Consider the following 40634-nt stretch of genomic DNA (forward strand, 5'->3'; position numbering starts at 1 on the left):
ACGGCGCGTCGGCACCGAGCGAGGCGCCCTTGTCGAGATAGTCGATGAAGCGCATGGCGGGTCTCGCAAGAGGCGCGGGTGACGCGCGACTGCGCCACCCGCGGATAGTGCGTTTTCGAGCAGGGCAGATACCAGTCCGCTTGACGAAAACGCTTCAGGGAGCGGAGTGTTGAGCCCCGATCCGATCGGGGCTCAAGCTTAGTCGTGCACGGTCAGGACCGGCTTGCCGACCAGGCCGAAGCTGCGCAGCTGCCCGAGCAGTTCGTGATGGCCGAACGCCTGGCAGCCGGAGGCGAAGCCCACGCGCTTGGGCGACTGCTGCAGCAGGTACGCCGCGGCAAAGGCCTGCAGCATGCCGGTCTGCTTGTAGTTGCTGTTGCCATAGATGACGCAGTGCGCGCGCCCCAGCGGGCCGGAGGCATACACCGAATCCAGCGACTTGTTGACGCGCGGATTCTCGCGCGGCGGCATGCTGTTCATCACGCCGGCCGCGGTCTGCGCCAGCGCGGCGTAGCGCTCGTCGGGCTTCATGTCCTTGGTCGCCTCCAGCGCGGCGGCGACGATCTGCGGCACGCCCAGCATCAGCGCGCGGTTGAACACGCCGCCCAGCACCTTCACGTTGGCCACGCGCGGATCGCGCTTGAACCACACCGGGTGCGAGGTGCCGCCCCAGGGCAGCGCCAGCGCCAGCTCGTGCTGGCCGGGGATTGCGAGGTTGTAGAGGCCGGCATCGGGCTGATGCTCGACGTACTTGTTCTGCTCGAGGTAGTAGGCCTTGGCCATCGCGGCGTTGACCAGGATGGTCTGCGTCGAGGCGATGGTCGGGCTGCCGCCCCAGAACACTGCGATATCGAGCGTGTCGAGGCCGGGCGTCTCCAGGCACAGCTGCGCGGCGATCTCGCCGGTGGTGTACATCTGCGCGATGCCCGGCGCCAGCAGCAGGCCGGCGTTGCCGAACTTCGCGCCGAACTCCTGCTCGAGCGTGATCAGCCAGTCCTGCTCGCCGGTCGTGTCGGTGTAGTGGCACTTGGCAGCAAGGCAAGCCTGCACCACCTCGACGCCGAACTTGGCAAACGGGCCCACGGTGTTGAGCACCACCGAGGCGCCCTTGAACAATTCGGTGAGCGCCGAGACGGTATGCGGCACCGTCACCACCTCATAGTCGGCGGTCTCGATGCCGGCCACGTTCGACTTCATCGCGGCGTTGAGCTTGTCGGCGCTGCGCCCGGCGGCGATGAAGGGGATGTTGTACTCACGCAGATATTCGCAGACCAGCCGGCCGGTGTAGCCGGACGCGCCATAGACGATGACGGGCTTCTTCTCGCTCATTGCGATCCTCCGAAATGCTTGTTGTCGGCTTCGTTGCTACATGCCCATGCCGCCATCGACCGGCAGGCCGATGCCGGTGATGAAGCGGGCATCGTTCGAGCACAGGAACACCGCGGCGTCGGCGATGTCGGAGACCTCCGCGAGCTTGCCGAGCGGCGTCTGCTCCACCACCGAGCCGACGGCGGCATTGACGTCGGGCGCAAGGCCGATCTTCACGATGTCATTGGCGAGTTGCAGGCCCATGTCGGTCGGGATCAGGCCGGGATAGATGCAGTTGACGCGCACGCCATAGCCGAGCTTGCCGGCCTCCATCGCACCGACCCGCGTCATGCGATCGACCGCGGATTTGGTGCCGGAATAGACGGCGATGCTCGGGAAAGCGATCGTCGCCGCGACGGATGCGATGTTGACCACCGCGCCGCCCTTGCCGGCGGCGCCGCCCGGCCGCATCGCACGGAAGGCGTGCTTCATGCCGAGCACGGTGCCGACGATGTTGACGTCGCACATCCGGCGCGCATCCTCGGCCTTGATGTCCGCGACCAGCGAGGTGATCTCGATGCCGGCATTGTTGATCAGGATGTCGAAGCCGCCGAGGGTTTCGACCGTTGCGGCGGCGGCCCTCTCCCATTGCGCGTCGTCGGTGACGTCGAGCTTTGCAAAGCCGGTCTTGACGCCGGCCTTGGCGATCTCGGCGGCGGTGGCCTTGCCGGCATCGTCCAGAATATCGCCGATCATGACCGCGGCGCCGGAGCGCGCCAGCGCCTGCGCGATGGCTGCGCCAATCCCCCGGGCGCCGCCGGTGACCAGGGCTTTCCTGCCTTCAAGGCTCTTCCCACTCATGACGTAGTCCTCCCTTTGCTTGGTGATTTCTGGTGCTGCTGAGATCGGCAGTGCGGGCCGGCACGCCTGCGCATTCGAAGCGCATTGGTGGTCGCGGCCGGCGTCGGCGGGGCGCAGCATGGCGCGCCCCTGGCGGTGCATTTCCTCCTGTTGATCGATTGGTCAGCCGTCTTGACGGTTGTCCAAATTATTTCGCCAACCCTCGTCCAGGAACTTGACACTTGTCAAGCCTGAATTTGACAAATGTCAAAGAGGATGATGTGAAGGGATGGAGCGCGCCGCGGTCGCCGCGGTATAGTCGCTGAACGGAAGAGACAGAGGGAAGGCACGGGATGGCGCGGCAAGCGACAGGAGCGGCCCAACGCGTGGCTGTGGCGACCGAGACGCTGCGCGACGAGAAGTTCAACGCACGGCGCATCGAGCTTGCGGAGGCCGCGCTGGAGACGCTCGGCGAGCTCGGCTTCGCGCGCACCAGCCTGCGCGAGATCGCACAGAACTCCGCCTTCACGCACGGCGTGTTTCACTACTACTTCAGCGACAAGCTCGATCTGATCTGCTGCTGCGTCCGTCACTACAAGGCGAAATGCGTGACGCGCTATGACGAAGTGGTGACGACGGCGCAAAGCCGCGACGAATTGACCGAAGGCTTCCTCGCCAAGCTCGCGGCGACGTTGCGGGACGAAGCGCGCATGCACCGGCTCTGGTACGATCTGCGCTCACAAGCGATGTTCGAACCCGCGTTTCGCAAGGACGTGCTCGAGATCGACAAGAGCCTGGAAGCGATGATCTGGCGGATCGCCACGCGCTATGCCGAACTCGGCAACAAGAAGCCGGCATCGTCTCCGGCCGCGCTCTATGCGCTGTTCGACGGCCTGTTCCAGAGCGCGCTGCTCAGGCATCTCGCCAATGACGAGAAGGCCGTGCCGGATCTGCTCGACGAAGTCCGCCGTCTGCTGCCGACGATCTGCTGAGACGTTCCAGTACTTCGTAGCCCGGATGGAGCGCAGCGAAATCCGGGATTCGCGCCAGCCGTGAGAGTCCCGGATTGCGCTTCGCTTCATCCGGGCTACGGACTGAAAGTGTTCGACCGCGCGCTCGCCTGCGCCTTCGCGTGACGAACAGACCATTTCCGAATGACAGTTGCGCGAATGAATTCGCTGACGCGGATGATTACGCCGCGCTCGCCGGCGGCAGCGCGAGCACCGAGTAGATCGCCTGTGCGTCGCGCGAGGCGCGCAGCTTCTTGGCGACGTCCTGGTCGCGCAGCAGGCGGGCGATGCGCGCCAGCGCCTTGAGATGATCGGCGCCGGCGCCTTCGGGCGCCAGCAGCAGGAAGATCAGGTCGACCGGCTGGCCGTCCATCGCCTCGAAATCGATCGGGCGCTCGAGGCGGGCGAAGAAGCCGAACAGCTTCTCCAGCTTGGGCAGCTTGCCGTGCGGAATGGCGACGCCGTAGCCGACCGCCGTGGTGCCGAGCTTCTCGCGCTGCAGCAGCACCTCGAAGATCGCGCGCTCGTTCTGGCCGGTCAGCGCCGAAGCACGCGCGGCGAGTTCCTGCAGCGCCTGCTTCTTGCTGATGACTTTCAAAGCCGGAAGTATCGCCTCGGGTGCGACCAGATCGGTAATCGGCATTGGGACGTTCCGAGGTGAATGACCGTCAGGTTGCGAAATAGGCTTTACAGCGGCGGCGTCAAGAAGATGAGGTGGGATGCGGGCTTAGCCCGGGTCCATTTGGCAGGGCTTCTACTCCAACGTATCGGCGGTGCCAACACCTGCGAACCCTGTTCCGCCCCCCTTGTTCCTGGAGGCGGCGGACCATAAGCAGGGCTGGCTTCCGACGTCAATGCCATCTGCCAACTATCCTCAGGGGCTCACCGCAGGCGGATCGACCCAGCCGACATTGCCGTCCGTACGGCGGTATATGATGTTCAACCGGCCACTGCCGCCATGCTGGAACACCAGGCAGGAGGCGCCGGTCAGATCGAGCTCCATCACGGCCTCGCTGACCGACAGCCGCTTCAGCGCGGTGGTTGCCTCGGCAATGATGACAGGGCTGTATTCGGTGACCTCGTCCTCGTTCTCGGGCGCCTCGATGACATAACTTGGCGCGTCGAGCCCGACGCCGTTCAATTCGGCAAGCGCAGCGGTCGCGGCATAGGTCTTGCGGGCGGAGCGATCCTTGAGCCGGCTCTTGTAGCGGCGCAGGCGCTTCTCGATCATCAGGAGCGCGGCGTCCGCGCTGGCATAGGCGTCGGCGGCGTTGGATTCGGCCTCCAGCGTGATCCCGGAATCCAGATGCAGCGCGCAGTCGGTTCGGAAGCCGAAGCCATCCTTGCTCAGCGTGATGTGACCGGAATAGTTGCCATCAAAATACTTTCGCAGGACCTCGTCGGTGCGGTCGCTGACGCGCGCACGAAGCGCCTCGCCGATGCTGATGCTCTTTCCCGAGATTCGAAGGGTCATTTGATGCCTCAATTGCTGGGATGCCTCGGTCAGTCTTGCAGGAGCATGATGGTTGCTGGATTCCGGTTACCTTCCTTTCTGGACGTTGCTCGACCTGGAAAGGTTGAGACTATCGCGATTTGACGCGAACGCAACGAGGGCATGGACCTGTCCGTACTCGGACGGGGCCATCCTCAAGAAGTAACCTAAACGGGGGCTGTATCGCGCGAGCGGTCGGGCGAGGAGGCAGGAGCCGAAAGGGCATTACCGAGCATGCTCTGTTTGTCACGGCGGCGCTGCACCGAGGATGGTATCCGCATCGCCTCACGGTACTTCGCGACGGTGCGGCGGGCGATATCAATGCCCGAGGCGCGCAAACGTTCCACGATCGTGTCGTCGGACAGGATCGCCGACGGCGCCTCGCCGTCGATCAGCTGCTTGATGTGGTGACGCACCGCCTCGGCCGAATGCGCCTCTCCGCCGTCGGCGGACGCGATCGACGCGGTGAAAAAATACTTCAATTCAAAACTGCCGCGATTGGTCGCCATGTATTTGTTGGCGGTGACGCGCGACACCGTCGATTCATGCATCTGGATCGCGTCCGCGACTGCCTTCAGATTCAGCGGCCTTAAGTGCGCGACGCCATAGGTGAAGAATCCGTCCTGCTGGCGGACGATTTCGGTCGCGACCTTCAGGATGGTGCGGGCGCGCTGATCGAGCGCGCGCACCAGCCAGGTCGCGTTCTGCAGGCAGTCGGTGAAGTACGACTTGTCGCCGTCCTTGCGGATCGTCTTCGACAGCTCAGAGTAATAGGTCTGGTTGACCAGAACGCGCGGCAGAGTGTCGCTGTTGAGCTCGACGTGCCAGCCGCCGTCGGGACCCGGACGCACATAGACGTCGGGCACCATGGTCTGCGTCCGCGAGGTGCCGAACTTCAGGCCGGGCTTGGGATCGAGCCGGCGGATCTCGGCGATCATGTCGGTGATGTCTTCGTCGTCGACGCCGCACAGCTTGCGCAGGCCGGCGATGTCGCGCTTGGCGAGCAGATCGAGATGCTCGACCAGCGCCTGCATCGCTGGGTCGTAGCGATCGAGCTCGCGCAGCTGGATCGCCAGGCACTCGCTCAGGTTTCGCGCGCAGACACCCGGTGGATCGAATTTCTGCAGCACGGCGACGACCTCGTCGACCGCTTGCTGCGACGCACCGAGCCGTTCGGCGGCCTGGCCGAGATCGGCCGGCAGGTAGCCGGCATCGTCGACCAGGTCGATCAGATACTGCCCGATCATGCGCTGCGCCGGCGCCGAGAACGCCACCGCGAGCTGTTCGGCGAGGTGATCGGCGAGCGTCAGCTCGGCGGCCACGAAGGCTTCGAGATTGTATTCGTCGTCGCTGGAGGCGCCGCCACCCCATTCGGTATAGACCGAGGGTGGCGCGTCCTGCGCGGCGCGCGCGGCCGCCTCCGCCGGCTCCTCCGAGAACACATTGTCGAGACCGGTATCGAGCGTCTGCTCGATCTCGGCGCGGGTGCCGAGGTCGCGGTTCAGCCACTCCTCCTGGCCAGGCTCGAAAGCGGCTTCGCCGCCCGAGCCTGCGGCCGTGTCGGAGCCGTCGCCATCGTCACCGTAGCTGGAGGAACCATCGGAATCGCCGTAGTCCTGCCGCTCCATGGCCGGCTCGCCGGCGACCGGCGGTTCCGGTCCGTCGGCTGCCCGCTCCAGCAGCGGGTTGCGCTCCAGCTCTTCCTCGACAAAGGCCGACAGGTCCAGGTTCGACAGCTGCAGCAGCTTGATCGCCTGCATCAGCTGCGGCGTCATCACCAGCGACTGCGACTGGCGGAACTCTAGTCTTTGCGTCAGCGCCATGGAGGCAAGATCGATTCCAAAAAGTTGGCTCGATTCTTGCTTATCTTAGTCCGAAGCCCTTGTACACGGCTTGACGGACGCAAAATTTGGGGTAAGCGCGATCAGCAAAAGTGGACGCCCGGTTTTGCGTCCGATCGCGCGTCAGATTCTTTAATTAGCGCATGATCTTATCGCCAAACCGCTTCACACTTTGGCGGATCATGCGCTACAGGCGGAATTCCTCGCCAAGGTAAAGCCGACGTACATCGGGATCGTTAACGATCTCCTCCGGGCTTCCCTCAGTCAAGATCTCACCGGCATAGACGATGTAGGCACGGTCGGTCAGGCCGAGCGTCTCGCGGACGTTATGGTCGGTGATCAGCACGCCGATGCCGCGGTTGGTGAGATGGCGGACGAGGTCCTGGATGTCGCCGACCGCGATCGGGTCGATGCCGGCGAACGGCTCGTCGAGCAGCATGTAATTGGGCCGCGTCGCCAGCGCGCGCGCGATTTCGACGCGGCGGCGCTCGCCGCCGGACAGCGCGATCGACGGGCTCTTGCGCAGACGCGTGATGTTGAATTCATCGAGCAGCGAATCCAGCTCGTGCTCGCGCTTCTTCTTCGAGGGCTCGACGACCTCGAGCACCGCGCGGATGTTCTGCTCGACCGACAGGCCGCGGAAGATCGACGCTTCCTGCGGCAGATAGCCGATGCCGAGACGTGCGCGCTGATACATCGGCAGCTTGGTGACGTCGTGGCCGTCGAGCTCGATCGCGCCGCGATCGGCCTTGATCAGGCCCGTGATCATGTAGAACACCGTGGTCTTGCCGGCGCCGTTCGGCCCGAGCAGGCCGACGGCCTCGCCGCGGCGCACATAGATGCTGACGCCGCGCACGACCTGGCGGCTGCCGAAGCTCTTTTCCACGCTATGCACAGCCAGGTAGCCCGGCCGCTTGATCAGCTGCGGCGCCGCCGGGGCGCTGTTCCTGGCTGGCCTTGCCCGCGCCGGAGCGGGCGCAGCTGCGGGCTGGGATCGCGGCAGCTCGGCGGCAGGAACCGAGGCGGCGCGCGCCATCGGCGGCGCGTCACGCACCGGCGACGTCAGCATCTCGCCGAACTGGTCGCCGAGCGCCGTGATGTCGTCATGCGAGCGCGCAAATCCGGAGCTGCGTTTCGCAGAGCGCCGCCGGAACATGCCGAGAAAATCCACCATCCCCGCTTCGCTTCAGCCTTTCACGGTGATCCCGCGACTTTGCCTGCGGACCTATCGATTCGCACGCGTACCCGCAAGCATGCGCCGGAAACCTGGATACCGGCCTTCCCTCGCGGCAAAAGCGGACGCCTCTGCGCGGAGATTATGCTCAAACAACACGGCAAAGCGCGATCACCCGCGCCTTGAATGAATGGATGCCCCTGTCCCGGCCAACAACTCCCCCTCGAAGGCATATCGTTCGGCCGGGCCGCTGGAGTAGATACAGTCTCGCCCCGCGCGCTTCAACCTCGCGGCCGCAAAATATTATCTAATGCATTGATTCATCTTGATTTTGATGGCTTGGCGGAAGCTGACGGGGGGCTTACGGGGATGGTCGCGGCCGGCGCGCCGTCGCAGTCTTGGCCCTGAACGACCTTGGCCTGCACCCTGCCGTTGTCGGCTTCCACGCGCGAGACGCCGGTCGTCATGTCCACGAGCAGACGATCGCCGCGCACAACGTTCTGGCACTGGGTCAGCACCACCTGGCTGCCACCGCCGCCGAGCATGGTGATCAGATTGGTCTTGGTGTCGAAGATCGCGGTCGTGCCGGTGACGACCTGATCCTTCTGGGTCACGACGACATCGCCCTTCGCTTCCAGCCGGTTGATCGAGGATGCGCCGGCGGGGCCGGGCGTTGCCGATTGCGGCGGCGGGCCCTTGGCTGCGGTGGAGCTCGGCGCAGTCGCCGGCGGCTGGGTCGACTTGTCCTCGTAGAACACGACCAGGACCTTCGAGGTCATGGTGGTGTCGCCCTGAGTGACTTTCACATTGCCGGAGAAAGTCGCCTCCTTCTTCTTGTCACGCATTTCGAGCACAGCCGCCTCGATCTTGACCGGCTGGTTGCGGTTCTGCGCGAAACCCTGCATGGCGTTGGGCACCGACGCAGTGCCCTGTCCGCGCGCGGTGTCGCACGCCATCAGGGCGAGGAGAGCGACGAGTGCGGCGCGCGAAACCAGCATCGGCATGACGATCCTCGCGCCGGCGGCGCTTATTTCGACTTGCTACCCGGCAGCAGTTGAAGCGGTGACGGGGCCGCTGGGGCCGTGCCGGGGGCGGCCGGCGTGCCGCAGCCGCCCTTGCCGCTCTGTCCGCCCTGCGACTGGATGAACAGGCCCTGCACCTTGCCGCTGTCGGATTCCACCCGCGAGACGCCGGTGGTCATGTCGACCAGCAGGCGGTCGCCGCGCAGCACATTCTGGCACTGGGTCAGCACCACCTGGCCGCCACCGCCGCCGAGCATGGTGATCAGGTTGGTCTTGGTGTCGAAGATCGCGGTCTCGCCGGTGACGACCTGGTCCTTCTGGGTGACGACGACGTTGCCCTTCGCCTCCAGCCGCTTGATCGAGGACGCGCCGCCGGGGCCCGGGGTTGCCGACTGCATCGGCGCGGCGCCCTTGGCGGCGGCACCCTTGGTGGCTGCCGGCGCAGGCGCCGGCGCCTGGGTCGATTTATCCTCGTAGAACACCACCAGCACCTTCGAGGTCATGGTGGTGTCGCCCTGCACAACCTTCACATTGCCGGAGAAGGTCGCCTCCTTTTTCTTGTCCCGCATCTCGAGCGCGGCAGCCTCGATCTGGATCGGCTGGTCGCGATTCTGCGAGAAGCCCTGCATGGCGTTGGGAACGCCCGACATCGAACCCTGCGCGGACGCAGCGCCGGCTGCAAACAGCGTGAGCAGAAAGGCCGCGATTGCGAAGCCGTGCGGAAAACGTCTCATCATCAAATTCATTTCGTGTTGGCGGATTTGCGCGCCTTCGGTGGCGGCGGAGGTGGCGGTGGCGCGGCCTCGGCAGGCGGACTCGGATTGTTGTCGCCGAGCTTGTCGAGATACATCACGACATTGCCTTCGAACCGCACCAGCTCGCCGCTGTTGTAGATCCTGAGGCGATCTGATGTCAGCGTGCCCTCGAGCAGCTTGACGTCGACATGCTCGTCCGACGAGACGTTGCCCTTGTTGATGTCGACGAAGGCCTGCGTCAGCTTGGCCTCATAGCCGGTGGACGACTGCAGGAAGATATCCTGGCGCAGGTCGAGCAGCTGCTTCTTGTTGTCGAAGAAGCCCGTGCGCGCATCCATCGTCACCGTCGACTGATCCTGTTGCGCCACCTTGGCGCGGATCGTCTTCAGCTCGACATGGTCGGGATCGGTGACGTCCTGGATCGCCGCCTTGGCCCACATCTCATAGGGCCGGCCATCGGCCGAGAAGCCGGCGATGTGCGGCGATTCCATCGTGATCTTGGTGCCCGACACCACGAGGTTGTCCATCTCGACCGGGAGCTTGGGGATCATTTCGCGGAATGGATTGTAGACCGAGACGAAGATGATCGAGGCCATCGCGAGGCCCACGACCGCAGGCACCGCGACGCGCAGGATCCGCACCATGCGGCTGTGCCGCGCGGCAGCGGCAAAGCGCGCCTCGAGGCCAGTGACATAGGCTGGATTCTGAACCGAATTCACCTGAGCTCCAGAGGCGCGAAATTGCCCCTATTCTAGCCGGAGCCGCCCAAATATGCAGCCCGGACCTCGCGTCGCGCCCCCGCAGGGAGACCACGCGTGAACAGTTTGGCCGAAACGGGGCGGAAATGGCCCCGCAGCGACGAATTCGCGCCCAGCATGAACGGGCGGAATCATGAATGGGCGAAGATGTCCTCGGCCTCCCAGCCGTCGAGATCGAGCCTGGCGCGGGCGGGGAGGAAATCGAAGCACGCCTTGGCGAGATCAGTGCGTCCCTCGCGTGCCAGCATCACGTTCAACTTGTCGCGCAGCGCATGCAGGTGCAGCACGTCGGAGGCGGCATAGGCAAGCTGGGCCTCGCTCAGGCTTTGCGCGCCCCAATCGCTCGACTGCTGCTGCTTCGACAGCTCGACGTTCAGCACCTCGCGCACCAGATCCTTCAGGCCATGGCGGTCGGTGTAGGTGCGCGACAGGCGCGAGGCGATCTTGGTGCAATAGACCGGCGCCGGCATCACGCCGAAGGTGTTGTAGAGCACCGCGACGTCGAACCGCGCGAAATGGAAGATCTTGGTGATCGCAGGATTGGCGAGCAGCGCCTTCAGGTTCGGCGAATCGGTGTGCCCCTTCGGAATCTGGATCACGTCGGCGGTGCCGTCGCCGTTCGACATCTGCACTACACAGAGCCGGTCGCGATGCGGATGCAGCCCCATGGTCTCGGTGTCGATCGCAACGGAATCGGTGTAGCGGGTGAGATCGGGCAGATCGCCGCGATGCAGGCGGATGGTCATGAATGAAGGCCTCGGGTCTCGGATCGATTCGACAGGCGACACTAGCCCCCAAACGTCGGGGATGCGAGCGGATAGGCCGTCTCCTAGCCGTCCAGGTGCGGGTTTTCCGCCCGGCTGCTGCCATATCCCGAGACGGCGGCCCGACATCGCGCGAACTCTGTTGCATTTGGATCACGCTGCAATTCAAACGATCAGACATGGGATGATCGGACGCCGCGCGATCCCCATATGAATGACGGGAAATTTTGCGGTTTCCGATCACACTTCCGCGCAATTTTTTGCGTTTCGGCGCCGATGAAATCCGCGAGCGGTGACCCTATCTCTGCGCAGCCGCTCGCGCCCCTTTGCATCATCACGAATGAGTCCTATGTCGGAACAGACCATCGCCGCGCCGATCGACGACGAGCCGCAGGTACGCGGCTTTACGCGCTATCAATCCTTCCTGATCGCGCTGCTTGCCTTCACGCAGTTCACCCTGATCCTCGACTTCATCATCATGTCGCCGCTCGGCGCCATCCTGATGCCCTCGCTCAACATCACGGCCGGGCAGTTCGGTGTCGCGGTCTCCGCATATGCCTTCGCCGCCGGCATTTCCGGCATCCTCGCCGCCGGCTTTGCCGATCGCTTCGACCGCAAGCGGCTGCTGCTGTTCTTCTATGTCGGCTTCATGCTCGGCACCGTGCTCTGCGCGCTGGCGCAGAATTTCCACGTGCTGCTGCTCGGCCGCATCGTCACCGGCCTGTTCGGCGGCGTGATCGGCTCCGTCGTGCTCGCCATCGTCACCGACCTGTTTCCGCTGCAACAGCGCGGCCGCGCGATGGGCGTGCTGCAGACCGCATTCGCCGCGAGCCAGGTGCTCGGCGTGCCGGCCGGACTCTTCCTTGCCAATCACTGGAACTGGCACATCTGCTTCGTCGCCATCGTCGGCCTGTCGATCGCGGCGATCGCTGCGGTTGCGCTGTTCATGGAGCCGGTCACCGCGCATCTCAAGCTACAGCACGACAGCAATCCGTTCCGCCATCTGATCGCGACCGTCGGCCAGCCGCGCTACACGCTGGCCTTCCTGGTGACGACGCTGCTGGCGACTGGCGGCTTCATGCTGATGCCGTTCGGCAGCGCCTTCACCGTGCACAATCTCGGCATCGACATCGCGCATCTGCCGACGATCTATCTGGTCTCCGGCCTGTTCAGCATCATCATGGGACCCTTGGTCGGCCGCGCCGCCGACAGGTTCGGCAAATATCCGACCTTTGCGTTCGGCTGCGTGGTGACCGTGATCATGGTGCTGACCTACACCAATCTCGGCCACGTCTCGCTACTGACCGCGATCGTGGTCAATGTGCTGATGTTCGTCGGCATCTTCTCGCGCATGATCCCGTCGCAGGCGCTGATGTCGGCGATCCCCGACGCCAGCCAGCGCGGATCGTTCAGCGCGGTCTCGGCCTCGGTGCAGCAACTCTCGGGCGGCCTAGGCTCGGTGGTCGCAGCCGCGATCGTCGCCGAGAATCCGGACGGCTCGCTGCTGCATTTCGACCGGATCGGCTACGTCGTCGTGGCGAGCTCGATGATCTCGATGATTGCGATGTATTTCGTGCAGAAGCCGATCGCGCGCCGCGCGGGGCGGCGGATCGTGTGAGAGCCGCGCTACTTCGCGAGCATGGGGCCGGAACGGCCTGAAGCGGCAGCGGGTGACGGCGTCGCCGCACCCACCCTGCGGATGCTGAGCGATTTCAATCGCTTATGAGAGGGGGTGGTGCCCAGGAAAGGACTCGAACCTTCACGGCCGTTAAGCCACTGGCACCTGAAGCCAGCGCGTCTACCAATTCCACCACCTGGGCGTGGGCGCGTTAGTAAGGTTCGGTTACGCGCTTGTCAAATTCACGAAACGAAAAATCGAATACCCTGTACATGGTGGGGTCGATGGCGTATCGCCAGATGGCTAACCCACGTCAAAAACTCTCGAATCCGGCAGGAATGGACCCCATGGCATCGAACCTGGACACCACAGTCACGGTCTTCGGCGGATCGGGTTTTCTGGGCCGGAACGTGGTCCGGGCGCTCTGCAAGCGCGATTACCGGGTCCGCGTCGCAGTGCGGCGGCCTGAACTGGCCGGCCATCTGCAGCCGCTCGGCCGCGTCGGGCAGATTCATGCGGTTCAGGCCAATGTGCGCTACCCGGCCTCGGTCGAGGCGGCGATGCGTGATTCGCAGATCGCCATCAACCTGGTCGGCATCCTGGCCGAGGGCGGCGGGCAGAGTTTTGACGCCGTGCAGGTGAAGGGCGCCGAGACCATCGCCAAGGCGGCAGCCGCGAACGGCGCCCGGATGGTCCATGTCTCGGCGATCGGCGCCGACGAGAATTCGACCTCTAGCTATTTCCGCGCCAAGGCGGATGGCGAGAAGGCGGTGCAGGCGGCCCTGCCGTCGGCCACCATCATGCGGCCGTCGCTGCTGTTCGGGCCGGAGGACGAATTCACCAACCGCTTCGCGGCGCTGGCGCGGATCTCGCCGGTGCTGCCGCTGGTCGGCGGCGGCGTCAACACGGTGCAGCCGGCCTATGTCGCCGACGTCGCGGACGCCGTGGCAGATGCGGTGGACGGCAAGGCGAAGGCAGGCAGCACGTATGAGCTCGGCGGCCCGGAAGTGCTGACCATGCGCGAGGTGATGCAGATCATCCTCAGGATCACCCAGCGCGACCGCATGCTGGCGCCGCTGCCCTTCGGCCTCGCCAAGCTGCAGTCGTATGTCCTGCAATTCGCGCCCGGCCCGTTCACGCTGACGCCGGACCAGGTCGCGATGCTGCGCGTGGACAATGTGGTGTCCGACGCCGCCAAGGCCGCCGGGTTGACGTTTGCGGGCCTCGGCATCACGCCGGATTCGATGGAAGCGGTCGCCCCGCAATATCTCTGGCGCTTCCGCGCGTCGGGGCAGTTCCAGAAGAAGAGCGCGTAAGCGCAAACCTCTCAGCCCGTCGTCCCGGCCAAGCGCAGCGCGAGCCGGGACGACGGAGAGAGGTTACCGTCCCATCGCCAGCGCGATCAGGCCGAGGGTGCCGACGATCACGCGCCACCAGGCAAAGAAGGTGAAGCCGCGGCGGGTGACGAAGTTGAGGAAGGCGCGCACCACGATCATCGCGGTGATGAACGACACCACGAAGCCGACCGCGATCACGCTGAGATTGTCTGACGTGAAGTCGGCGCGGTTCTTGTAGAAATCATAGACGAACGCGCCGACCATGGTCGGGATCGCGAGGAAGAACGAGAACTCCGCCGCCGAGCGCTTGTCGGCGCCGAGCAGCATCGCCGCGACGATGCTGGCGCCGGAGCGCGACACGCCGGGGATCATCGCCAGGCACTGCGCGACGCCGATCCAGAAATACATCAGCAGCGGAAACCGCGTCGCGTCGTCCTCGTACACTTTGAGATCGAGCTGATCGACCCAGAGCAGCACGGCGCCGCCGACGATCAGCGTGAAGCAGACCACCCACGGATTGAACAGGAATTCCTTGATGTATTTGCCGGCGATCAGGCCGATCACGACGGCCGGCAGGAACGCCACCAGCACGCCGATCACGAAGCGGCGGTCGTCGGGATTGGAGAACATGCCGAGCGCGACGCGCCACAATCTGGAGAAGTAGAGTACGAGAATCGCGAGGATCGCGCCGAGCTGGATCAGGATCGCAAAGCTCTTCCAGAAATTGCCTTCGCCGAGATTGAAGAAGCGCTCCGCGAGCAGCAGGTGCCCCGTCGAAGAGACCGGCAGGAACTCGGTGACGCCCTCGACGATGCCGAGAATCACCGCCCGCAGCATATCCGTCATCATGGTGTGGCCTGCCCTGTGTGGAAAACGGGATTCTTCTCGCTTATTCGCACATTGGCCGCAATCGCAAAAAATCGTCAAACAATGGGTTACCCGGCCGATTTGCTGAGCTATAGCGTTTTTGTGACCCGCACCATCTGCGGGGGTGGCTACCGGTTTGCGTGCTGACGCGACATAGAGACGAGCGGAACCGGCCGGGCCAAATCACACGGTCAGGTCGCACAGGTTGATGGTTTCTTAAGCGCCGCGAAACTACCAAGGGCTTCATGTATACGCTGTATCACCATCCGTTCTGTCCGCATTCGCGCTTCATTCGCCTCGTGCTCGGCGAGTATGGCCTCGATCTGCGCCTGGTGGAGGAACGGGTCTGGGAGCGGCGCGAGGCGTTTTTGGCGCTCAATCCAGCGGCGACCACGCCGGTGCTGATCGCCGAGGGTTTTCCGCCGATTCCGGGCGCGCCCATCATCGCCGAATATGTCGACGAAACGCACGGCCTCGATGCCGGCGAGCGGCGGCTGTTGCCGACGTCGTCGGCCGAGCGCGTCGAGGTGCGCCGGCTGATGGCGTGGTTCAACGAGAAATTCTTCGAGGAAGCCTCCAACCCGCTGGTGACCGAGCGGATCTACAAGCGCTTCATGAGCGAGGACAATGGCGGCGGCCCGCCGGCGCCTGACATCATGCGCGCCGCCAAGGTCAATGTGCGCTATCATCTGAGCTATATCGGCTGGCTGGCGAAGACGCGGAACTATCTCGCCGGCGACCGCCTGACCTACGCGGATCTCGCCGCCGCGGCGCATCTCTCGGCGATCGACTATCTGGGCGACGTGCCATGGAGCGAGGACGACGCGGCAAAGTCGTGGTACGCGCGGGTGAAGTCCCGCCCGTCGTTCCGCCCGCTGCTCAGCGAATGGCTGGCGGGGGTGCCGGCGTCGCGCACCTATGTGGACCTCGACTTCTGAACCATGCGGTCCGGCTCTCTCCCTCCGATCTCAAGGCCGCGCTTAAGCGCGAGGCGCGCGCGCTCGGCTTCAATGCGATCGGCTTCACCGATCCCGACGCGACCGGCGAGGCCGGAAAATATTTCCTCGAATTCCTCGGCTCCGGCGGCCATGGCGACATGGACTGGCTCGCGGCCAATCCGGAGCGCCGCGCCGACCCACGCGTGCTGTGGGGTGGCGTGCGCTCGATCATCATGCTCGGCGTCAATTACGGGCCCGACGATGATCCGCTGAAGCTCCTGGCGCGCCGGTCGCATGGCGCTATCTCGGTCTATGCGCAGGGCGACGACTATCACGACGTGATCAAGAAGCGGCTGAAGGTGCTGGCGCGCTGGCTCGCTGCCATGACCGGCGACGAGGTGAAGGTGTTCGTCGACACCGCGGCCGTGATGGAGAAGCCGCTGGCGCAGGCCGCGGGCATCGGCTGGCAAGGCAAGCACACCAATCTCGTGTCACGCGAATTCGGCTCGTGGCTGTTTCTCGGCGCGATCTATTCGGCGACCGAATTGCCGCGCGATGAGAGCGACACGGATCATTGCGGAAGCTGCCGCGCCTGCCAGGACATCTGCCCGACCGCGGCGTTTCCGGCACCCTACAAGCTCGATGCGCGGCGCTGCATCTCGTATCTGACGATCGAGAACAAGGGCCCGATCCCGCACGAATTCCGCAAAAGCATCGGCAACCGCATCTATGGCTGCGACGATTGCCTCGCGGTGTGCCCGTGGAACAAGTTCGCACAGGCGGGCCGCGAGCAGAAGCTTGCAGCACGCGATACATTGCGCGCGCCTGCGCTTGCCGATCTAGCACGGCTCGACGATGCTGCGTTTCGCGCGCTGTTCACGAAATCGCCGGTCAAGCGCATCGGCCGCGACCGCTTCATCCGCAATGTGCTGATCGCGATCGGCAATTCCGGCGATGCAAAGCTCGCCGGCGAAGCGCGGCGCTTGCTCGACGATGCGAGCCCGCTGGTGCGCGGCGCAGCAGTGTGGGCGCTGTCGCAACTGATCGCCCCCGATGCATTCGCGGCGCTGGCCTCACGGGCCGGCGGCGAGCCCGATCTCACCGTGCAGCAGGAGTGGCGCGCGGCGGCCGCCTCTTGATTTCATCGCGCCGTTCCCGTCATGGTCGCCCGCCATGACAAACCAGCCCTTCTTCACCAGGCACGGCGACGGCTTCATGCCGACATCGGTTGCCAACGGACCGTGGAGTCCGGAATCCCTGCACGGCCGCGTCGTGATCGGACTGCTCGCCTTCGTCATCGAGGAGCGCCACGGCTCCGACGATTTCGTCCCGGCGCGGCTGACGGTCGACATGTTCCGGCTGCCCAACATCACGACGCCGATCGAGGTGACGACCAGGCTGGTGCGCGATGGGCTCCGCATCAAGATGATCGAGGCCGAGTTTGTTTCCGGCGGCACCAGCATGGCGCGCGCCTCCTGTCAGCTGTTGCGCAGGACGGAAAATGCGCCGGGTAATGTCTGGTCGCCGGCGAACTGGCAGGTGCCGGCGCCCGCGGACATTCCGAAGCCGAGTGATCCCCGGCTCGGCATGAACGGCAAATGGGAGACGCGGCCGATCACAGGCCATATGGGCTCGCTCGGCGAGCGCCGGCTCTGGATGAGCGAGGTGCGCGAGCTCGTCGACGGCGTGAAGATGACGCCGTTCGTCCATGTCGCGACCGGCGCGGATTTCGCCAGTCCGTTCGCCAATGCCGGCGACCAGGGCCTCGGCTACATCAACAGCGACGTCACGATCTATCTGCACCGTCTGCCGGTGACCAACTGGATCGGCTTCGAGGTCGTCAACCATCACGCCACCGACGGCGTCGCAATCGGCGAATGCTGGCTCTATGACGAGAAGGGCCCGATCGGCACCTCGACCGTCGCGGCGCTCGCCCAGCGCAAGCCGATGACCAACCCGCCGCCGCCGTAGGACCTCACCGCCGTCATTGCGAGCGAAGCGAAGCAATCCATGCTTCCGCGAATGCGGACCTATGGATTGCTTCGTCGCTACGCTCCTCGCAATGACGGAGAATTAATCGGCCAAATGCCGCTGCATCTCCGGCCGCGCCCGTAGCGCTGTGCCCTGCTTGCCGACGATCTTGGCGATCCGCTCCGGCGCGAAGTTCAGGTCGACGAAGGCCGGCGCCGTGTTGGCGACCTCGTGGTAACAGGTGATCTTGCCGTCGCGCAGCCGCATGATCGCGACGCCTTCGAACATCGCACGCGCGCCCTTGGCTTCCGGCAGGGTCGAGCGGTAGCTGAACGTGTAGCGCGCGTAGAGCATCGTGCCGTCGCTGACGGGATCGTGCATCACCCAGCGGAAATCGGTCGCGGTCCGGTAGAACCAGTCGTCGATCATCTCGGCGATTTTGGCGTGGCCCTCGAACGCGCCGTAGAACACGTCGTGGTAGACGCCGTCCTCGGTGAACAGGCTTGCGAAGGCCTTGCCGTTGCGCTGTTCGACCGCGTCGCAGAACGCGCGCAGCATGCTCGTTGTGTCCATTGGCGTTTCTCCCGGTGCATGTGGCCCATCCTTCGAGGCTCGCTTGCGCTCGCACCTCCAGCGACAAAGGCAAAGCCTTTGCGCGGGATGACCTCACTATCCGTAGCCGTCACCCCCGCGCAACGCGAAGCGTTGTCGCTGGAGGTGGCCGCTTCTTCAGCGGCCCTCCAAGGGCGGCGGCGTGGTCAGATCTCCGCCACCGCGGCGATGATGCGCGCGATGTCCTGCGGCCGCGACAAGCGGTGGTCACCGTCCTGGATCATGGTCAGCACCACGTCCTCGGCCGGCAGCCGGTGCACCAGCGCGAAGGCGTGCTTCCACGGCACGTCGGGATCTTGCGCACCCTGCAGGATGCGCACCGGGCAGCCGACGTCGATCTTGCTGCCGAGCAGCAGGTGGTTGCGGCCCTCCTCGATCAGATTGCGGGTGATCGGATAGGGCGAGCCGTCGCCATATTCGGACGGACGCAGCCACAGGCCCTTGGTCTCGATCTCGGCGCGGATCTCGGGCGAGAAGCCCTTCCACATCAATTCCTCGGTGAAGTCGGGCGCCGGCGCGATCAGCACCAGGCCGGCGAGCTGTGCCTTTGCGTTGCCGCCAGCATTGCCCCGTCTGGCGATCTCGCGCGCGAGCAGCAGCGCCATCCAGCCGCCCATCGAGGAGCCGATCACGACCTGCGGCCCGCTGCAGAACTGCGAGAACACCGCAACGCTCTCCTCGAGCCAGCGGCCGATCGTGCCGTCGGCGAATTCGCCGCCGGATTCGCCGTGGCCGGAATAGTCGAACCGGACCGAGCTGCGGCCATGCTCGGCGGCCCATGCATCGAGCGCGATCGCCTTGGTGCCGGTCATGTCGGACTTGAAGCCGCCCAGCCAGAAAAGGCCGGGATTGGCGCCGGCACGGGCGCGCACCGCGATCCGGCGCGCCTCACGGCCCTCGCCGACCTCGATGAAGGCGGGTTCCTGTCCGGATGCGGCGGTTTGGCTCATGGTTCGGTCACTCGCGTGTCAGACATCTGCTTTTCAATCGTCGCGCGGCAGCGGTCAACGGCAGCGGGCACGCCTTGCGGAGCAGACGCGCCCGCTATATGTGCCGGGCGTGGCCAAAATGCCTCGCAATTGACGGTTTTGCCGCATAAAGAAGCGAGTTCGCTTGCCCGCCGCAGCGTCTTGCTTCAAAATATCCGCCTCCCTTTCACAACTTTGGAGAGTTACCCATTCGCCGTCCCAATAGAGCCCCGCCCACAGTCGCAAAAGACGGGCCGCGCACCAATGATGAGATTCGCAACGCGCAGATCCAGCTGATCGATGCCGATGGTGTCAACAAGGGCACCGTCGAAACCATGGTGGCCATCAAGATGGCCATGGAAGCCGGCATGGACCTCGTCGAGATTTCGCCGAACGTCAGTCCTCCGGTCTGCAAGATCATGGACTACGGCAAATACAAATATTCCGCGCAGAAGAAGGCCGCCGAAGCTCGCAAGAAGCAGAAGGTCGTCGAGATCAAGGAGATCAAGCTCCGCCCGATGATCGACGATCACGACTATGACGTGAAGATGCGTGCGATGCAGCGCTTCTTCGAGGAAGGCGACAAGGTCAAGATCACCTTGCGCTACCGCGGTCGTGAGATGGCGCACCAGGAGATCGGCACCAAGCTGCTGGACAAGGTGAAGGCCGACGTGGCCGAGTTCGCCAAGGTCGAGCAGGACGCGAAGTTCGAAGGCCGCCAGGTCGTGATGGTGCTGGCGCCGCGCTAATTCGAATTTGTCGCTTTGTTGAATGGAACGGCCCGTCAGGCGATCTGACGGGTTGTTTCGTTTTTCGTAGCCCGGATGGAGCCAACGGGTCGCGCGAATGCGCGCCCGATGACAGGCTCCGCGAAATCCGGGAACGGTGCATCCGCGGCCCGACCTGCCCCCGGATTGCGCTTCGCTTCATCCGGGCTACAGGCCAAGCACGGGCGCCCAGTTCCGGCCCCGATTTCCCGCTTCAAACGTTGCAAAACCGCCGATCCTCTGTCATAAGCCGGGCCTTCGCCGCCCGGCTGATCAAGGGCTGCCGTGGCGACGTCTAGTGCAGGTTCTTTCAATTCGGAAAAAACCTTAGCACTTTCAACGCTCTAACGAGCATTTTAGCCGGCCGGACGCCTCTCGGGGCGATTTTCGTGCTGTGCCACAGGAGAGCTAAATGCCCAAGTTGAAGACCAAGTCGGGCGCTAAAAAGCGCTTCAAGGTGACTGCCACTGGCAAAGTCATGCACGCCCAGCGCGGCAAGCGCCACGGCATGATCAAGCGGACGAAGAAGCAGATCCGTCAGCTCCGCGGCACCCGCGTGCTGTTCAAGACCGACGGCGACAACGTCAAGAAGTACTTCTTGCCGAACGCCTGATCGCGCTCATTCGCTTGAACCCTGCCGCGTCTGCGCGGCGCCCCGTCTCTTCTAGATCTCAAGGATTTCCGTCATGTCTCGCGTCAAACGCGGTGTGACCGCTCACGCCAAGCACAAGAAAGTCTACAAGGCCGCCAAGGGCTATTACGGCCGCCGCAAGAACACCATCCGCGTCGCCAAGCAGGCCGTCGAAAAGGCCGGCCAGTACGCCTTCCGCGACCGCAAGCGCAAGAAGCGCACCTTCCGCGCGCTCTGGATCCAGCGCATCAACGCCGCGGTCCGTCCGTTCGGCATGACCTACAGCGTGTTTATCAACGGCCTGTCCAAGTCGGGCGTCGTGGTCGACCGCAAGGTGCTGTCGGATCTCGCGATCCACGAGCCGGTGGCGTTCCAGGCGATCGCCGAGAAGGCCAAGGCCGCGCTGGCAGCCTGATCCTAGCGGGCTTTCGGGCCCGCTTTCAGCGCCTTCTGCGAAAAGCGCTGGGCGACGATCGCCCGGCAGAACGCTGTGAACGAGCGGTACATGGTGCCGCTTTCGTTGTCGTATTTGTGGTCACAGCGCTTGAGCTGGCCGGCATAGGCCTTCTTCTGCGACGCTCCGAGGCCGGACATGAAGTCCGCCTCGCATTTCTTCTCGACCACTTCGCCGAATTGGACGTCTCCGCTGGCGCCGTATTCGCACGCCTCGAAGACCTTCATGGCGCGGTTGCAGCTCGGCGCCTTCTCCAGCTCTGCGATGATGTCGTCCATCTGGGTCGATTTGGCGGGACACTCCTCGGTCGCGGCCTGCGCCGTTCCGAGCATCAACAGGACCGCTGGCACGGCCAGGCAAGATCGCAGCAACATCGCGTGGGCCTCCTTGAACTCCCCTTGGGTAGCTCGGCCTCCGCATCGGTTCAATGCGCCGGCCGCAAGCCCGAAATGACCGGCTTTTTGCTTGACGTTACGGCCTTCGGGCGGCGACAACCCAGCCGAATTTTGGCGCATGGTTCGGAAGCCGGCTCTTCCCGCCGGATCATGCTCAGCGCAGGAATTGACCGTGTCCGACCTCGCAACGCTCGAACAATCCATCCTCGACCAGATCGCCTCGGCCGCTGACGAAGCCGCCCTCGAGGCGGTGCGCGTCTCCGCCCTCGGCAAGAAGGGCTCGATCTCGGCCTTGCTCGCCACCCTCGGCAAGATGTCGCCGGAGGAGCGCAAGACCGAAGGCGCGAAGATCAACCTCGCCAAGGATGCGGTGACGCAGGCGCTCGCGGCCAGGCGCGACGTGCTGAAGGCGACCGCGCTCGATGCCCGGCTTGCCGCCGAGACCATCGACGTCACGCTGCCGCTGCGCGATGCGCCGGCGGAGACCGGCCGCATCCATCCGCTGAGCCAGGTGTTCGACGAGGTCAACACCATCTTCGCCGACATGGGGTTTGCAATCGCCGAAGGTCCCGACATCGAGACCGACGATTACAACTTCACCAAGCTGAACTTCCCCGAAGGCCATCCGGCGCGGGAGATGCACGACACCTTCTTCTTCAACCCGAAGCAGGACGGCTCGCGCATGCTGTTGCGCACCCACACCTCGCCGGTGCAGGTGCGCACGATGCTGACCCAGAAGCCGCCGATCCGCATCATCTGCCCGGGCCGCACCTATCGCATCGACTCCGATGCGACGCATACGCCGCAATTCCACCAGGTCGAAGGCCTCGTGATCGACAAGGGTTCGCATCTCGGCCACCTCAAATGGATCCTGCACGAGTTCTGCAAGGCATTCTTCGAGGTCGACCACATCAACATGCGGTTCCGGCCGTCGTTCTTCCCGTTCACCGAGCCGTCGCTCGAGGTCGACATCCAGTGCCGCCGCGACAAGGGCGAGATCCGCTTCGGCGAGGGCGAGGACTGGATGGAGATTCTCGGCTGCGGCATGGTGCACCCGAACGTGCTGCGTGCCTGCGGCATCGATCCCGACGTCTACCAGGGCTTCGCCTGGGGCATGGGCCTCGACCGCATCACGATGCTGAAATACGGCATCGCCGATCTGCGCCAGCTGTTCGAGAACGACATCCGTTGGCTCAACCACTACGGCTTCAAGCCGCTCGACATCCCGACCATCGCGGGGGGATTGAGTTCGTGAGTCTGGTTCTCCTTGACCCACGGCGCGCCCTCTCCGTTCCCTCCCCCCTTGCGGGGGAGGGTCAGGGAGAGGGGTGGCCGCGGGCGCTGAACGCAATCACTGGCAGGCAGACCGCCGTGAATCCTTTTTGCTTCGATGTTGCTGATGCAACCCGCGACACAACATCTTTCCGAGCAAGCGGCGTACCCCTCTCCCCAACCCTCCCCCGCAAGGGGGGAGGGAGCCCTGCCGCCGGCGCAAGTATCACAATAGACACCAACAAGAACCGAGGCATGCAGCCGTGAAGTTCACCCTCTCCTGGCTGAAGGAACATCTCGACACCGACGAGCCGCTCGACAAGCTGGCCGACAAGCTCACCATGATCGGGCTTGAGGTCGAGAACATCGAGGACAAGGCGAAGGCGCTTGCGCCGTTCACCATCGCGCGCGTGATCTCGGCCGAGCAGCATCCGAATGCCGACCGGCTGCGGGTCTGCATGGTCGACACCGGCGACGGCGGCGCGCCGGTGCAGGTGGTGTGCGGCGCGCCGAACGCGCGTGCGGGACTGGTCAGCGTGTTCTCGCCGCCCGGCACCTACATCCCCGGCAAGGACATCACGCTCGGCATCGGCACGATCCGCGGCGTCGAGAGCCGCGGCATGCTGTGCTCTGCGGCCGAACTGCAGATCTCGGAAGACCACGACGGCATCATGGAGCTGCCGGCCGACGCACCGCTCGGCAAGGGCTATGCCGACTGGGCCGGGCTCGGCGATCCCACCATCGAGATCAACTTGACGCCGAACCGGCAGGACTGCACCGGCGTGCACGGCATTGCGCGCGATCTGTCCGCGGCCGACATGGGCAAGTTCAAGGATCCCGGCATCAAGCCGATCAAGGGCGAATTCCCCTGCCCGGTCCAGGTGAAGGTGGAAGACGCCACGCTGTGCCCGGGCTTCGCGCTGCGGCTGGTACGCGGCGTCAAGAACGGCCCGTCGCCGGAGTGGCTGCAGAAGCGGCTGACCTCGATCGGCCTGCGGCCGATCAACGCGCTGGTCGACATCACCAACTTCATGACCTACGACCGCGCGCGTCCGCTGCACGTGTTCGACGCCAAGAAGGTGCAGGGCAACCTCACGGTCCGCCGCGCCAGGGACGGCGAGACGCTGCTCGCGCTCGACGGCCGCACCTACACGCTCGACAGCAATGTCTGCGTGATCGCGGATGAGCACGGCGTCGAATCGCTTGCCGGCATCATGGGCGGCGAGGCTTCGGGCTGCGACGACAACACGACCGACGTGCTGATCGAATCGGCGTTGTGGAACGAGATCAACATCGCGCAGACCGGCCGCAAGCTCGGCATCAATTCGGATGCGCGCTATCGGTTCGAGCGCGGTGTCGATCCGGCGTTCATGGTGCCCGGGCTCGAGCTCGCCACCAGACTGGTGCTGGATCTCTGCGGCGGCACGCCGTCCGAGAACGTCGTGGTCGGCAAGCAGTTCGGCGAGGATCGCGTCATCGACTTCCCGCTCACCGAAGTGAAGCGCCTTGCCGGCATCGAGGTGCCGCTGGTCGAGGTGAAGCTGATCCTGACCCGGCTCGGCTTCATGCTGGCCGGCACCGGCCCGGTCGTGAAGATCGCGATCCCCTCCTGGCGCACCGACGTGCAGGGCAAGGCCGACATCGTCGAGGAGATCGTGCGCATCGTCGGCGTCGACAAGGTGCCGATGACGCCGTTCGAGCGCGGCGAGGAGCCGCGCAAGCCGGTGCTGACGCCGATGCAGCTGCGCACCCGCCGCGCCAAGCGCGCGCTCGGCGTCCGCGGCATGGTGGAAGCCGTCACCTGGTCGTTCATCACCAATGACGCGGCAAAACTGTTCGGCGGCGGCCAGAGCGAGCTCGTGCTCGCCAACCCGATCGCGGCCGATCTCTCCGACATGCGGCCGAGCCTGCTGCCGGGCCTCGTCGCGGCCGCTCAGGCCAACATCAACCGCGGCACTCCCGACGTCGCCCTGTTCGAGGTCGGCCAGGTGTTTCGCGGCGACAGGCCCGAGGACCAGTTCGTCGCTGCTTCGGGCGTGCGCCATGGCTACGCCTCGTCGAACGGGATCGGGCGGCACTGGACCGGCTCGGCTGCGGCGGATGCGATGGATGCCAAGGCCGACGCCTTCGCGGTGCTGGCGGCTGCCGGCGCACCGATGCAGGCGCTGCAGATCGTGCCGGGCGGCCCTGCCTGGCTGCATCCGGGGCGCTCCGGCACCATCCAGATCGGTCCGCAGAACGTGCTCGGCTATTTCGGCGAACTGCATCCGCGCGCGGCCGAGGCGCTCGGCGCCGACGGCCCGATGATCGTGTTCGAGGTGATCCTCGAGCGCATCCCGCAAGGCAAGCAGCGGGCGACGCGCGCCAAGCCGATGCTGGAGCTCTCGGCCTTCCAGCCGGTGTCGCGCGACTTCGCCTTCATCGTCGACCGCAACGTCAAGGCCGGCGACATCGTTCGCGCGGCGCAGAATGTCGACAAGAAGCTGATATCAGACGTGACCGTGTTCGACGTCTACGAAGGCAAGGGCATCGATCTCGACAAGAAGTCGATCGCGATCGCGGTGACCATCCAGCCGCGCGAGAAGACGATGACCGACCAGGAGATCGACGCGGTTGCGGCCAAGGTCGTCGCCGAGGTGACCAAGAAGACCGGCGGCACGCTGCGGGCGTGACGCCGCAAAATCGCGCGGAACGAACACCGTCACCCTGAGGAGCGCGCACTTGCGCGCGTCTCGAAGGGTCGACGGCCCGTCTGTGGCCGTGCATCCTTCGAGGCTCGCTCCGCTCGCACCTCAGGATGACGGGTCTGATAGAATTGCGGCCGCCTTGTCTTGCGACACGCCGGCATTCGTCGGATACCCAGTTGAACCCCTCTGCATCCCGCATGACCTCCTTCACCCTCATCCCGTCCGACATCTCGACCAGCATCGCGCTGGCGATCTGCGCGATCGCGTTCGTGTCGGGCACGGCGCGCGGCTTTTCCGGCTTCGGCTCGGCGCTGATCTTCATGCCGCTGGCGAGCAGCGTCGCGGCGCCGCGGCTGGTGGCGGCGCTGCTGCTGATCATCGACTTCGTCGCGGCCACGCCGTTGCTGCCGAACGCCTGGACACACGCCGATCGCAAGGCGACCGCCGTGATGGTCGCCGGCGCGCTGATCGGCGTTCCCATCGGCACCTATTTCCTGACCGTGCTCGAGCCGGTGACCACGCGCTGGATCATCTCCGGCTTCGTCGCGGCGTTGCTCGTGCTGCTGCTGTCGGGCTGGCGCTACCATGGCAAGGATCACGCCGCGCTCTCGATCGGCGTCGGCGGCCTCTCCGGCTTCTGCAGCGGTCTCGCGCAAACCGGCGGCCCGCCGATCGTCGCTTACTGGCTGGGGCGCCCCATCTCGTCGGTGATCTCACGCGCCAACATCGTGCTGTTCTTCGGCGCCTCGGATTTCTTCTCGCTGATCAGCTACTGGTTCACCGGACTGATCACGATCGAATCGGTCAAGTTCTCGCTGGTCGTAGGTCCGATCTACGGCATCGGCGTCTGGTACGGCGCCTCGCTGTTCGGCAAGGCGAGCGAGCAGGTGTTTCGCGCGATCTGCTACGCGCTGATCGCGGCGGCCGTCATCGCCGGCCTGCCGGCGCTTGATGGCATTTTGCGCGGCGGGTAGGGTCGGCAGAGCTCGGAAGAAGACTGCGGGAGGAACATCTTGATCGATCGCCGCACCACATTGAAACTGGCGCTCGGCGGCGCCGCCATGCTCGCGGCTCCCAGCATGCGCGCGCAAAATGCAAAACCACGCACCCGGATCGTGTTCCTCGGCACCAAGGGCGGCCCGCGCGTCGGGATCGGCGCCTCCAACCCCGCCAATCTCCTCGTCGTCAACGACACGCCCTTTGTCATTGATTGCGGCATGGGCGTCAGCCGCCAGCTGGTCAGCGCCGGCGTGCCGATCCCGTCGGTGAAGTACATCTTCATCAGCCACCACCATTCCGATCACAATCTGGAATACGGCAATCTGTTCTACAACGCCTGGGCGGCGGGCCTCTCGACGCCGATCCATTCGTTCGGCCCCAAGGGCATCGAGGCGATGACGAAGGAGTATTGGGAGCTGAACAAGTTCGACGTCGAAACCCGGATCGAGGATGAAGGCCGGCCCGATCCGCGAAAGCTCTTGATCGCGAAGGACATCACCGACGACGGCGTGGTGTTGAAGACATCAGACGTCACCGTCACCGCGTTCCGCACGCCGCATCCGCCCATCGTCGACAACTTCGCCTACAAGTTCGAGACGCCGGACGGCGTGATCGTGTTCTCCAGCGACACCGCCTACAATCCGAAGCTTGCCGAATTCGCCAAAGGCGCCGACGTGCTGGTGCACGAATGCCTCTACATTCCCGCGGTCGATCGCCTGGTGGCGAAGACCAAGAACGGCGCCACACTGAAGAAGCACCTGCTCGACAGCCATACCTCGACCGAAGACGTCGGCCGCATCGCAGCCGCCGCCGGCGTCAAGACGCTGGTGCTGAGCCATTTCGTGCCCGGCGACGATCCACTCGTCACCGACGACGACTGGACGCGGGACGTGAAGACGAATTTCAAGGGCCGGATCGTGGTGGCGAAGGATCTGATGGAGCTGAAGCTGCCGGTGTGAGGGGACACGTCATTCTCCGGCGCGGAACTCGCGGCAAGACTCAGACAAATCATGTCGCGGGAATGCGAAGTTGCGTCACCACCCACACTTGTCATCGCCCGGCTCGACCGGGCGATCCAGTACGCCGCGGCCTCTCGGCTCAAGCACTACTGTCTCTGGAATACTGGATCACCCGCATGCGCGGGTGATGACACCGCGTGTTTGACATTTTGAATCGAGAACCAATTCCAGCGTGGCTTGCGACGCCCAATCTCACCGCGCGATCAATTCATCGGCTCGGCCGATCGCCGCGTGCGGCGCTTGTGTTTTGCGGCAGGTGCGGGCGTCTCCGGCGTGGTCTCCTTCACGCCGCCGATCCTGCGCAGCGCGGCGTCGGCAGCGCGCTCGCCGCTCTCCCAGGCGCCGTCGACCGTGCCCCACAGCGTCTCATGGGTGGCCTCGCCCGCGAGATACATCGCGCCGATCGGCTCGGACAGGATCCGGCGCGAGAACTGCGCGCCGGGTGCTGCCACTGACATCGCCCCTTGAATGAAGGGCTGCGCGTTCCAGCGCGTCGCGCTGGTCTTCTTCACGGCGTCGCCGACCTCGCTGCCATAGAGCTTCGTCAGCCATTCCACCGCAAACGCAGCCATCGCCTTCTCGCCCTGCGCCGACAGGTCGCGGCCGAACGAGCCGGCGACGTCGATCGTGCACAGCGAGGAGCCGGCGATGTTGCCGTAGAGCAGCGCGGTCTTGGTCGAACTGCTCTGCTCGATGATGACGTCGTCGCGCGACAGCCCGAGCGGATTGCCGGGGATCTGCAGCGCGATGCGATCATAGCTGCCGAGGTTCAGCTTGGCGGCGGCGTCGAGCGCGCGTTTCGGAAGCTCGGGCGCGAACTTGATATTGCCGCTCGCGAGCACGTTGCTCGACACCGTGACGATGGCGGCGCGCGCGGTGATCTTGCCCGAGGGCGTCTCGACCATCACGTCGCGATTGCTCCACAGGATGCGCTGCGCCGGCGTCGACAGCACGAGCGGAAGCCCCTCGCCGAGTTTTGCGATCAGCGCGCCGAGCCCCTGCCGGCAGGCGATCGCGCTGTTGCGATCCTGCGCGCGCACCTTGTCGACGGCGGAGAGATCCTTCAGATCCTTGCCGCTGAAATTGGCGCCGAGCAGGAATTCCGCGGTGCCGGCCCAATCGCCGAGATCCTTCGGCATCGCTGCGGCGCAGGCGATATCGGCCTTGCGCGAGGCGTCGTCGATGGCGCGATTGGCGCGCACCAGGGCGGCCAGAAACTCCTCGGTCTCGCCGGGACGGGCGTAGCGCCGGCCGATGCGGATCTTCTGGCCCGCGGGCGCCGTCACGATGTCGAGTCCCGCGGAGCGCGCCAGGCGGATCATCGGATTGGTTTCGGGATTGTGCATCCAGCGCGCGCCGCGGTCGAACGGCACATCGAAGCTCGATGCGTCGGTCTGGCAGCGGCCGCCGACCTGGCCGGACGCCTCCACCACGATCACCTTGCGGTTCGCGGCGGCGATCCGTCGCGCCGCGGCAATGCCTGCGGCTCCCGCGCCGATCACGACGATGTCGGCCTCGCGCGGCGGCGGCGGCGCGGCAAGCGCCCGGCCGCCAAATACTGGCGCCAGCGCGAGAGCAGCCGACGCCGACAGGAAATCGCGGCGGGTCACTGTCATGACATAGCTTCTGGCATGGTTTCCGGGGACTTGCAGAGAATGGGAACGCTTCGCGAACTGTGCCGCATCTCACCGACCGCAGCAACACTCATGGTAAATCAATCATGATTGATCCGCTGATGGCATGAACTAAATTGCAACGGCTTGCGACCATGATTAAGTGAACACAAGCGGTCGTAGAACCGCTGGGGGGAATCCATGGGCGTAATGCTCGATACCGTCGGTAAATGGATCGCGGGGTACCTGTCGAAGGAAGTCCCCGGTTACGAGCCGTTCACGCCGAGCGACCCGGACCATCTGCGGGGCATCATGCAGCCCGGCGATGTGCTGCTGGTCGAAGGCAACAACCGCATTTCCGGCATCATCAAGTATCTCACGCAATCGACCTGGTCGCATGCCGCGCTGTTTGTCGGACCGATCGACGGCGCGTTCGAGCCCGACGGCGAGCAGCATGTGCTGATCGAGGCCAACATCGGCGAAGGCGTGACCTCCGCGCCGCTGTCGAAATATCTGTCCTATCACACCCGCCTCTGCCGTCCGGTCGGACTGTCGTTCGAGGACCGCACCACGGTGTGCCGCTACGCCATCAACCGCATCGGCTTCGGCTACGACACCAAGAACATCGTCGACCTCGCACGCTATCTGTTTCCGTTGCCGATCCCGCAGCGCTGGCGCCGCCGCATGATCGCATTCGGCTCCGGCGATCCGACCAAGATCATCTGCTCGGCGCTGATCGCGCAGGCGTTCGACGCCGTGCGCTATCCGATCCTGCCCAAGATCACCCGCGCCGCCAGCCGCAAGGCGCGCCGCGAGATCCTGCACATCCGCGATTCCTCGCTCTACATGCCGCGCGACTTCGACATCTCGCCCTATTTCGAAGTCGTCAAACCCACCATCGTGCACGGTTTCGACTACACGGCCCTGCACTGGGCCGACAAGCAGAAGCCGCTCCAGGAGGTAGCCGGCGAATTCAGTGTGTTTCCAGAGCGTAAGTCGCCGCCGCTTGTTCCTGAAGCGATTGACGAAGAGGCGACGCTTCCGGCTGCGGAAGTGATCGAGGCTGAGCCTGCGCGGGCGTGACAGGCGGCGATGTCAGGCTCGAAGAAATCGCGCGTTTGCCGCGTCGACCACGACCTTCGTCTTATCGTCCGGCTTCGTCGTTGAGTTCGCATTGCTGCATCACTAGGGTGCACGCGCTTCGGGCTTGTTTTCATTCGGTAGTTTTACGGTGTTTTCGATCATCGATTTCTCGGCGATGGCTGCAGCGTCGGAGAAAGACCCGGCGCGGTGGCGTCGTCCGTTCATCGCCTGGCTGGAAGGGATCGAGACCGGATGGTCGATCCCGCTGCTGCTCGCTTTCTTTGTCGCGATCTGGACGGCGTATCTCATCATCGCCTATCTCGGCGCCGGCCTGCATCCCGACGTGCTCGAGACCTGGACGCTCGGCCGTCACCTCGCATGGGGATACCCCAAGCATCCGCCGCTGATGGGCTGGATCACCCGGGGATGGACCGCGGTCTTTCCGCTGAGCGATTGGTCGCTGCAGCTGATGGCGATGGTCAACGCAGCCGTGGCGCTGTGGGCAGTCGACCTGATCTCGCGCCGCTTTGTCCGCGGCGAGAAGCGCGCGATCGTCCTGCTGCTGGCGATGCTGCTGCCGGCCTATCAATTCCACGCCCAGCGGTTCAACGCGAACGCGGTGCTGCTGGCATCCTGGCCGCTGGCGACCTATTGCTTCCTGCGGGCGTTCGAGGCGCCACGGCAACTCGGCTGGGCGATCGCGGCAGGCGCGGCCTGCGCACTCGCGATGCTCGGCAAATATTATTCGATCTTCCTGGTCGCAAGCTTCGTCTTCGCGGCCGTGCTGCATCCCGATCGCCGCCGCTATCTGCAGTCGGCCTCGCCCTGGATCTCGGCGCTGACCGGCATGCTCGTGCTCGGCCCGCATCTGCATTGGCTCGCCACGACAGGCGCAACGACGTTCGACTACGCGCTCGCGCACGCCGGTGCCGATCATGTCGCGGCGCTGTGGGAAGTCTCCTACTTCATCATGGGCCTGATCGCTGCCCTCTCGATCGCGGCGGTGACCTGGGTGTTCATTGCCGGCCGGCGACTGGCGCGGCTGCCGGGGGATTTCCGCGCAATGAACCCGGGGCTCCGCCTGCTGCGGCTGGTCGCAATCGGCACCATCCTGTTTCCGGTGATCGTGTCGCTCGCGATCGGCACCGACCTGCCCTCGCTCTGGGCGGTGCAGGGCCTCTTCCTGTTCATCGTGCTGATCGTGTGCGGAACGAGCTACCCGATCGAGCGGTTCTATGCGGTCAACCTGACCGTCATGGTGGCGGGCATCGCCATTCTCGCGGTTGCCGCCGGCGCTCCGATCCACGCACTCTATCGCCACGCCAACGGCTATGAAGAAGGCCGCGGTTTCTATCATGCGGTCGCGACCGAGCTCACCGCACGATGGCACGACGCAGCCGGGACGCCGCTCGCGGCTGTCAGCGGCGACGATGCGCTCGCCTTCGCTGCCGCCTTCTACAGTCCCGATCATCCGTTCTATGCCCGGCCATTTGCCTATCAGTACACCTGGGGGCTGCCGCGCAAGACCACGCTCGATCGCGGCTGGGCGGCATTGTGCTTCGCCGACCAGCCGGACTGCCTGAGCTGGATGGCGCGCACGACGTTGCGTGCGACCGACGTCTTTCGCTCCGAGTTTGACGCCCAGGCGACGCTGCTGGGCAGGCCCGGCCGGACACGGCGGGTCGTGATGCTGATCGTGCCGCCCTACCGCGAAGCAGCCCCGGTGCAGCCCGATGTCGAGGATTTCAGCTCGAGCCACCGCATGCGCGACTGATCAGAACGTTGCCGCCAGCGTCAGACGGACAGCAAGCGGTTCGGCCGGATGCACATGACGGTCGGCGACGCCCTCGATCGGCTCGCCCGGCAGCCGCGACAGATAGTAGTATTCGATCTGGTTGGTCTGCGCATTGAAGAGATTGAGGACGTCGAGCTGCAGCCGCATCCCGTTGTCGAATTTGTAGCCGGCACGGGCGTTGACGATGAACGACGACAGCGAACGCACGCTGTCGTCCTCGATCAGCGGGCGTGGGCCGAAATAGCGGGCGCGCAGGCTGCCGAACCAGCCGGTGTCGCGGCCGAAGGTGACACCACCGCTGGCGACCCAGCTAGGTGCGCCGGGAATGAAATTGCCGATCGGATCAAAATCGGTGAAGCGGGCGCGGGTATAGGCGAGATCGAAATCGACGCTCATCCACGGCAGCAGCTTGTATTGGTTGGTCCACTCGACGCCGACGCGCCGGCTCGGCCGACTCGGCTCGGTGGTGCCGGCGTCGCCGACGAACAGCAGTTCGGAATCGAAGTCGAGCACGAACACGGCAAGCGACGAGGTGAGACCGTCGATCGCCTTGGTGCGGATGCCGAGCTCGGCGCCCTTCGAGCGCACCAACAGCGGCACGCGCTCGAGCGGCGTGACCTTGTCGTTGGGATCGACCGTGATGGTCGCACCGCGGATGTCGTTGGAGTGCAGGCCGAACCCGGCATTGCCGTAGAACTCGGTCCTATACCAGGGACCGAGCACGATGCCCGCCTTCGGGCTCGTCATCGCCGCCTGCGCGTTGCCGGAATTCTGCGGCGTGTCGCTCAGCACGTGGCCGACGAAATAATCCTCGCGGATGCCGACCGTGGTGCGCAGCCAGTCGGTCCAGCGCGCGGTGGTATCGGCCCACAGCGCGACGCTGCCTCCTGCACCTGATCGTTGCGCACCGTGGCCAGGATCTCGCGCTGCGCGGTCTTGAACAAGCCGACATTGATGTCGTCATAGCGGGTCTGCACTCCCACTCGCGTCTGGGTATCGACACCGGCGACACGGACATCGACGGCGTGGCTGGCATCGACACCATAGACGGTGCGCCTGTCGGTCTGGCTGAACTGGTCGCCATTGACGGGGTCGTCGAGGAAGTAGGTAAAGTCGTTGTAGAGCTGCAACGACGAGCGGATCACATAGGCGTTGACCTTGGTCTGTCCATAGTCGCTGGACTGCGCCCAACTACCGGACAGGCTGAAGCGGCTCGAGGTGCCGCCGTCGGTCGGATCGAGCGAGCCGTAGCGGCCGATCAGGCCCTGATCGATCGCGCGCTGCGCCACCTGGTCGGTCGAATTCCAGCCGTTGGAATAGGCCATCGCGGTCAGCGAGAAGCCGTCGGTCGCGGCGCCTTGGCTGTAGCGCAGCACGCCGTTGAGCTTGCGGATGTCGTCGGGCACGTCCCACGGCCCATTATATTTGTTGGCCTCGAAGGCCGCGAGCAGCGTTCCCTCGCCGACCTTGGTCGAGCCCGCGGCCATTGCGCGCTGATAGCCGAAACTGCCGGCGGTCAGCTCCACGATATTCTTGGAAAGCCGGTCGAGATAGTTGATGTCGACCGCGCCGGCAGACGCGAAGTCGCCCTTGTCCGCATAGTACGGGCCCTTACGGACGTCGACCGACTGGATCAGCTCCGGGATCAGGAAGTTGATGTCGGCATAGCCCTGGCCGTGGCCGTGGGTCGGCATGTTGACCGGCATGCCGTCGACGGTGATGGCGAGATCGGTGCCATGGTCGAGATTGAAGCCGCGCAGAAAATACTGGTTGGCTTTGCCTTCGCCGGAATGCTGGGTGACGATCAGGCCCGGCACCACCTCCAGGACTTCTCCGACGCGCGAGACTGGCCGCGCGTTCAATTCCTCGCCGCTGATCTGCCGCGCGCTCGCGGCGGCCGGTTGCAGATTGGACGCCGGCACGGTCGCAGCGCCGGCCGTGACGCCGCCGGCCGCAGAGGTGGATTGATTCGGTTGCGGTGCAGCCGCCCGGCGACCACCGGCGGCGGCATGGTGCGGGTGCTGGGAGGGCTTGGCGCGCCTGGGCGGCGCCTGATCGGGCGACGTCACCGTCACCGGCGGCAGTTGCCCGGGTGCGACGGTGACGGTCTGCGCTTCGGCGACCGGCGCGAATGCTGCAATGGATGCGGCGGCGGGAAATATCCGCCATGCAGTACGTCGCAACGCCCATGCCCCCGCATGATACCTGTTACAGTCACGCGACGACCGCACCAGCTTCAACTAATCCCAGCGCAACGACGCTAGCAAGCGCGATATGATGTTTCAAGAAAAATGTCATACCGCCAGGCAATCGAGCCAACACGGATAATCCATGCAACGCATCACCATCACCATCGAGGATGATCTGCTCGCGGAGATCGACGCCGCCGCCGAGGCCCGCGGCTATCAGAACCGCTCCGAAATCATCCGCGATCTCGCCCGCGCCGGCTTGCAGCAGGACGCGGAGGAGGTGCCGTCAGGGCAATGCGTCGCGGCGCTGGTCTATGTCTATGATCACGCCGCGCGCGACCTGTCGAAGCGTCTGGTGCAGAATTTCCACGGCCATCACGATTTGTCGCTGGCGACGCTGCATGTCCATCTCGACGACGACAGCTGCATGGAGGTGACGGCGCTGAAGGGCGCCAGCGGCGAGGTCCGCCATCTCGCCGATCACATCATCGCCGAGCGCGGCGTGCGCTACGGCCGCGTCGTGATGATCCCGACCGCAGCGGACAAGAAGCCGCGCAAGCGGGTGCATAAGCACACGCATGATTGAGGACGCGTCGTTGCGTAGCCCGGATGCAGCACAGCGAAATCCGGGGCCTTGCGCCCGCGGCGGTACTTTCCCCGGATTACGCTTCGCTCCATCCGGGCTACGAACTACATCGCACTACGCCGCCTTGGCCTTGGCACCACGCGGCAGGCCGGCGCGGGCGAGGCCGCCATAGAGCTGCTCGTTCGGCATCTCGGATTTCAGGATCGCGCGCACCTCGATGAGGCGATCGAGATCGATGCCGGTCGGAAATCCCTTGCTCTCACAGAGGAAGACGAGGTCCTCGAACACGACATTGCCGGTGGCGCCCGGCGCGAATGGGCAGCCGCCGAGGCCGCCGAGCGAGCCGTCCAGCACGCGGGCGCCCTCGTCGAGCGCGGCTGAAGCATTGGCGATGCCCATACCCCGCGTGTCGTGCAGATGGACGCAGACCGGCTTGGACCCTGCGATCTTCACCGCGCCGCGCGTCAGCTCGCCGACCTGCTTCGGCCCGGCATAGCCGACGGTATCGGCGATCGCGACCATGTCGACGCCGACTTCGTAGAGCTTCTCGGTGAGGCGCAGCACCTCGTTCGGATCGACCGCACCCACGATCGAGCAGCCCAGCCCCATCGAGATCGCGGCATTGACCAGCGGCTTGTGCGCGCTGGCGTCGCGCAGCTCGCAAAGGCGTTTGATGTTCTCGATCGCGGATTCGCGCGAGCGGTTGGCATTGGCCCGGCTGTGCTCCTCGGTCGCCGACACCACCGAGGCGATCTCGGCGACGCCGGAGGCCAGCGCTTCGTTGACGCCGCGCTCGTTCAGCGCCAGCGCGACGCCATGGGCGCCGGGCAGCGCGGCGATGGTGGCGACGACGTCGCGGACATCGATGAATTGCGGGAATGTCTTGGCCGGCAGGAACGAGCCGACCTCGAAATGCCGGACGCCGGCGGCATATTCATCGCGCACCCAGCGCTGTTTCGCCGCGGTGGACGGGAATGTCTTCACCAGTTGCAGGCCGTCGCGCAGACCGACTTCGCGCAGGCTCACTCTGTCATTGGGATAGATATCGTGGACGCGGGTCATGTCAGCCTCACGCAGCGTTTCCGGTTGATGAAATCTTGTGTTGTGCGAGCTCGGCGCGGACCGCGTCGGTATCGGCGCCAAGCACCGGCACCTTCAGGCCCTCGCCGATATTGCGGCCGTTCCATTCGAGCGGCAGCGCGGGAGCGCGGAACGGCTTGCCGTCGGCGTTGATGGTGTTGACCAGCCCGCCGGGCCGCAGCACATGCGGATCCCTGAGCAGATCCTCCGGCCGGTTGATCGGCGAGAAGCAGATGTTGAGCGCGTCGAGCCTGGCCGAGAGGTCGGCCACGTTCCAGCCTTTGATCACCTCGGCGACGCGCGGAATGATCCGGTCGCGCGCCATGATGCGGTCCGTGGTAGAGCGCAGCGTCGGATCGTCAGCGAACTCGTGCAAACCGAACTCACGGCAGAAGCTTTGCCAATGACCTTCGGTGACGACGCCGATGAAGATGCGGTCGCCGCCGGCGGTATCGAAGATGTCGTAGATCGGCCAGGCATGCTCACGCTCCGGCATCGAGCGCGGCTTGCGCCCGGTCATCTCATACTCGACCATATGCTGCGCGACCAGGAACAGGCAGTTCTCGAACAGGCCGATGCGGATGTCGGCACCATCAGCCTTGCCGCCGCGCTTCTGGTAGAGCGCGGCCAGGATCGAAATCACGCCGAACATGCCGCCCATGATGTCGTTGGCGGAGGAGCCGACGCGCTGCGGCTTCTCGCTTGTGCCGGTCATCGCGGCGAGCCCCGACATCATCTGCACGACCTCGTCGAGCGCCGGGCGATGATCGTAGGGGCCGGAGAGAAAGCCCTTGTGACCGGCGATGATCAGATGCGGATATTTCGCGCGCAGCTCCTCGGGCCCGAGACCCTGCTTGTCGAGCTGGCCGTCGCGGAAATTCTCCAGGAACACGTCAGCGCTGGCGAGCAGAAGGTGCATGGTGTCGCGGTCCTCGGGCCTGGCGAGATCGAGCACGATGCTGCGCTTGCCGCGATTGAACAGCGGGAAGAACGAGACACCCATGCCGCCGAGCGAGCGGGTCTTGTCACCGGCCGGAGGTTCGACCTTGATCACCTCGGCGCCGAGTTGCGCCAGGATCATCCCGCAGGTCGGCCCCATCACCATGTGGGTCATCTCGACGACCCTCACGCCCTCCAGCGGCAGTCCGCTCCCGGTCATCGGTTTCTCCGTGCTCGTTGCGCTCGTTTGAATGGTTGGCGCAAGTTAGGCTTCCGCACGCGATCTGAAAAATATAATCTGTCGAATAGTGTATTCGCCGTTCTAGAACGCTGAAGCCCCATGGATTCGCGCCAGCTTCGCTATTTCATCGCGGTTTACGAGCAGCGCAACCTGTCGCGGGCGGCGGATCAGGCCAATGTCGCGCAGTCCGCGCTGAGCCACCACATCGCCAACCTGGAAGCCGAATTCGCCACCCCGCTGTTCGAGCGCAAGCCGCGCGGCATGGAACCGACTGCGGCCGGCGAGCGGCTCTATGAGCATGCCCGCATCATCCTGCGCGCGATGGCGGCGGCCGAGCGCGAGATCAAGGAAGGCGGCAGCGAGATCGCCGGCGACATCTCGATCGGCATGGCCAATTCCGGGATGAAGGCGATCGGCGTGCCGCTGATGCGGACCGTGCTGACCAAATATCCGAACCTGAAGCTGTCGCTGACCGAGAGCCTCTCCGGCGCGACGCTGTTGCATCTGCTGAGCTCCGATGTCGACCTCGCGCTGGTCTACAATCCGCCGTCGGAAAAGGATCTGGTGGCCGAGCCGGTGCTGGAAGAGCAGATGTTCTGCGTCGGCACCGAGAAGCTTGTCGGCAAGAGAGCGCCGATCGCCTTCGAGGAGGTGACGCGGCTGCCGCTGATCCTGTTGCGGTACGGACTCTCGGCGCGCGCGTTGCTGGATGACCCTGTGCTGCTGAAGCGGCTCGAGGCCAATGCGATCATGCATCTCAACTCGACCAGCGGCATGATCGGGGCGCTGACCGCGGGCCTCGGCTGCACGATCGCGACGACCCACTTCGTCAGCGAGCCGTTGAAGGCACGGCTGCTGGTCGCGCGCGAGGTCATCGAACCGAAACTGACCCGCACGCTCTATCTCTGCCGCCTGCGCAACCGCCCGATGACTTACGTCATGGAGGAAATGTGCCGCCTGATCCGCGCCCTGATCGCAGACCAGGTCGGCCGCGGCGCCTGGGAGGCGACGCTTCTGATCTAAAGCGCTTTCAAGCGAAGTGGGTACCGGTTCGCGTCAAGAAAGCGCGTCTCAGGTAGTCCGATCGAAAATATCGAACGATACCTTCGATATGTTCGTCTGGATTTCTGGCTCCCGGCTGCCAAACATGCGCGAACCGCACGCCTTCGCAAGAAAGGCGGCCATTGCACCATCCGGGGAGGACCATCATGAGCGCCGTCGAACTCGGCTCGGTTGCCGATCTCGCCAACACGACCAGCGGACCCGACCAGATTTCACGGCGGCTCGAGGCGCTGCCCACCTCGGGCTATGTCTGGCGGCTGGTGATCCTGCTCTCGCTCGGCGGCTGCTTCGAAATCTACGATCTGTTCTTCACCGGCTATATCGCGCCGGGCCTCGCCCGCAGCGGGCTGATGACCACGACGACGCAGACCTTCTTCGGCTTCTCCGGCATCGGCGCCTTCGTCGCGGCGACCTTCGCCGGCCTGTTCATCGGCACCTTCTGCCTCGGCTTCCTCGCCGATCGATACGGACGCAAGGCCGTCTTCACTTATTCGCTGCTGTTCTACAGCGCGGCGTCAGTGATCATGGCGTGCCAGACCACACCGAGCGGCCTCTTGCTGTGGCGCTTCATCGCCGGCATCGGGATCGGCATCGAGGTCATCACCATCGACGCCTACATCACCGAGCTGGTGCCGAGCTGGATGCGCGGCCGGGCGTTTGCGATCAACCAGGCGGTCATGCTGTCGGCGGTGCCGATCGTTGCCGCACTGTCGTGGTGGCTGGTGCCGGCGACGCCCTACGGCATCGATGGCTGGCGCTGGGTGGTGCTGATCGGCGCCGCCGCCAGCATGATCATCTGGGTGCTGCGGCTCTACGTGCCGGAAAGCCCGCTCTGGCTGGCCCGCAATGGCCGTGCCACCGAAGCCGAGACGATCATGCGGACGCTCGAGGCTGCATCGGGCACGGCCACGCCGCGCCCTGCCCCCGCGGCTGCGGTGGCGCCGGCACGTGCGCCGGTCGAGACCGGCTATGCCGACCTGTTCCGGCCGCCCTACGCCTCGCTTGTCGTGCTGTTCATGATCTTCAACCTGTGCCAGGCGTTCGGCGTCTATGGCTTCTCCAACTGGGTTCCGGCGCTGCTGGTCGAGAAGGGCATCAACGTCACCAAGAGCCTGCAATATTCCTTCATCATCGCGTTCGCCTATCCGCTCGCGCCGCTCTTGGCCGCAACCTTCGCCGACCGCTTCGAGCGCAAATGGATCATCTGCGGGGCGGCCGCCGCGATCTCGGTGTTCGGCCTCGCTTTCGCGCAGCTCACCGCGCCGGCGCTTTTGATCTTGAGCGGCGTGCTGGTGACCGGCGCCAACATGACGCTGTCCTATGCCTATCACGCCTACCAGACCGAGGTGTTCCCGACCGCGATCCGGGCGCGCGCGGCGGGCCTCGTCTATTCGATGAGCCGGCTCAGCGCGACCTTCTCCGGCTTCATCGTGGCGTTCATGTTGAAGGAGGCCGGCGTCATCGGCGTGTTCGGCCTGATCACCGCGGCGATGGTCATCGTGATCGTGACCATCGGTGTCTTCGGACCCCTGGTCCGCGGCAAGCCGCTCGACGCCTAGAGCATTTCGGCGCGGTTTCCAACCGCGACACAAGCGGCACTTGCCGAAGCCGTATTGGGTGGCTACCTCTCGCGGATAATTTGCAGAGGTAATCCGGTCATGTTCGATGCCGCCATCAAGGCGCTTTCGCAAATCCTGTCGCCGCCGATGCGCACGATCCTGTGGCGCTCGATCGGGCTTGCGCTGGTTTTGATCACCGTGCTGGCAATCGGATTGCAGCGGCTGCTGAGCTGGTTTGCCGACACCGGCGAAGTCTGGGCGGAAAGCATGCTCGGCCCCAATTTCCATTCCACGCTGCAGGTGCTGTCCTGGATCATCTCGATTTCGGCGGGCCTTGGCGTCGTGCTCGGCGGCATCTTCCTGATGCCCGCGATCACCTCATTGGTGGCGAGCCTGTTCGTCGACGATGTCGCCGACCATGTCGAGCGCGAGCACTATCCGGCCGACCATCCCGGCGTGGCACTGCCGGTCACGCTGGCGACGATCGAGGGCGTCAAGACGGCACTGCTGACCGTGCTGGTCTATCTGGTCGCGCTGCCGTTCGTGCTGTTCGCGGGCGCGGGCTTCATCATCTTCTTCATCGCGACCGCCTGGCTGCTCGGCCGCGAATATTTCGAGCTCGCAGCGATGCGGTTCCGCTCACCTGACGACGCCAAGGCGATGCGCAAGGAGAACGCGGCAACGGTGTTCACCGCCGGCCTGTTCATCGCGGCCTTCGTCTCGATCCCGATCGTCAATCTGGCAACGCCGCTGTTCGGCATGGCCTTCATGGTGCACATGTACAAGCGGCTATCGGGTCCGCGGCGCGAGCTGATCGAGCCCGCGCGGCGAAGCAACGTCTCCTCAATCTAGATGTCTTTTTTGAGCATGATCTTTTCGGAAAACCGGTGTCCACTTTTCCGGATCATGCTCTAGCAGGCTGTTGAAGAAGTCGGTAGCGAAGCGTTTCGTATCGTGATTCTCTAGGACCGGGATTTGACTAGGGGAC

The 40634-nt window shown here is 64.8% G+C and carries 37 protein-coding genes, 1 tRNA gene and 1 pseudogene (1 of these 39 running past the window's edge); 19 read left to right on the top strand and 20 right to left on the bottom strand.

Features of this window, described 5'->3' with window-relative positions; translation table 11 throughout:
* The 3 genes from QMZ05_RS10495 to QMZ05_RS10505 form a co-directional block, all read right to left on the bottom strand.
* A protein-coding gene (locus QMZ05_RS10495) for an AMP-binding protein (RefSeq protein WP_353700689.1) crosses the window boundary here: on the bottom strand, positions 1–55 show its 5' portion. Its footprint begins 1469 nt before the window's first position; the window shows 55 of its 1524 coding nt (coding positions 1–55); the start codon lies at positions 53–55; its stop codon lies off the left edge, out of view.
* A 143-nt stretch (positions 56–198) separates the two neighbouring features.
* Positions 199–1329, bottom strand: a complete 1131-nt coding sequence (locus tag QMZ05_RS10500; RefSeq protein WP_353700690.1) for a DUF5938 domain-containing protein — start codon at positions 1327–1329, stop codon at positions 199–201.
* 36 nt (positions 1330–1365) lie between these two features.
* Complete coding sequence (locus tag QMZ05_RS10505) at positions 1366–2169, bottom strand: SDR family oxidoreductase (RefSeq protein WP_050424116.1); 804 nt, start codon at positions 2167–2169, stop codon at positions 1366–1368.
* 365 nt (positions 2170–2534) lie between these two features.
* Between QMZ05_RS10505 and QMZ05_RS10510 the strand changes: the two genes are divergently transcribed.
* Positions 2535–3140 (top strand): TetR/AcrR family transcriptional regulator, encoded by a 606-nt coding sequence (locus tag QMZ05_RS10510; RefSeq protein ID WP_353700691.1) that lies wholly within the window; start codon positions 2535–2537, stop codon positions 3138–3140.
* Between the two features lie 199 nt (positions 3141–3339).
* Here QMZ05_RS10510 and ptsN read toward each other — a convergent pair whose 3' ends face one another.
* The 8 genes from ptsN to QMZ05_RS10550 form a co-directional block, all read right to left on the bottom strand.
* On the bottom strand, positions 3340–3801 hold the full coding sequence (gene ptsN / locus QMZ05_RS10515; RefSeq protein WP_016843543.1) for a PTS IIA-like nitrogen regulatory protein PtsN: 462 nt from the start codon (positions 3799–3801) through the stop codon (positions 3340–3342).
* A gap of 231 nt (positions 3802–4032) precedes the next feature.
* Positions 4033–4632: a ribosome-associated translation inhibitor RaiA gene (raiA, locus tag QMZ05_RS10520; protein ID WP_353700692.1), complete on the bottom strand. Its 600-nt coding sequence runs from the start codon at positions 4630–4632 to the stop codon at positions 4033–4035.
* Positions 4633–4817: 185 nt separating this feature from the next.
* Positions 4818–6473: an RNA polymerase factor sigma-54 gene (rpoN, locus tag QMZ05_RS10525; RefSeq protein WP_353700693.1), complete on the bottom strand. Its 1656-nt coding sequence runs from the start codon at positions 6471–6473 to the stop codon at positions 4818–4820.
* 205 nt (positions 6474–6678) lie between these two features.
* Complete coding sequence (lptB, locus tag QMZ05_RS10530) at positions 6679–7665, bottom strand: LPS export ABC transporter ATP-binding protein (protein WP_074131723.1); 987 nt, start codon at positions 7663–7665, stop codon at positions 6679–6681.
* A 320-nt stretch (positions 7666–7985) separates the two neighbouring features.
* Positions 7986–8621 (bottom strand): LptA/OstA family protein, encoded by a 636-nt coding sequence (locus QMZ05_RS10535; RefSeq protein ID WP_353700721.1) that lies wholly within the window; start codon positions 8619–8621, stop codon positions 7986–7988.
* A 71-nt stretch (positions 8622–8692) separates the two neighbouring features.
* Positions 8693–9421 (bottom strand): LptA/OstA family protein, encoded by a 729-nt coding sequence (locus QMZ05_RS10540; RefSeq protein WP_353700722.1) that lies wholly within the window; start codon positions 9419–9421, stop codon positions 8693–8695.
* A gap of 8 nt (positions 9422–9429) precedes the next feature.
* Positions 9430–10161, bottom strand: coding sequence for an LPS export ABC transporter periplasmic protein LptC (gene lptC, locus QMZ05_RS10545; protein ID WP_074131722.1), 732 nt, complete (start codon positions 10159–10161; stop codon positions 9430–9432).
* 170 nt (positions 10162–10331) lie between these two features.
* A complete protein-coding gene (locus QMZ05_RS10550; protein WP_353700694.1) occupies positions 10332–10946 on the bottom strand; it encodes a ribonuclease D in 615 nt (204 codons plus the stop codon).
* A 367-nt stretch (positions 10947–11313) separates the two neighbouring features.
* Here QMZ05_RS10550 and QMZ05_RS10555 point away from each other — a divergent pair, with 367 nt between their 5' ends.
* Positions 11314–12582, top strand: a complete 1269-nt coding sequence (locus QMZ05_RS10555) for an MFS transporter (protein WP_353700695.1) — start codon at positions 11314–11316, stop codon at positions 12580–12582.
* A gap of 115 nt (positions 12583–12697) precedes the next feature.
* Here QMZ05_RS10555 and QMZ05_RS10560 read toward each other — a convergent pair.
* A tRNA-Leu gene (locus tag QMZ05_RS10560) sits at positions 12698–12784 on the bottom strand.
* A 145-nt stretch (positions 12785–12929) separates the two neighbouring features.
* Here QMZ05_RS10560 and QMZ05_RS10565 point away from each other — a divergent pair.
* Positions 12930–13898 (top strand): complex I NDUFA9 subunit family protein, encoded by a 969-nt coding sequence (locus QMZ05_RS10565; RefSeq protein WP_353700696.1) that lies wholly within the window; start codon positions 12930–12932, stop codon positions 13896–13898.
* Positions 13899–13961: 63 nt separating this feature from the next.
* On the opposite strand, the gene QMZ05_RS10570 is transcribed toward QMZ05_RS10565, so the two are convergent.
* On the bottom strand, positions 13962–14768 hold the full coding sequence (locus tag QMZ05_RS10570) for an undecaprenyl-diphosphate phosphatase (protein WP_353700697.1): 807 nt from the start codon (positions 14766–14768) through the stop codon (positions 13962–13964).
* A 263-nt stretch (positions 14769–15031) separates the two neighbouring features.
* Between QMZ05_RS10570 and QMZ05_RS10575 the strand changes: the two genes are divergently transcribed.
* From QMZ05_RS10575 to QMZ05_RS10585, 3 genes are read left to right on the top strand one after another with little or no spacing between them, the layout of a single operon-like run.
* On the top strand, positions 15032–15724 hold the full coding sequence (locus QMZ05_RS10575) for a glutathione S-transferase family protein (RefSeq protein ID WP_024584298.1): 693 nt from the start codon (positions 15032–15034) through the stop codon (positions 15722–15724).
* Positions 15673–16863 carry a tRNA epoxyqueuosine(34) reductase QueG gene (gene queG, locus QMZ05_RS10580; protein ID WP_353700698.1) on the top strand — a complete coding sequence of 397 codons (1191 nt, stop codon included), beginning with the start codon at positions 15673–15675 and terminating at the stop codon, positions 16861–16863. The genes QMZ05_RS10575 and queG overlap by 52 nt, the downstream gene beginning before the upstream one ends.
* Before the next feature lie 34 nt (positions 16864–16897).
* Positions 16898–17695, top strand: coding sequence for an acyl-CoA thioesterase domain-containing protein (locus QMZ05_RS10585; protein WP_353700699.1), 798 nt, complete (start codon positions 16898–16900; stop codon positions 17693–17695).
* A 102-nt stretch (positions 17696–17797) separates the two neighbouring features.
* On the opposite strand, the gene QMZ05_RS10590 is transcribed toward QMZ05_RS10585, so the two are convergent.
* Positions 17798–18268, bottom strand: a complete 471-nt coding sequence (locus QMZ05_RS10590) for a nuclear transport factor 2 family protein (RefSeq protein WP_353700700.1) — start codon at positions 18266–18268, stop codon at positions 17798–17800.
* Between the two features lie 185 nt (positions 18269–18453).
* A complete protein-coding gene (locus QMZ05_RS10595; protein ID WP_353700701.1) occupies positions 18454–19257 on the bottom strand; it encodes an alpha/beta hydrolase in 804 nt (267 codons plus the stop codon).
* A gap of 227 nt (positions 19258–19484) precedes the next feature.
* Here QMZ05_RS10595 and infC point away from each other — a divergent pair, with 227 nt between their 5' ends.
* From infC to rplT, 3 genes are all read left to right on the top strand, one after another.
* A complete protein-coding gene (infC, locus tag QMZ05_RS10600) occupies positions 19485–20024 on the top strand; it encodes a translation initiation factor IF-3 (protein WP_024584293.1) in 540 nt (179 codons plus the stop codon).
* A gap of 430 nt (positions 20025–20454) precedes the next feature.
* The gene (rpmI, locus tag QMZ05_RS10605) at positions 20455–20655 is read left to right on the top strand and encodes a 50S ribosomal protein L35 (protein ID WP_008539890.1); all 201 of its coding nucleotides are present in this window, start codon (positions 20455–20457) and stop codon (positions 20653–20655) included.
* Positions 20656–20728: 73 nt separating this feature from the next.
* Positions 20729–21088: a 50S ribosomal protein L20 gene (gene rplT, locus QMZ05_RS10610; protein WP_018269297.1), complete on the top strand. Its 360-nt coding sequence runs from the start codon at positions 20729–20731 to the stop codon at positions 21086–21088.
* A gap of 2 nt (positions 21089–21090) precedes the next feature.
* On the opposite strand, the gene QMZ05_RS10615 is transcribed toward rplT, so the two are convergent.
* A complete protein-coding gene (locus QMZ05_RS10615; RefSeq protein ID WP_353700702.1) occupies positions 21091–21501 on the bottom strand; it encodes a hypothetical protein in 411 nt (136 codons plus the stop codon).
* A 193-nt stretch (positions 21502–21694) separates the two neighbouring features.
* On the opposite strand from QMZ05_RS10615, the gene pheS reads away from it, so the two are divergent.
* The 4 genes from pheS to QMZ05_RS10635 all read left to right on the top strand — a co-directional run bounded on the left by pheS (position 21695) and on the right by QMZ05_RS10635 (position 27439).
* Positions 21695–22777: a phenylalanine--tRNA ligase subunit alpha gene (gene pheS / locus QMZ05_RS10620; protein WP_353700703.1), complete on the top strand. Its 1083-nt coding sequence runs from the start codon at positions 21695–21697 to the stop codon at positions 22775–22777.
* 280 nt (positions 22778–23057) lie between these two features.
* The gene (pheT, locus tag QMZ05_RS10625) at positions 23058–25466 is read left to right on the top strand and encodes a phenylalanine--tRNA ligase subunit beta (protein WP_353700704.1); all 2409 of its coding nucleotides are present in this window, start codon (positions 23058–23060) and stop codon (positions 25464–25466) included.
* Positions 25467–25678: 212 nt separating this feature from the next.
* The gene (locus QMZ05_RS10630) at positions 25679–26455 is read left to right on the top strand and encodes a sulfite exporter TauE/SafE family protein (protein WP_353700705.1); all 777 of its coding nucleotides are present in this window, start codon (positions 25679–25681) and stop codon (positions 26453–26455) included.
* A 39-nt stretch (positions 26456–26494) separates the two neighbouring features.
* The gene (locus tag QMZ05_RS10635) at positions 26495–27439 is read left to right on the top strand and encodes an MBL fold metallo-hydrolase (RefSeq protein ID WP_353700706.1); all 945 of its coding nucleotides are present in this window, start codon (positions 26495–26497) and stop codon (positions 27437–27439) included.
* A 263-nt stretch (positions 27440–27702) separates the two neighbouring features.
* Here QMZ05_RS10635 and QMZ05_RS10640 read toward each other — a convergent pair whose 3' ends face one another.
* Complete coding sequence (locus tag QMZ05_RS10640; protein WP_353700707.1) at positions 27703–29115, bottom strand: NAD(P)/FAD-dependent oxidoreductase; 1413 nt, start codon at positions 29113–29115, stop codon at positions 27703–27705.
* A 198-nt stretch (positions 29116–29313) separates the two neighbouring features.
* Between QMZ05_RS10640 and QMZ05_RS10645 the strand changes: the two genes are divergently transcribed.
* Positions 29314–30195 (top strand): YiiX/YebB-like N1pC/P60 family cysteine hydrolase, encoded by an 882-nt coding sequence (locus QMZ05_RS10645; RefSeq protein WP_353700708.1) that lies wholly within the window; start codon positions 29314–29316, stop codon positions 30193–30195.
* A gap of 175 nt (positions 30196–30370) precedes the next feature.
* Positions 30371–31969, top strand: a complete 1599-nt coding sequence (locus tag QMZ05_RS10650; protein ID WP_353700723.1) for a glycosyltransferase family 39 protein — start codon at positions 30371–30373, stop codon at positions 31967–31969.
* Here QMZ05_RS10650 and QMZ05_RS10655 read toward each other — a convergent pair.
* A pseudogene (locus QMZ05_RS10655) lies at positions 31970–34059 on the bottom strand (TonB-dependent receptor).
* A gap of 262 nt (positions 34060–34321) precedes the next feature.
* Here QMZ05_RS10655 and nikR point away from each other — a divergent pair.
* Positions 34322–34765, top strand: a complete 444-nt coding sequence (gene nikR / locus QMZ05_RS10660) for a nickel-responsive transcriptional regulator NikR (RefSeq protein WP_353700709.1) — start codon at positions 34322–34324, stop codon at positions 34763–34765.
* Positions 34766–34879: 114 nt separating this feature from the next.
* Here nikR and QMZ05_RS10665 read toward each other — a convergent pair whose 3' ends face one another.
* Positions 34880–35827, bottom strand: a complete 948-nt coding sequence (locus QMZ05_RS10665; RefSeq protein ID WP_353700710.1) for a hydroxymethylglutaryl-CoA lyase — start codon at positions 35825–35827, stop codon at positions 34880–34882.
* Positions 35828–35834: 7 nt separating this feature from the next.
* Positions 35835–37004: a CoA transferase gene (locus QMZ05_RS10670; RefSeq protein ID WP_353700711.1), complete on the bottom strand. Its 1170-nt coding sequence runs from the start codon at positions 37002–37004 to the stop codon at positions 35835–35837.
* A gap of 120 nt (positions 37005–37124) precedes the next feature.
* On the opposite strand from QMZ05_RS10670, the gene QMZ05_RS10675 reads away from it, so the two are divergent.
* The 3 genes from QMZ05_RS10675 to QMZ05_RS10685 all read left to right on the top strand — a co-directional run bounded on the left by QMZ05_RS10675 (position 37125) and on the right by QMZ05_RS10685 (position 40498).
* Positions 37125–38048, top strand: coding sequence for a LysR family transcriptional regulator (locus QMZ05_RS10675; RefSeq protein WP_353700712.1), 924 nt, complete (start codon positions 37125–37127; stop codon positions 38046–38048).
* A 185-nt stretch (positions 38049–38233) separates the two neighbouring features.
* Complete coding sequence (locus QMZ05_RS10680) at positions 38234–39646, top strand: MFS transporter (RefSeq protein ID WP_353700713.1); 1413 nt, start codon at positions 38234–38236, stop codon at positions 39644–39646.
* 99 nt (positions 39647–39745) lie between these two features.
* Positions 39746–40498, top strand: coding sequence for a sulfate transporter family protein (locus tag QMZ05_RS10685; protein ID WP_353700714.1), 753 nt, complete (start codon positions 39746–39748; stop codon positions 40496–40498).
* Positions 40499–40634 lie beyond the last annotated feature (136 nt).

This window comes from Bradyrhizobium sp. INPA03-11B (genome assembly GCF_040446015.1).
GTDB lineage: Bacteria > Pseudomonadota > Alphaproteobacteria > Rhizobiales > Xanthobacteraceae > Bradyrhizobium > Bradyrhizobium macuxiense_A.

Bases quoted from the DNA above. Each gene is read 5' to 3' on its own strand.
- QMZ05_RS10540 (WP_353700722.1), bottom strand. From the start codon at position 9,421: ATGAGACGTTTTCCGCACGGCTTCGCAATCGCGGCCTTTCTGCTCACG.
- QMZ05_RS10675 (WP_353700712.1), top strand. From the start codon at position 37,125: ATGGATTCGCGCCAGCTTCGCTATTTCATCGCGGTTTACGAGCAGCGC.
- QMZ05_RS10590 (WP_353700700.1), bottom strand. From the start codon at position 18,268: ATGGACACAACGAGCATGCTGCGCGCGTTCTGCGACGCGGTCGAACAG.
- QMZ05_RS10550 (WP_353700694.1), bottom strand. From the start codon at position 10,946: ATGACCATCCGCCTGCATCGCGGCGATCTGCCCGATCTCACCCGCTAC.
- lptB (WP_074131723.1), bottom strand. From the start codon at position 7,665: ATGGTGGATTTTCTCGGCATGTTCCGGCGGCGCTCTGCGAAACGCAGC.
- QMZ05_RS10680 (WP_353700713.1), top strand. From the start codon at position 38,234: ATGAGCGCCGTCGAACTCGGCTCGGTTGCCGATCTCGCCAACACGACC.
- QMZ05_RS10665 (WP_353700710.1), bottom strand. From the start codon at position 35,827: ATGACCCGCGTCCACGATATCTATCCCAATGACAGAGTGAGCCTGCGC.
- QMZ05_RS10585 (WP_353700699.1), top strand. From the start codon at position 16,898: ATGACAAACCAGCCCTTCTTCACCAGGCACGGCGACGGCTTCATGCCG.
- nikR (WP_353700709.1), top strand. From the start codon at position 34,322: ATGCAACGCATCACCATCACCATCGAGGATGATCTGCTCGCGGAGATC.
- QMZ05_RS10670 (WP_353700711.1), bottom strand. From the start codon at position 37,004: ATGACCGGGAGCGGACTGCCGCTGGAGGGCGTGAGGGTCGTCGAGATG.
- raiA (WP_353700692.1), bottom strand. From the start codon at position 4,632: ATGACCCTTCGAATCTCGGGAAAGAGCATCAGCATCGGCGAGGCGCTT.
- rpoN (WP_353700693.1), bottom strand. From the start codon at position 6,473: ATGGCGCTGACGCAAAGACTAGAGTTCCGCCAGTCGCAGTCGCTGGTG.
- QMZ05_RS10505 (WP_050424116.1), bottom strand. From the start codon at position 2,169: ATGAGTGGGAAGAGCCTTGAAGGCAGGAAAGCCCTGGTCACCGGCGGC.
- rpmI (WP_008539890.1), top strand. From the start codon at position 20,455: ATGCCCAAGTTGAAGACCAAGTCGGGCGCTAAAAAGCGCTTCAAGGTG.
- QMZ05_RS10630 (WP_353700705.1), top strand. From the start codon at position 25,679: ATGACCTCCTTCACCCTCATCCCGTCCGACATCTCGACCAGCATCGCG.
- QMZ05_RS10575 (WP_024584298.1), top strand. From the start codon at position 15,032: ATGTATACGCTGTATCACCATCCGTTCTGTCCGCATTCGCGCTTCATT.
- rplT (WP_018269297.1), top strand. From the start codon at position 20,729: ATGTCTCGCGTCAAACGCGGTGTGACCGCTCACGCCAAGCACAAGAAA.
- QMZ05_RS10570 (WP_353700697.1), bottom strand. From the start codon at position 14,768: ATGATGACGGATATGCTGCGGGCGGTGATTCTCGGCATCGTCGAGGGC.
- QMZ05_RS10555 (WP_353700695.1), top strand. From the start codon at position 11,314: ATGTCGGAACAGACCATCGCCGCGCCGATCGACGACGAGCCGCAGGTA.
- QMZ05_RS10640 (WP_353700707.1), bottom strand. From the start codon at position 29,115: ATGACAGTGACCCGCCGCGATTTCCTGTCGGCGTCGGCTGCTCTCGCG.
- ptsN (WP_016843543.1), bottom strand. From the start codon at position 3,801: ATGCCGATTACCGATCTGGTCGCACCCGAGGCGATACTTCCGGCTTTG.
- QMZ05_RS10685 (WP_353700714.1), top strand. From the start codon at position 39,746: ATGTTCGATGCCGCCATCAAGGCGCTTTCGCAAATCCTGTCGCCGCCG.
- QMZ05_RS10650 (WP_353700723.1), top strand. From the start codon at position 30,371: ATGGCTGCAGCGTCGGAGAAAGACCCGGCGCGGTGGCGTCGTCCGTTC.
- QMZ05_RS10615 (WP_353700702.1), bottom strand. From the start codon at position 21,501: ATGTTGCTGCGATCTTGCCTGGCCGTGCCAGCGGTCCTGTTGATGCTC.
- QMZ05_RS10595 (WP_353700701.1), bottom strand. From the start codon at position 19,257: ATGAGCCAAACCGCCGCATCCGGACAGGAACCCGCCTTCATCGAGGTC.
- QMZ05_RS10565 (WP_353700696.1), top strand. From the start codon at position 12,930: ATGGCATCGAACCTGGACACCACAGTCACGGTCTTCGGCGGATCGGGT.
- QMZ05_RS10645 (WP_353700708.1), top strand. From the start codon at position 29,314: ATGGGCGTAATGCTCGATACCGTCGGTAAATGGATCGCGGGGTACCTG.
- QMZ05_RS10535 (WP_353700721.1), bottom strand. From the start codon at position 8,621: ATGGCGTGCGACACCGCGCGCGGACAGGGCACTGCGTCGGTGCCCAAC.
- queG (WP_353700698.1), top strand. From the start codon at position 15,673: ATGGCTGGCGGGGGTGCCGGCGTCGCGCACCTATGTGGACCTCGACTT.
- QMZ05_RS10500 (WP_353700690.1), bottom strand. From the start codon at position 1,329: ATGAGCGAGAAGAAGCCCGTCATCGTCTATGGCGCGTCCGGCTACACC.